The sequence below is a fragment of the Pseudomonas marginalis genome (assembly GCF_001645105.1).
In the GTDB taxonomy this organism is placed as follows: domain Bacteria; phylum Pseudomonadota; class Gammaproteobacteria; order Pseudomonadales; family Pseudomonadaceae; genus Aquipseudomonas; species Aquipseudomonas petroselini.
In genome coordinates this window covers 112,464-170,134 of sequence record NZ_LKEG01000025.1, presented here as the reverse complement: position 1 = coordinate 170,134, position 57,671 = coordinate 112,464, and the positions used below count along the sequence as shown (strand labels likewise).

The following is a 57,671-nucleotide window of genomic DNA, read 5'->3' as shown; positions in this document are numbered from 1 at the left end:
GCTACGACTTGGAGGTGATCGAGAGCATTCCCTTCACCGAATGACGGATAACCGGTAAGGCAAAATGCTTGCACAAAGTTTGGAATACCATAATATGATATTCCATAGACCGAACGCTTCTGCCAAGTGCGCCCGCCAGGGAGAGCACCAATAACAGCCCTTGGCACGGTCGCCTTTTGGGGTCTCGATTAGAGGCTCCCGATGGACCTACTGCTCCCGATAGGCGGGCATTACCAAGCCCGCTCAATAACAAAACAAATGAGGGCGTGAAAATGGTGTTGAACAAACGTGCAACCGCGGTACTGTTCGCGGGTTTATTGGCTACGGCCACTCACGCGGCCCTGGCAGCCGAAAGCGTCAATTTCGTGAGCTGGGGCGGTAGCACCCAGGATGCGCAGAAGCAGGCCTGGGCCGACCCGTTCAGCAAGGCCAGCGGCATTACCGTGGTCCAGGATGGCCCCACCGACTACGGCAAACTCAAGGCCATGGTCGAAAGCGGCAACGTGCAGTGGGACGTGGTGGATGTGGAGGCCGACTTCGCCTTGCGTGCCGCCGCCGAAGGCCTGCTCGAACCCCTCGACTTCTCGGTGATCCAGCGCGACAAGATCGACCCGCGCTTCGTCTCCGACCATGGTGTGGGCTCGTTCTTCTTCTCCTTCGTGCTCGGCTACAACGAAGGCAAGCTCGGCGCCGGTAAGCCTCAGGACTGGACCGCGCTGTTCGACACCAAGACCTACCCCGGCAAACGTGCCCTCTACAAATGGCCAAGCCCCGGCGTGCTCGAACTGGCGCTGCTGGCCGACGGCGTCCCCGCCGACAAACTCTACCCCCTGGACCTGGACCGCGCCTTCAAGAAGCTCGACACCATCAAGAAAGACATCGTGTGGTGGGGCGGCGGCGCGCAGTCGCAACAGTTGCTGGCGTCCGGCGAAGTCAGCATGGGCCAGTTCTGGAACGGTCGCATCCACGCCCTGCAGGAAGACGGCGCGCCCGTGGGCGTGAGCTGGAAGCAGAACCTGGTGATGGCCGACATCCTCGTCGTGCCTAAAGGTTCGAAAAACAAAGCGGCTGCGATGAAATTCCTGGCCAATGCCAGCAGCGCCAAGGGCCAGGCGGATTTTTCCAACCTGACCGCCTACGCACCGGTGAACATCGACAGCGTGCAGCGCCTGGATTCGGTGCTCGCGCCGAACCTGCCGACTGCCTACGTCAAGGACCAGATCACCCTCGATTTCGCCTACTGGGCCAAGAACGGCCCGGCCATTGCGACACGGTGGAATGAATGGCTAGTCAAATGAAAATGACGGCAACCACACCGACCGGGAGCGCCCTCGGCGCTGCCGGCGCGGTTTCGGCCAAGGCCGGGGCGCCGTCCCTGGCGCAGCGCTGGCGGGGGTCGAGCAACCTGATCCCGGCCCTGTTGTTCCTCGGCCTGTTCTTCCTGGCGCCGCTGATCGGCCTGTTGCTGCGCGGCGTGCTGGAGCCGGTGCCGGGCCTGGGCAACTATGAACAGCTGTTCGCCAACTCGGCCTATGCCCGAGTGCTGCTCAACACGTTCTCGGTGGCGGGCCTGGTGACCCTGTTCAGCCTGCTGCTGGGCTTTCCGCTGGCCTGGGCGATCACCCTGGTGCCACGCGGCTGGGGACGCTGGATCCTCAACATCGTGCTGCTGTCGATGTGGACCAGCCTGCTCGCCCGCACCTACTCCTGGCTGGTCTTGCTGCAAGCCTCCGGGGTGATCAACAAGGCGCTGATGGCCATGGGCATCATCGATGTGCCCCTGGAGATGGTGCACAACCTCACGGGCGTGGTAATCGGCATGAGCTACATCATGATCCCGTTCATCGTGCTGCCGTTGCAGGCGACCATGCAAGCCATCGACCCGATGATCCTGCAGGCCGGCTCGATCTGCGGCGCCAGCCCGTGGACCAACTTCTTCCGCGTCTTCCTGCCGCTGTGCCGGCCGGGCTTGTTTTCCGGCGGCCTGATGGTGTTCGTGATGTCCCTCGGTTACTACGTCACCCCGGCGCTGCTCGGCGGTGCGCAGAACATGATGCTGCCCGAGTTCATCATCCAGCAGGTGCAATCGTTCCTTAATTGGGGCCTGGCCAGTGCCGGCGCCGCGTTGCTGATCTTCATCACGCTGGTGCTGTTCTACTTCTACCTGAAGCTCCAGCCGGAATCCCCGGTTGGCGCCAGCAACGCGAGGTAAGCCGTCATGCTCCTGACCCCCAATGCCATGAGCCGCAGGATGCGCTTGGGCCTCTACACCACCACCGGATTGATTGGCCTTTTCCTGCTGCTGCCGATTGTGTTTATCGTGCTGCTGTCGTTCGGCTCGTCGCAATGGCTGGTGTTCCCGCCGCCCGGCTGGACGCTGAAATGGTACGGCCAGTTCTTCTCCAACGCCGATTGGATGAACGCGGCCATGGCCAGCCTCAAGGTGGCCGTGTTGACCACCGTGTTCGCCGTCGCCCTGGGCCTGCCTACCGCGTTTGCCCTGGTGCGCGGGCGCTTCCCCGGCCGCGAATTGCTCTACGGCCTATTCACCCTGCCGATGATCGTGCCCTTGGTGATCATCGCCGTGGCGGTGTACGCGCTGTTCCTCAAGCTCGGCTACACCGGCACGATGTTCGCGTTTGTGGTCAGCCATGTGATCGTTGCGCTGCCGTTCACCATCATCTCGATCATCAACTCGCTGAAGCTGTTCGACCAGTCGATTGAAGACGCGGCGGTGATCTGCGGCGCCTCGCGCTTGCAGGCCGTGTTCAAGGTGACCTTCCCGGCGATTCGCCCGGGGATGGTGGCCGGCGCACTGTTCGCCTTTCTGGTCTCGTGGGACGAAGTGGTGCTCAGCGTGATGATGGCCAGCCCTACCCTGCAAACCCTTCCCGTAAAAATGTGGACCACCCTGCGCCAGGACCTGACGCCTGTGATCGCCGTCGCGTCGACGCTGCTGATCGGCCTCTCGGTGCTGGTCATGGTGATTGCCGCCGCCGTTCGCCGGCGTACCGAAACCCGCGCCTGAGCGCCGAGGAGAAGAACATGAGTGCAGTGATCAACGATGTCGCACAGAGCCAAGGCCAACCCCTGGTCAGCCTGCGTAACCTGAACAAGCACTACGGTGAATTCGCTGCCGTGGACAACATCTCGCTGGACATCCAGGACGGCGAATTCCTCACCTTCCTCGGCTCCAGCGGCTCGGGCAAAAGCACCACGCTGTCGATGCTGGCCGGCTTCGAAACGCCGAGCAGCGGCGAGATTCTGGTCAGCGGCCAATCACTGGTCAATGTGCCGCCGCACAAGCGCGACATCGGCATGGTGTTCCAGCGTTACTCGCTGTTCCCGCATTTGTCGGTGCGCGACAACATCGCCTTCCCCCTGGCGATTCGCAAACTGGCCAGCGCCGAACGCGAAAAGCGCGTCGACGCCATGCTCAAGCTGGTGCAGCTTGAGCAATTTGCGCATCGCCGCCCTTCGCAACTGTCCGGCGGCCAGCAGCAACGGGTCGCCATCGCCCGCGCGCTGGTGTACGAGCCACGCATCCTGTTGATGGACGAACCCCTCGGCGCCCTCGACAAGAAGCTGCGTGAAGACCTGCAAGACGAACTGCGCCAGCTGCACCGGCGCCTGGGCATCACCATCGTCTACGTGACCCACGACCAGGAAGAAGCCATGCGCCTGTCCCAGCGCATCGCGATTTTCAGCCACGGCAAAATCGTCGGCCTGGGCAGCGGCTTCGACCTCTACCAGAACCCGCCGAACGCGTTTGTCGCCTCGTTCCTCGGCAACTCCAACTTCCTCAAGCTCAAGGCCCAGGGGAACGCAGTGGCGTCGTTCGAAGGCCAGGCGCTGTCGATCCGCCTGACCACCGGGCTGCACACCGAGCAGGACGTGCTGCTGATGGTACGCCCGGAAAAAGCCTTGGCGCTGAGCGTCGAACAGGCCGCCGAACAACCGCTGGCGGCGGGCTGGAATGAAGTGTCGGCGATTGTCGGTGAAGTGCTGTTCCTCGGCGAAAGCCAGACCTGCACCGTGAAAACCCTGGGCGGCACGTCGATGACGGTCAAGGCGCTGTCCGCTGCCGGCATGCCGCTCAAGGCCGGCGACCCGGTGCGTGTGCGCTGGGCGACGGCGGATGCGTGTGTGTATACGGAGTGGGCCGAAAGCGACCTGAACAAGGCCGCAGGCGCGCATTGAATCCCATGTGGGAGGGGGCTTGCCCCCGATAGCGTTGTGTCAGTTAAAGATGCATTCACTGACACTCCCTCATCGGGGGCAAGCCCCCTCCCACATTTGAAGTGCGTTTATCCGTCAACTCTTGCGCTCGAAAATCGCCCCCTCGATCCCCAGCACTTCGCGGGTATCGGCATAGATCCCCATGCCCTTCTCCCATACCTGCTTGATCGACTGATCCGCGCAGCGAATCTGGTAATTGAGTTCGAACGGCTCCTGCCGTGACAGCGCGTATTGCACCTCGCGCCATACATAGTCGGCATCCTGCGCCAGGATCAGGCTGTTGTAGGTGAACTCATGGTTGTCCACCAGGCGCTCGGCGGGGTAGCCAGTGAGTTGCAGGCAGCCCGCGCTGACGAATTCCATGGTCCAGTCGCGGTTGTTGCGGCCGCGATAGATCAGCCCCGGCATGCTGTCGAGCAAGCTCATGCTGCTGCGCTGGCTGGCCTGCAAGGCGATTTCGCGGCGTTTGTGGGCCGTAACGTCCCCGGCCACCAGGTAGAAGCCTTGGGGGCCGCGCTTGAGGCTGATGTCAAACCAGCGCAATTCGCCGCTGGGGTGCACAAAACGCAGGCGCTGGTTGAATGAGGTGTCGGGGCGGCGGCGCAGTTCATTCAAGGCCTGGCGCCATAGCGGGCGGTCTTCCTGGTGCACGTAGTCCATCAGGTTACGCTCCGCGCCGTGCGGGCCCATCAACGCGGCCCAGGCCAGGTTGGAGTGGGCGATCTGGCCGTTGTCGCGCAGTTGCACTAAGGCGGCGGGAAAGCAATCCATCACGTCCATGGGCGGCGGCGCAAATGCTTCGGGGCTGTCCCTCATCTAGTGGCGCTCCTCGTGTTTCATCAAGGCGCCGCTGTGCACCCAGGCCGCCAGCTCCAGGCGCGAATGCAGGCCGAGTTTCTGCAACAGGCTGCGCACGTAGATCTTCACCGTGCCGTCGCTGATTCCCAGTTCACGACCGATCTGTTTATTGCTCATGCCGGCGGCGATCAGCGCCAGGGTCTGGCCTTCGCGCTCGGTGAGGTTGCCGCTGTCGATGGGGTCGCACGACGGCGATGGCTCAGCCTGGTCAGCGAGCAAGGCAATCAGGGTCGAGTCCAGTACGATCGCGCCCTTGTGACAGTTGCGCATATACGCCAGCAACGCATCCGGCTCGGTTTCCTTGAGCACATAACCGCTGGCACCCAGGCGCAAGGCCGTGAGCAACTCGGCGCGGTCCATGGAGGCGGTGAGCACCACCACCTGGCAATCCAGGCGCAACTGGCGCAGTTCATCCAGTACCTGCAAACCGCTGAGGCCGGGCATGTGCAAATCCAGCAGCACCTGTTGCGGCGTCAGGCTCACGGCCAGGTTGATGCCCTCGCGGCCGCTGGCCGCCTGCCCCACCACTTCGAAGTCGCCGCTGGCATCGAACAACTGCGCCAGGCCCTTGCGAAACAACGGGTGATCATCGATCAGTAATAAGGTCGTGCAGTCCATCGAGACTCCCCTGTGGCAGATCGTGGTGGCGACGCAGGCCAAGGTGCACACGCACCCCGTGCGGGCGGATCGCCTCTATGCTCAGCCGTGCACCGATGCTGGCGGCGCGCTCGCGGATAATCGCCAGGCCGAAATGGTTGTGCTCGTCGCAGGCCGGGATCAAGCCGATGCCATCGTCTTCCACCGACACCGAGGCGTCGCCCTCCTGGGTCTGGCGCAGTTCGATCCGCACGTGGCGCGCGTGGGAATGCCGCACTGCGTTGGTCAGGGCCTCGCGGATGATCTGCAGGATCTGCAATTCGGTTTCCGGGCTCAGGGCGTCGTCGGCCAGGCGGTTGTCGAGTTCGAAGACAATGATGCAACGCCGCGAGAACTCCGCGACCGAGTCGGCCAGGGCCTGGCGCAGCGAGCGCCCGTCCATGGTCAGGCGCGCACTGGTGATCAGCTCGCGCACCTGGCGTTGCAGTTGGCTCAGGCCGGTGCACAGGTCCTGCAGGGCCGGCTCGCCCAGTTGCGACTGCAAGCCATGGGCCTGGAACGACAGGTAGCCCAACTGCTGCGCTACCGAATCGTGCAGCTCACGGGCCAGGGCGCCGTGGCGGGAAGTCGCCTGTTTGCGCTGCTGCTCACGGTTGTGGCAGCGCAGGCGTACGGTCACGCCCACCGCCTGCGCCGCCTCCTCCAGTATCCGGCGCCAACTGGCACCGGCCCGCCGAGGGGTGTCGAGCAGCAATGCGCCCTTTTCACCCTCGGGCAAGGCGCACACCAGACGGTGTACGCCCCTTTGCCGGCAAGGTCCGCAGGCTTGGGGAGCGTCCGTCACGCTGGCGTCGCGCCAGGGGCAGCGCGCGACGGCCTGGCAGCCGTCGACCGCCCCTCGCCGCGTCGGGCCCAGGTCTTCGCCGCCGAGGATCAGGTTAAGCCTGGCAGGCGGCAGCAGTGCGTCGAAACGGTCCAAGAAACCCGACAAGGCACCGTCAGCGTGCAGGGGCAACCCGGCCAACAACCTGCGCACGCTGCGCGCCTGTTCGGGGCGTACAGGCCCCAACCAGAGCGGCCAGCCTTTTGGTCGTGTCAGCACTCTTTGATAACTCCCCGTCCGGTTGCTCTGCGTGGTCAAGAAGCCCAGCAACTTCCATGCCCCGAATGGCCGGCGCACAAGGCTTATCTCCAAAGGCATAGCCCTTTTTCCAGATTGAGAACATTTTCCCCATAGGAAAGTATCTCTCCCAACAGGAAACAAAAACGCACCGTGGAGAGCCCGCATGACGCCTACCCGCAGCCGCCCCATCGTGGTGATGCAATCCGCCGCCGCCCGCGCAGCGTTCATCAGCGAACTGCACATGCCCGTGCTGTTGAACGGCGAACACCCTGACTTTGCGCGGCGCCTGCAACACACGTTGGCCAGCGCCACCGTGGGTTGCCGGCTTTACCTGCTGGGCGACGAAGCCTTTATCTGGCGTGTGCACGGGGAGGCCCGTGCCGCGGGCCTGGAAGACGACGAGATCGACATGACCTGCACCACGCAAGGCCTGCGCCAGGTGTATTGCGCGCACTGCGGCCTAACGCAGGCGGCCGGGCCGGCGCCGCTGTTGAACTGCATCGGCTGCCACGTCGGGCTGGAGGTCCGCACGCATTTTTCCCGGCGCCTGGGGGCGTACCTCGGCGTGTGCATCAACCCTGACCAGCCCTACGCGGGGTTCCAGCCATGAGCACGGCCCTCAACGTCCAGGTCAGCGCAGCACGCATGCTCACGCCCGTCGTTCGCGAATTCACCCTGACGCCCGCCACGGGCAGCCTGCCCGGCTTCTCGCCCGGCAGCCATGTGCAGGTGCACCTGCCGCTGGCCGAAGGCACGGTGCGCAACGCCTATTCACTCACCAGCGACCCGGCGCACCCCCAGCACTATCGCATTGCCGTGCGCCTGCAAGACGCCTCGCGCGGTGGCTCGCAGTACCTGCACAGGCAGGTGCAGGTCGGCGACACCTTGCAGATTTCGCCGCCGGCCAATCTGTTCGCACCCCATGGCACCGCGCGCCTGCATATCCTCATCGCCGCCGGGATCGGGATCACGCCGTTCATGGCCTATATCGCCGTAATGGAACAACAGCAGGCCGACTTCGAACTGCATTACCTGTTCCGCCGCGGCCTCAGCGACGCCTATCTCGACGAACTGCAACAGCGCCTCGGCCCGCGCCTGCACACCTACGACCGGCGCCCGGACCTGAGCCCAATCCTCGGCAACCGGCCGCTGGGCAGCCACGTCTACACCTGTGGTCCGCAGCCCTTGCTTGAGGCGGTTGAGCAACACGCCGCCCGCCTCGGCTGGCCGCTCAAGCGCGTGCATTCGGAAGCCTTCAAGGGCGCACAACCCGGCCAGCCGTTCGACCTGCACCTGCTGCGCAGCGGCCGACGACTGCGGGTCGAGGCCGAGCAAAGCCTGCTCGAGGCCCTGGAACAGGCCGGCCTGCAAGTGCCCAACCTGTGCCGTGGCGGGGTCTGCGGGCAATGCATCACGCGCCACCAAGGCGGCGCCATCGAACACCGTGACAGCTTCCTCAGCCCGGCCGAGCAGGCCGACTTTCTGATGCCCTGCGTCTCGCGCGGCAGCGGCCCCTGCGTTTCGCTGGACCTATAGGAGTGAGTGCCATGCCCCTGCAAACGAGCCCCGTGCTGAGCTATCGCGACGATTTCAGTTTTCGCAACAGCCCGGCAGCGATCCGCCGTTTTCCCTTTCCCTTTATCGAGGACAGCTACCTGTACTCGGTGAACATCGAACCGGCCATCTCCCGCGACCCCGGCTCGATCTATGAGCACGCCTTCGACATCGACGAGCACTACCGCTCGGAAATGGCCGAGCGCGCCCTGGTGTTGGACAAAGACCCGCGCCGCTACCTGGTGATGCCACACATGCAAGTGGCCGCCTGGGATGCACTGCAGATGATCATGGAGCACCTGGCTACCGACTACCCGCAGTGGTTCAGCCTGGTGCAAGACGGCGAGCGCTGGCAGTGGCGCAACCACCTGCTGGACATCGACCAGCCCTTCATCTTCGGCGATGCCACCAGCCTGCCCTGCGCGCCGCTGGAGTACATCGGCCGCCAGGTGCAGGGGGATTTCGCCCTGCTCGACCAGCGCGACGGCGACCTGTACATGGACGCCGGCCTGGTCACCAGCCCGGCCGACTGGTCGTTGGCGTTCGACGCCGGCATGAGTTTCAAGCAATGGCACGCACCGGTGCCCATGGCCCATCAGATGGGCGTGTTCGAGCGCGCACTGAAGTACCTGCTCAATTTGCAGGTCGGCCAGCCGGTACGGCGCTTGAACTGGACCCTGACCATCAACCCGCGCCTGGATTCGTCGCCGGAAACCTTCCATGAATGGGGCGCCGATCGCGGCCAGATCACCGCCGAGAACGTCGGGCAGCAGGTACACCTGCGAGTCGAGCTGCAAGTGATGGCGCGCCTGCCGCGCAGCCACGCGGTGATGTTCAGCATCCGTACCTACCTGATCAGCCTGGACGAGCTGGTCACGCAACCCGGCTGGGGCTGTCGCCTGCACCGCGTGCTGCGCGACCTGCCCGACCCCATCGCCGACTACAAGGGCATGACCCGCTACCGCCACACGCTGGTCGAGTGGTTGAGCCAGTTCGACCCACAGGCCTGACGCCCCCTCTTCTACGACAAGGAACCTCAAATGACCCACTCATGGCGTATTTCTGCATTGGCCGAACGGCACCGCGCCCTCGGCTCCCTCCTCGAAGACTGGAACGGCATGGGCACTGCCTGGACCTACAGCAGTGACCTCGCCGACCACCACCAGGCGATCCGTACCCGCGCCGGGTTGATGGACGTGTCGGGGCTGAAAAAAGTCCACTACGTGGGACCCCACGCCGAGAGCCTGTTGCAGTGGGCCACCACCCGCGACATCGCTAAGCTTTACCCCGGCAAATCGGTCTACGCCTCGATGCTCGATGAGGACGGCAAGTTCGTTGATGACTGCATCGTCTACCGCACCGGCCCCAACGCGTTCATGGTGGTACATGGCGCCGGCACCGGGCATGAAATGCTCGTGCGCTCGGCCCAGGGCCGGCAAGTGGCGGTGCTGTTCGATGACGACCTGCACGACCTGTCGCTGCAAGGTCCGTTGGCGGTGGATTTCCTCGCTGAACACGTGCCCGGCATCCGCCAACTGGCGTACTTCCATCACCTGCAAACCCGCCTGTTCGACCGTCCGGTGATGATCTCCCGCACCGGCTACACCGGCGAGCGCGGCTACGAGATTTTCTGCAAGGCCGCCGATGCGCCGTTCCTGTGGGACAGCATCCTTGAACAAGGGGCGAGCCTGGGGATCATCCCCTGCGCCTTCACCGCCCTGGACTGGCTGCGGGTGGAAAGCTCGCTGATGTTCTTCCCCTACGACAACTCGCAGATGTACCCCTTCGCCGACCAGAAGGCCGGCGACACCCTCTGGGAAATGGGCCTGGACTTCACCGTTTCCCCTGGCAAGCACGCCTTCCGTGGCGCCGAAGAACACCTGCGCCTGCGCGGCCAGGAGCGTTTCAAGATCACCGGCGTGCTGCTTGAGGGCGTCCGCGCCGCCGAGGCTGGCGACACCTTGTGGCAAGGCAACCAGCAAGTCGGCGTGATCACCTGCGGCATGTATTCGCGCCTGAGCAAACGCTCGATGGCCATCGCGCGCATGAGCGTCGCCTGTTCCGAACCCGGTATTGCCTTGCAGGTACGCGGCAGCCTTGAGGCCAGCGCCAGCACCCACGCCCTGCCCTTCGACGACCCGCAAAAAACCAAGCGCACGGCCAAGGGCTGAGCCTTCCTTCACGCAATTCAGGAGCCTTCGATGGACGCCTCACGCGAACATTACATCCTCAAGATCACCTGCCCGGCGGCGTCCGGGATTGTCGCCGCGATCAGCGCGTGCCTGGCCCAACAGCAGTGCTACATCAGCGAGCTGGCGCAGTTCGACGACGAGTTCACCGGGCAGTTTTTCATGCGCGCGGTGTTCCGTTTCAACACCGGCGTGAGCGGCGACATCGGTGCCCTGCGCAACGGCCTCGGCGACCTCGCCGGTGGCTTCGACATGCACTGGCAGTTGTTCAGCTCACGCCAACCGACCCGCGTGCTGCTGATGGTCAGCAAGTTCGACCACTGCCTCACCGACCTGCTCTACCGCCACCGCAAGGGCGAGATGGACATGCACATCACCGCCGTGGTCTCCAACCACCTGGACCTGCGGGCGATGGCCGAGCGCGAAGGCATTCGTTTCATCTACCTGCCGATCACCCAGGACACCAAGGCCCGCCAGGAAGCCGAGCTGATGCGCATCGTCGAAGACACCCAGACCGACCTGGTGGTGCTCGCGCGCTACATGCAGATCCTGTCCGACGGCCTGTGCCAGCAACTGTCGGGCCGGGCGATCAATATCCACCACTCGTTCCTGCCCGGTTTCAAGGGCGCCAAGCCCTACCACCAGGCCTATGACCGTGGCGTCAAGCTGATCGGCGCCACCGCTCACTACGTCACCAGCGACCTGGATGAGGGCCCGATCATCGAGCAGGAAATCCAGCGCGTCGACCATACCCACTTGCCCGACTCGCTGGTCGCCATCGGCCGTGACACCGAAACCGTGGCCCTTTCCAAAGCCCTGAAATACCACCTGGAACACCGGGTGTTCATCAACCAGGACAAGACAGTGATCTTTCGCTGAACCCTTCAGGAGGCGCGCTCATGACCCTACGTGTTGCAATCATCGGCGCCGGCCCGTGTGGCCTGGCGCAACTTCGCGCGTTCCAGTCGGCCCGCGACAAAGGTGCCGCCATCCCCGAACTGGTGTGCTTCGAGAAACAGCAGGACTGGGGCGGCATGTGGAACTACACCTGGCGCACCGGCCTCGACGAGAACGGCGAGCCGGTGCACGGCAGCATGTACCGCTACCTGTGGTCCAACGGCCCCAAGGAATGCCTGGAGTTCGCCGACTACACCTTCGAAGAGCACTTCGGCCGGCCCATCGGTTCGTACCCGCCGCGTGAAGTGCTGTGGGACTACATCAAGGGCCGCGTGGAAAAGGCCGGCGTGCGCGACTACATCCGCTTCAACAATGTGGTGCGCCAAGTCACCTTCGACGCACAGACCCAGCGCTTCACCCTCTATGCCCACGACTACACCAGCGACACCTTGACCTGCGAAGCATTCGACTACGTGATCAACGCCTGCGGCCACTTCTCCACGCCCAAGGTGCCGTACTTCGAAGGCTTCGAACAGTTTGCCGGTCGCATCCTGCATGCCCACGATTTTCGCGAGGCGCTGGAGTTCAAGGACAAGGACCTGCTGATTATCGGCAGCAGCTATTCGGCCGAGGACATCGGCTCGCAATGCTACAAATACGGCGCGCGCAGCATCACCAGTTGCTACCGCAGCGCGCCCATGGGCTATGCCTGGCCGGATAACTGGGAAGAAAAACCGCTGCTCCAGCGCCTGGAAAACAACCGCGCGTACTTTGTCGATGGCAGCAGCAAGCACATCGACGCGGTGATCCTGTGCACCGGCTACAAGCACCACTTCCCGTTCCTGCCGGACGAACTGAGCCTCAAGACCGACAACCGCCTGTGGCCGATGAACCTCTACAAGGGCGTGTTCTGGGAACCCAACCCCCGCCTGATCTACCTGGGCATGCAGGACCAGTGGTACTCCTTCAACATGTTCGACGCCCAGGCCTGGTATGCCCGCGATGTGATCCTCGGGCGCATACCACTGCCCGGCCACGCTGACATGGTCGCCGACAGCCAAGCGTGGCACGCACGGGAACAGGCCCTGGAAACCAACCAGCAGATGTTCGAGTACCAGGGCGCCTACATCCAGCAACTGGTGGACGCCACCGACTACCCGAGTTTCGACATCGCCGCCGTCAACGAAACCTTTCTGCACTGGAAGCACGACAAGGCGGAAAACATCATGGGCTATCGCGACAAGTCCTATCGCTCGCTGATGACCGGCACCCAGTCGCCGCCGCACCACACGCCGTGGTTGCAGGCTCTGGATGACTCGATGGCGGCCTACTTGGGAGAGCCCACGACCCCCATCAAGTCGGTCGGCTGATGATGAATGCACCCCGTGTTTCCCATCCCCGAGAACCCGGGCTGTTTGCCCGCGCGCCGAACCTGGAACGCTACCGCGTGGCCGCCGGCGGTGTGACCCTGGTCGACTTGCAACCCGGCGACGGCCTGCACGTGATCGACGTCGAAGGCCGGCAAACCTGCACACTGCTGGCCCTCGACGCTGGCGGTCGCAGCGCGCTGGCAAGCTGGGGGCTGAACGCGTCAACGGCTTGCTGTGTGCCTGGGCGTATCGGCCAGGCGCTCCAGCGGCGCGGCATCGACGCACAGGCATTGCCGCTGGCCGCCTCGCTATGGGACGCCGACAGCCCGCCCGGCCACAGCCGGCAGTTTGTCGCCGAGGACGCGCTGCTGGTGATTGTCGCCGCCCCCGCCGAGGCTACGGCCGTCGACCGGCAATACCGGCCCAGCGAGCTGCGCCTGATAGTGACGCGGGCCAACCCGTCGCCGCTGCTGGTGCCCGCCCTGCCCGAGCCGTTGGGCGATGTACTCGACGAATTCACCCTGCGCGCGGGCACGGCCCACAGCTACACCGTCGCCAAGGGGCAGTACATCCAGGTGCTGGACGTCGCGGGCCGCCAGTGTTCGGACTTCGTCGCCCTTGACCGGCGAGCCCTGGATCGCGGCGTGGAACTGGACCTGGACCAGACCGTCACGCGCACGCTGAACGGCAGCGCGTATCCGGCACCGGGGCTGTTTTCGAAGTTTTTCGACCGCCATATGCAACCGATGCTGGAGGTGGTGCAAGACACAGTCGGGCGCCACGATTCATTCGCCCTGGCCTGCGCGGCGCGCTACTACGAAACCCATGGCTATTTCGGGCACGACAACTGCAGCGACAACCTCAGCCGCGTCCTTGCGCCCCAGGGCGTGCAGGCGCGCAACGGCTGGCCGGCGATCAATTTCTTCTTCAACACCGGCATCGATGCGCACCAGCAGATGACCCTGGATGAACCCTGGTCGCGGCCCGGCGATTACGTGCTGCTGCGGGCCATGAACGACCTGCTGTGCGGCAGTACCTCGTGCCCGGATGACATTGACCCGGCCAACGGCTGGAACCCGACCGATATCCATGTCCGCATCTACAGCGAGAAGGAGCGTTTTTCCATCGCCATGAGCACTCGAACCACGGCGGATGCCGACCCGATCCTCACCCGTGAGTCCGCGTTCCACTCACGCACCCGCGCCCTCACCGGCAGCTTCACCGACTACCGCAATTGGTGGCTGCCACTGCGCTACGACGGTTACGGCGTGACTGAGGAATACCTCGGTTGCCGCGAACGGGTGGCGGTGATGGACCTGACCGCCCTGCGCAAATTCGAAATCATCGGCCCCGACGCCGAAGCCCTGTTGCAGTACTGCCTGACCCGCGACGTACGGCGCCTGGCGGTGGGCCAGGTGGTGTATTCGGCAATGTGTCACGCCCACGGCGGCATGCTCGACGACGGCACCCTGCTGCGCCTGGGCCCGGACAACTTCCGCTGGATCTGCGGCGAAGACTACGCCGGCGTGTGGTTGCGCGAGCAGGCACAGAAACTGGGCATGAAGGTGTGGGTCAAGTCGGCCAGTGAGCAGATTCACAACCTGGCGGTGCAAGGGCCGCTGAGTCGCGAGCTGCTCAAGCAGATGGTCTGGACCCCGCCCACGCAACCGAGTGTGGAAACCCTCGGCTGGTTTCGCTTCCTGGTCGGTCGGCTGGACGGTTTCGACGGCTGCCCGTTGATGATCTCCCGCACCGGCTACACCGGCGAACTGGGCTTTGAGGTGTGGTGCCAGCCCGAAGACGCCGTACAGGTCTGGGACCGCATCTGGCAACTCGGCCAACCCTTGGGCCTGGTGCCCCTGGGCCTGGAAGCCCTGGACCTGCTGCGCATCGAAGCCGGGCTGATTTTCGCCGGCTACGACTTCAGCGACCAGACCGATCCGTTCGAGGCCGGTATCGGTTTCAGCGTGCCGCTCAAGAGCAAGACGGATGACTTTATCGGTCGCGACGCCCTGCTACGGCGCAGCACCCACCCCAGCCACAAACTGGTCGGCCTGCACCTGAGCGGCAACGAGGTCGCCCACCACGGCGACCCGGTGTACCAGGGCCGCGCCCAGGTCGGGGTGATCACCAGTGCCTGCCGCTCACCGCTGCTGGCCAGCAATATCGCGCTGTGCCGGGTCGACGTGAGCTGCGCCGAGCCCGGCACTGAACTTGAGATCGGCAAAGTCGATGGCCTGCAGAAGCGCATCAGCGCCACGGTCAGCGCCGCGATTTTCTACGACCCGGACAAAAGCCGGGTGCGCAGCTGATCGTCCCGAAACGGGAGTGCCAGCGCATTTTGACTGCCCCAACCTAACCGCTATTCAGACATGGGAATACGAAGATGGAAGCGACGACGTTCGAGGCTGTACCGCAGGCTGCCGGCTCGGTGGGCAGCCTGCACCGCAAGATCGATTGGCGCGGGGCATTCTGGGTCGCCAGTGGCGTACCCGCGCTGGTGTTGTTCTCCATCGGTGCGATTGCCGCCACGGTGGGCAAACCGGCGTGGATCGTGTGGATCGTGTCGATCCTGTTCGGGTTTATCCAGGCCTTCACCTACGCCGAGATCGCGGGGCTGTTCCCGCACAAATCCGGCGGCGCCTCGGTGTACGGCGCGGTGGCCTGGGTGCGCTACAGCAAGCTGATCGCACCGGTGTCGGTGTGGTGCAACTGGCTGGCTTGGTCACCGGTGCTGTCCATCGGTTCGGGGCTGGCGGCGGGGTATATCCTCACGGCGCTGTTTCCCGCCGATGCGTTGATCAACACCTGGCAACTGACGCTGCTGGACCTGGGCTGGGTGAAAAGCGGCCTGTCGTTGCGCATCAACGCGACGTTCGCCATTGGTTTGTTGATTTTGCTCACGGTGTTTGCCGTGCAGCACGGCGGCATCCTGCGCTCGGCACGGCTGACCCTGGTGCTCGGCGTCACCTCGTTGATTCCGCTGCTGCTGGTGGGCGTGGTGCCGTTGTTCACCGGGGATGCGACCCAGGCCAACTTCCTGCCGCTGTACCCCTTGGCCCATGACGCAGCCGGGCAAGTCATCGATGGGCCATGGGATATGTCCGGCTGGTCATTGATGGCCGGCGGGCTGTTCATGGCGGCGTGGTCCACCTACGGCTTTGAAACGGCGGTGTGCTACACCCGCGAATTCAAGGACCCCAAGCGCGACACCTTCAAGGCGATCTTCTACGCCGGCCTGCTGTGCATCCTGGTGTTCACCCTGGTGCCGCTGGCGTTTCAAGGCAGCCTCGGGCTGGGGCAACTGGTGACGCCAGCGGTGCTCGACGCCAGCGGCGCAGTCGTCACGCCCGCGGTGTACAGCGGCCTGCTCTCGCCGGCGATCTACAGCGGCATGGGCGTTGGCCAGGTGATGGCCGACAGCATCGGCGGCGGCAAGGTGGTGGCCAATATCGTATTGATCATGCTGGTGCTGGCGACGTTGCTGGCGATCATGACCTCGATGTCCGGCTCGTCGCGAACGTTGTACCAGGCGTCGGTGGACGGTTGGCTGCCCAAGTACCTGGGGCGCACCAACGAACATGGCGCGCCGACGGCGGCGATGTGGACCGACCTGTCGTTCAACCTGCTGCTGTTGCTGATGTCGGACTACGTATTCGTGCTTGCGGCTTCAAACGTCAGCTACATCATTTTCAACTTCCTCAACCTCAATGCCGGCTGGATCCACCGTCTTGACCGCCCCGACTGGGTGCGCCCGTACAAAGCCCCCACCGTACTGCTGGCGGCCGGCGGCGTGCTGAGTTTCGTCAACCTGGCCTGCATGGGCCTGGGCGCGGACATCTGGGGCGCGGGCACGCTGGTCACCGGCTTGTTGCTGGCGCTGCTGATCCTGCCGGTGTTCTGCTACCGCCACTATGTGCAGGACAAGGGCCGCTTCCCCGCCGCCATGCTCACTGACCTGTATATCCAGGCCGATGACGGCCAACGCCGCGCCGGCTGGCTGCCCTATGCCACGCTGGTCGCCGGTGTGCTGGTGGTGTATGCCTGCCATCAACTGGTAGCCTGAGCCTTCTGGCCTGCCTATGGCTGAGGGATTCTTGTCCCTCAGCGCCTTGATTCCCCCAGACAACGGTGACGCTTTTGACCAGTTCTCTCCCCACGCTTGCCCGCGATATTGACGGCAAGGCCATCTCTGCGCGGGTGCTCGATGAGGTTCGCGAAGAGGTCCTGCTGCTTGCCTCACAGCAGATCTACCCGGCCCTGGCAGTATTGCTGGTGGGCGACGACCCGGCCAGCCACGTCTACGTGCGCAATAAACTGCTGCGGGCCAAGGACGTCGGGATTCGCTCCCTGGAATACCGGCTGCCGGAGGATGCCAGCCAGGCGCAGGTGCTCGACCTGCTTGCCCAGTTGAATGCCGACACATCGGTCAACGGCATCCTGGTGCAATTGCCGCTGCCGGCGCAGATCGACGAAGCGGCGGTGATCCACGCGATCGACCCGATCAAGGATGTGGATGGCTTCCACCGCGAAAACGTCGGCGGCCTGGTGCAAGGCATCGAAGTGCTCACGCCCTGCACACCCAGCGGCTGCATGCGCCTGCTGCACGAAACCTGCGGCGACTTGAGCGGCTTGCACGCGGTGGTGATCGGTCGTTCGAACATTGTCGGCAAACCCATGGCGACCTTGCTGCTGCAAGCCAACTGCTCGGTCAGCGTAGTGCACTCGCGCAGCGTCGATGCACCGGCGTTGTGCCGCTTGGCCGACATCGTCGTCGCCGCCGTGGGCCGACCCCAGTTGATCGATGCCCGTTGGCTCAAGCCCGGCGCAGTGGTGATCGATGTGGGCATCAACCGCATCACGACCGAGACCGGCACGCGGTTGGTGGGGGATGTGGACTACGCCAGCGCACGCACCGTGGCCAGCGCGATCACGCCAGTGCCCGGCGGTGTGGGGCCGATGACGATAGCCTACTTGCTGAAGAACACCCTGGTGGCGAGCCAGTTGCAACGCAGCAAGGCAAATGAGGGAGGGAGCTTGCCCCCGATGGCCGTGACTCAGCTACAACCAAGCTGACTGACAGACCGCTGTCGGCGCATAGGTATCCACAACGGTAACCACGATGCGAAGCGAGCCGCTCTTGATCTTGCTTTAGCTCTTGATCTCAGGCGCCCCGTCAACCACGCTGGCCGGAATTCGATATTGATTTGGGGGGTAAACCGGCAGGGATGCCGGTTTAGCCGCCCCGCGCCATGGATGGCGCGTGGCGGCGGCCCCCCAAATCAATGTCGGATTACGGGCACACCGAGCCTAGGCGAGGTGCCGAGTGGTGGGGCGAAGGCTTTTTGCTTACTTTTGGGCCTCTCCAAAAGTGAGTCGCTGTAAGAGCGAAACCATAAGCAGCCGTTACCGCAGCAACGGATATGTACTCATTCCACTCCAGCATCCTGGTCGGCTGTCAGGCCGCCAGCGGGAGCAAGCTCCCTCGCCACAGGTTCAGCGCCATAGCCAGAGTGCCGTAGATACCGATGCCTCGATGGCGCTGAATCAGTCACCTGATGAATCGACTGACACACCGCTATCGGGGGCAAGCCCCCTCCCACATTTGCATCGCGGTCTAACCGTTAGATGCCGCTCGGCTGTCAGGCCGCCAGCGGGAGCAAGCTCCCTCGCCACAGGTTCAGCGCCATAGCCAGAGTGCCGTAGATACCGATGCCTCGATGGCGCTGAATCAGTCACCTGATGAATCGACTGACACACAGCTATCGGGGGCAAGCCCCCTCCCACATTTGGATCGCGGTCTAACCGTTAGATGCCGCTCGGCTGTCAGGCCGCCGGCGGGAGCAAGCGCCCTCACCACAGGTACAGTGCTCGCCCTTAACTGACTGGCATAAGGGCAAGCCCCCTCCCACATGTTGAGCTGCGTTAACTCAGGGAAAATGATCAGTGGTTGTAGGCCCGCTCATTATGCTCGGCCAGGTCCAGCCCCATCTCCTCCACCGACTCATGGGCACGCAACCCGACCAGGGCATTGACCACCTTGAGGATGATCCAACTGATCACAAAGCAGTACACCGTGGTCAGCAGCACTCCCTTAAGCTGGGCAACCACCTGCCCCCCCATGGTCACACCTTCCACCAGGCCCCCCATGGACGGTACGCAGAACACACCGGTCAACACCGCGCCGATCATGCCGCCGATGCCGTGCAAGCCGAACACGTCGAGGCTGTCGTCGTAGCCAAAGCGCCGCTTCAACACCGTCACGCTCAAGTAACAGAACACCCCGCACAGCAAACCGATAGCCAACGCACCGCCGACGCCCACATAGGCGCACGCCGGTGTAATTCCCACCAACCCGGCCAATGCACCACTGGCCAGCCCCAAGGCACTCGGCTTGCCGACCTTGAACCACTCGGTGAACATCCAGCCCAGAATCCCGGCGCAGGCGCCCAATTGAGTGTTGAGCATGACGATGCCCGAGGTGCCGCTGAGGCCGCCACCGGAGCCGATATTGAAGCCGAACCAGCCAACCCAGAGCATCGCCGCGCCGGCCATGGTCAGGCTGAGGTTATGCGCAGGCATTGGCGTGTTCTGGTAGCCCTTGCGCTTGCCGAGGATCAGGCACGCGGCCAGCGCGGCCACACCGGCATTGATGTGCACGGCGGTACCGCCGGCAAAATCAAGCACGCCCCAGTTATGCATCAAGGCCCCCGAACCGCCCCAGACCATATGCGCCACCGGGGCATAGACCAGGGTGAACCAGATGGCCATGAACAGCAGCGCCGCCGAGAACTTCATGCGTTCGGCAAAGGCGCCGGCGATCAGGGCCGGGGTGATGATGGCGAACGTCATCTGGAAGGTCACGAACACCCCTTCCGGAATATCCCCCACCAGGCTCTCCGGGGTCATGCCCGCCAGAAAGGCGCGGCTGAGGCCGCCGACAAAACTGTTGAAGGTCACCTGCCCTTCGACCATGCCGGTGGTGTCGACCACCATGCTGTAGCCGTAGATCACCCACAGCACGCCCACCAACCCGGCGATGCCGAAGCACTGGGTGAACAGCGAAAGCATGTTTTTCGCACGGACGAGGCCGCCGTAGAACAGCGCAAGCCCCGGCAAGCACATGAACAGCACCAGCACGGCGGCGGTGACCATCCAGGCGGTGCTGCCGGTGTTCAAGGTGGGTGCATCAGCGGCGTACGCCAAGGGTGCAAAGGCACCGGCCACTAATACACCGAAGAGGGATTTGCCAAGAAGACGATTGACCATGTTCAAAGCTCCTGCAAAAGAAATGGGAAGTACCTGGTTGTAGTGAGCGGGCTTGCCCCGCGCTGGGTGGCGAAGCCGCCCTTAAACCAACCGCCGCATTTCTACCTCAATGAATGCGGCGGCTTTATTGGGGTGGCTTCGCCACCCGGCGCGGGGCAAGCCCGCTCACTACAGGGGCCCGCTAGTAACCGGAGCCCGGCACCCAACGGGTCCCCGCCAGCGGTACCCGGGCCATGGCGGCCGACTCCACGGTCAGCGCCACCAAGTCCTCGGGGTCGAGGTTGTGCAGGTGCGATTTGCCGCACGCACGCGCCATGGTCTGTGCCTCCAGCACCATCACCCGCAGGTAGTTGGCCAACCGCCGCCCGCCTTCCACCGGGTCAAGGCGCTTGGACAGCTCCGGGTCCTGAGTGGTGATGCCCGCCGGATCGCGGCCGTTCTGCCAGTCGTCGTAGAAGCCGGCGGCCGAGCCGATCTTTTTCAGTTCCGCGTCCAGTCGTGGGTGGTTGTCGCCCAGGGCAATCAGCGCCGCCGTGCCGATGGCCACCGCGTCCGCGCCCATCGCCATGGCCTTGGCCACATCGGCACCATTACGAATCCCGCCCGACACGATCAACTGGACCTTGCGGTGCATGCCCATCTCTTGCAAAGCCTGTACCGCTTGCGGGATGGCCGACAAAATCGGAATGCCCACATGCTCGATAAACACTTCCTGGGTCGCGGCGGTGCCGCCTTGCATGCCGTCGAGCACGATCACATCGGCACCGGCCTTGACCGCCAGCTTCACGTCGTAATACGGCCGGCTCGCGCCGATTTTCACGTAGATCGGTTTTTCCCAATCGGTGATTTCGCGCAGCTCGGCAATCTTGATCGCCAGGTCATCCGGGCCGGTCCAGTCCGGGTGGCGACAGGCGCTGCGCTGGTCCACGCCGATGGGCAAAGTGCGCATGCCGGCCACACGTTCGGTGACTTTCATGCCGAGCAGCATGCCGCCACCGCCGGGCTTGGCGCCCTGGCCGAGGACAATCTCGATGGCGTCGGCCTTGCGCAGATCATCCGGGTTCATGCCGTAGCGCGACGGCAGGTACTGATACACCAGGTGCTGGGACTGGCCGCGCTCTTCCGGGGTCATGCCGCCGTCACCGGTGGTGGTGCTGGTGCCGGCGATGGTCGCGCCACGGCCCAGGGCTTCCTTGGCGTTGGCCGACAACGCACCGAAACTCATGCCAGCGATGGTCACCGGGATCTTCAGGTGGATAGGCTTCTTGGCGAAGCGATTGCCGAGAATCACATCGGTGCCGCACTTCTCGCGATAGCCTTCCAGCGGGTAGCGCGACACGCTGGCGCCGAGCAGCAGCAAGTCATCGAAGTGCGGCAGCTTGCGCTTGGTGCCGCCGCCGCGAATATCGTAGATGCCCGTTTCGGCGGCACGCTGGATTTCCTGGATGGTCAGGCGGTCGAAGGTGGCCGACTCGCGCAGGACCGGAGGGGTTTGTTCAGTCATGGTGGAGCTCCTGATCAGTACGCGGAGGCGTTATCGACTTTGAAGTTGTAGAGTTGACGGGCCGAGCCGTAGCGCTTGAAATCTGCCGCCTGGTGGGCGAAACCGGCGCGGTCGAGCAGTTCCTGCAGCTCGTGCAGGTGTTCGCTGCGCATCTCTTTTTCGACGCAGTCCGAGCCCAGGGACTCCACCGTGCCTTTCACGTAGATGTGGGTTTCGTAGAGCGAATCGCCCAGCGCATCGCCGGCGTCGCCGCACACCACCAGACGTCCGGCCTGGCCCATGAAGCAGCTCATATGGCCGATGCTGCCGCCGACGACGATGTCGATGCCCTTCATGGAAATCCCGCAACGCGCGCCCGCGTCGCCCTCGATCACCAGCAGACCGCCATGGGCCGTGGCCCCGGCCGCCTGGGACGCGCTGCCTTTGACACGCACCGAGCCGGACATCATGTTCTCGGCGCAGCCCACGCCGACATTGCCGTGCACGGTGATCGAGGCCTGTTGGTTCATGCCTGCGCAGTAATAACCGGCGTGGCCCTCGATATCGATGGACACGGCCTGGTTCACGCCCACGGCGAGGTTGTGCTTGCCGTTGGAATGGGTCACGCGCCACTCGTTGTCGATGGCCTGGGCGTGCAACGCCTGGTTGAGGTCACGCACGGTGGCGGTGGAAAGATCGATGGTTTTCATGTGTGCGCTCCTTAAGCTGCTGACTCGCGTTCCCAGATGTACAACGTGGCCGGTGCCGGCTCCCAGATCCGCGCGTTCTCGATGCCCGGCAGGCTCGACAGCGCCTGGTACTCGGAGGCCATGGCGACGTAGTCGTCGGTCTCGGCGAGGATCGCCGGCTTGCACGCAATGGGGTCGCGGATCACCGCAAAGCCGTTGCGCGTGCCGATGGCGAAGGTGAAGAAGCCGTCGAGGTCTTCCAGGGAATGGTCCAGCGCCTCTTTGAGCGAATCACCCTGTTGCAGGCGCCAGGTCAGGTAGCCGGCGGCGACTTCGGTGTCGTTGTCGGTTTCGAAGTGGATGCCTTCGCGTTTGAGTTCCTGGCGCAGGCGGAAGTGGTTGGACAGCGAGCCGTTGTGCACCAGGCACAGGTCGGCGCCGGTGGAAAACGGGTGGCTGCCTTCCATGGTCACCGCGCTTTCCGTGGCCATGCGCGTATGGCCGATGATGTGGCTGCCCTGCATGTTTGCCAGGCCGAAGCGCTGGGAAATCTCCTGGGGCAGCCCCATGCCCTTGAGGATCTCGATACTCTGCCCGGCGCTCATGATGCGCACGCTCGGCGCCAGTTCGGCCAGGGCCAGGCGTACCGGGGCTTCGTCGGCGTGGATCTTAAGTACAGCGGCGCTGGCGTTCTGGAACCAATCCAGGGAACAGCCGAGGCGCCCTTCCAGCTCGCCCATCAAGCCTTTCCAGTCGAAGGCTTCGGTGGTGGCTTGCAGGGTCAGCTTGACCCAGCCATCGGCGACTTCATCGCCGTAGATGGCGAAACCGGCGCTGTCCGGGCCACGGTCGGTCATGGCTTGCAGCATGGGTTCAAACAGCTTGCCGAGCTGGGGTTCCAGCTGCGGATTCTTCAGGTACAGGCCTACGATTCCACACATAACAAGTCTCCGTCACACGGTGTCAGAAAAATTCGGTATAGCGCTGGATTTCCCAGTCGCTCACATGGCGGCTGTACTCCACCCACTCCATGCGCTTGAGCTTGATGAACTCGCCCACGATCTGCGGGCCAAGCACTTCGGCGAACAGCGCGTCGGCTTCCAGCGCGTCGCAGGCTTCCTTGAGGGATTGCGGCAGGGTCTTGATGCCGCGCTCGGCGATCTGCTCGAGGCTCAGGCTGTAGAGGTTTTCGTTGCAGACGTGGTCGATTTCCAGCTGGCGATCGATACCGTCCAGGCCCGCGGCGATGATCGCGGCGCTGACCAGATAGGGGTTGCAGCCTGCATCCGGCAGGCGAAATTCCAGGCGACCGTACGGCACGCGCACCATGGCCGAGCGATTGTTGGCGCCAAACGCGATGAAGGCCGGGGCCCAGGTGGCGCCGGACAACGAGTTGCCGACCACCAGGCGCTTGTACGAGTTGACCGTGGGCGCGGCGAACGCACACAGCGCCGGGCCATGGGCGAGCAAGCCGGCGGCGAAGTGATAGGCAAGTGTCGACAAGCCCATGCCGCTCGGGTCGCTGGCGTCATGGAACAGGTTTTTGTTCTCGGCGCTGCTGATCGAGAGGTGAAAGTGCATGCCATTGCCGGCGCGTTTCGGGTCGGGCTTGGGCATGAAGGAGCAGATCATGCCCAGGTCATTGGCGATCTCGCCGGCGGCCATGCGGAAGAAGGTGAAGCGGTCGGCGGACGTCAGGGCGTCGCTGTAGGTGTAGTTGATCTCGAACTGCCCGTTGGCGTCTTCGTGGTCGATTTGATAGACCTCGAAATCCACCGCCTGCAAGGCTTCGGTCAGGCGCTCGAGGAACACCCGCGAACGCGACAGGCCCTTGTAGTCGTAGCAAGGCTTGTCGAGGTTGTCGCTGGGGTCGACCAATTGCAACGTGCCCTGCTCGTCACGGCGCATCAGGTTGAACTCGGGTTCGAGGCCGGTGTTCAGCGTCCAGCCCTTATCCTGCAGGCGCTGCACTTGTTGCTGCAACACGTGGCGGCTGTCGTAGGGGTGGGGTTTGCCGTCGACATGGCCGACACACACCACACGCCCATAACCTGGCTGCCAGGGTACCGGGGTCAATGTCGACAGATCGCCGCGCGCCATGAAGTCCGGACCGTGGGGCTCCATGCCCATGCCGCTGATGGCAAACCCGGCAAACCCCGCGCCCTCTTCGGCCACTGTCTTGAGCCCGCAGATGGGCACCGACTTGGTCTTGGCCGCACCGTGTATATCCACAAACTGCGCAAGCACGTACTTGATCCCGTGCTTGTCGATAATGCGCTGGGTTTCTGCTGGCAACATTGCGTGTCACTCCTCGCGAAAGGCAAAACCGTGTGGGTGGGCCTAGGCTGTCTTTTTATTCCTAAAAAGAAAGTTAGTTTCCCTACAGGAATGCAATACCCTTGCCAGATTCGCGGACGGCTGTTTGATGTGCCGGTGAAAGCGCTTTTGTGCTGTATATATGGGAAAATTCTTTTCCCTGCAGGAATACGTACAGCGGGGTGGCCTTTAAGCGCCAGACTTTGCACTTTCCCAGTGCGAAAATAATATTACTGAACGGAAACCGTGCAGGAGCCGATGATCATGTCCACCGAAACCGCCCCGCGCCTCAAGCTCGAGCAATACCTGGGGCTGCAGATCAAACGCCAGCGCCAGGCCCAGGACCTGAAGCTATCTGACGTGGCAAAAATTGCCGATATCAGCCAGGGCATGTTGAGCAAGATCGAGAACGCCCAGGTCTCTACCAGCCTCGATACCTTGAGCCGCCTGTGCGACGTGCTCGGGCTGCCGCTCTCGAAATTATTCAGCGAATACGACCAGCAGGATGGCAGCGCCTTGCTGGTCAAGGCCGACCAAGGCATGGAAGTGGTGCGCCGGGGGACGGAGAAGGGGCATACCTATCACCTGCTCAACCATACGCGCGGGCCGAAGAAGAGCTTCGAGGCGTACATGGTCAGCATGGATGACGCCAGTGAGGAGTTTCCGACGTTTGCGCACCCAGGGACCGAGTTTCTGCACCTGCTTGAAGGGGAGCTGATTTATCGCCACGGCAACCAGCTGTATCGCATGGAGGCCGGGGACAGCCTGACGTTTGAGGGCGAGATTCCCCATGGGCCGGAGGAGTTGGTGCGGGTGCCGATTCGGTTGTTATCGATCATGAACTACGGCAACGACAAAGAATAAGCGGCTTTGCTGCACACCTTTTAAAGGCGCATAAGCACCTTGTAGTGAGCGGGCTTGCCCCGCGCTGGGCGGCGAAGCCGCCCCAAACCAGGCGACTTGGTCTTATCTGGAACTCGGCGATGTCTTTATGGGGGCGGCTTCGCCGCCCAGCGCGGGGCAAGCCCGCTCACTACAGTTTGCAGAGACCTGGGACCATCGCGGGCAAGCCAGCGCCCACCTTTGATCGCATTCGACCTTCCGGTCGCCCCCGTAAAAAATTCCCTCCAGTTAAAAATCTTTCCCAAAACCCCTAGACGCCCCGCCCTCATTCCCCTATAAAGCCACTTCAGGAATATTTTATTCCCCACAAGAAAACGCGCTCAAGGAATGAGCCTGCTGTCCTCAGACATTTTTTCGCTATGCGATGAGCTGCCGCCATCATCCCGAGGACGTGTCATGCAACACGAAAAAAACCATTTCATCATTAAGGTCACTTGTCCCGCGGTGTCCGGCATTGTCGCTGCCGTCACCACTTACCTGGCGGACAAGGCGTGCTACATCGGGGAGATGGCGCAGTTCGACGATGACTTCAGCGGCCGCTTCTTCATGCGTGCGGTGTTCCGCTTCAACGATGGCCATGCGGGCAACCTGCAAGAGATCAGAGACGGTTTCGCCGATGTCGCCCAGGCCTTCGACATGCAGTGGGAGCTGCACGACACCCGCGAGCCGATGCGCGTGATGCTGATGGTGAGCAAGTTCGACCACTGCCTCACCGACCTGCTCTACCGATACCACAAGGGTGAGATGGACATGACCCTCACCGCCATCGTCTCCAACCACCTCGATCTGCGGCCGATGGCCGAGCGCGAGGGCATTCGCTTTATCTACCTGCCGGTGTCCAAGGACAACAAGGCCGCGCAGGAAGCCGAGTTGATGAAGATCGTCGACGACACCCGCACCGAACTGGTGGTGTTGGCGCGCTACATGCAGATCCTCTCCGACGACCTGTGCCGGCAACTGTCGGGGCGGGCGATCAATATCCACCATTCGTTCCTGCCCGGTTTCAAGGGTGCCAAGCCCTATCACCAGGCTTATCAACGCGGCGTGAAGTTGATCGGTGCCACCGCGCACTACGTGACCAGCGACCTGGATGAGGGCCCGATCATCGAGCAGGAAGTACAGCGCGTCGACCACGTGTACAAGCCCGACGACTTGGTCGCCATTGGTCGCGACACCGAAACCGTGGCCCTGTCCAAGGCGGTCAAGTACCACCTGGAGCACCGGGTCTTCCTCAATCAGGACAGAACGGTGGTGTTCCGGTGAACGCGCATAAACTGATCGACGGCAAAGCCGCCGCCGCACGGGTGCTGCTGCAAGTGCGCGAAGACGTGGCGCGTCTGTATGGGCAGGCTATTCAACCGGCGCTGGCGGTGATCCTGGTGGGCAACGACCCGGCCAGCCAGGTGTATGTGCGCAACAAGATCCTGCGCGCCGAAGAGGTGGGCATCCGCTCCATGGAGCATCGCCTGCCCAGCGACACCAGCACCGAACAATTGTTGATCCTGATCGGCCAATTGAATGCCGACCCGGCGATCCACGGCATCCTCCTGCAATTGCCGTTGCCGGCGCAGATGGACGAACTGCGCGCCCTGGAGGCCATCGCGCCGGACAAGGACGTCGACGGTTTTCACAGCCAGAACGTCGGCGGCCTCAGCCAGGGGCGCGCGGTGCTCACGCCGTGCACGCCGAGCGGTTGCCTGTACCTGCTGGAACACACCTGCGGCGACCTGCGCGGGAAGCACGCGGTGGTGATCGGCCGTTCGAACATCGTTGGCAAGCCCATGGCCGCGCTGCTGCTCAAGGCGGATTGCTCGGTGACCGTGCTGCACTCACGCAGCCACGACGCCCAGGCCCTGTGCCGCCAGGCCGATATTGTGATCGCTGCCGTGGGCCGCGCCCGCTTGATTGACGCGAGCTGGTTGAAACCCGGCGCAGTGGTGATCGATGTCGGCATCAACCGCATCGACGACGACGGCCGCAGCCGCCTGGTGGGTGATGTCGACTTCGACAGCGCCCTGCCCCATGTCGCCGCCATCACCCCGGTGCCCGGCGGTGTCGGGCCGATGACCATTGCCTTCCTGATGAAAAACACCGTGGCCGCCGCCCAGGCGCAACACCACGCCCTACGCAGCCAATCGGAGGCCGTATGCCATTCAATCTATTGAAATACGGGCTGAGTTCCGAGTACCCGGTGGAGGTGGACCTGCCACCGCCCAAGGCACTCAAGTCGAGTTACGACGTGGTGATCATCGGCGCCGGTGGCCATGGCCTGGCGACGGCCTACTACCTGGCCAAGTACCACGGCATCACCAATATCGCGGTGCTGGAAAAGGCCTACCTGGGCGGCGGCAATACCGCGCGCAATACGGCGGTGATCCGCTCCAATTACCTGACCAGCGAAGGCGTTCGTTTCTACGCCGAGTCGGTGAAGATGTTCCAGTCGCTGTCCAACGAATTCGATTTCAACATCATGTACTCCGAGCGCGGCCAACTGACCCTGGCCCACACCGACGCCACCGTGCGTTCGTTCCGCCAGCGCGCCGAGGTCAACAAGCACTTCGGCGGGCGTACCGAGATGATTGATCGCCAGCAGATCCGCGAGCTGGTGCCCAGCCTTAACCTCGACCCCGGCCACCTGCCTGTGATCGCCGGGCTCTGGCATATCGACGGCGCCACCGCGCGTCACGATGCCGTGGCGTGGGGCTACGCCAAGCAGGCAGCCAAGCGCGGCGTGGAGATCCACCAGCTCACTGAAGTGCAGGACCTGGTTATCGAAAACGGCGCCATCACTGCGGTGAAAACCAATCGCGGCACCATCAAGTGTGGTTGCGCGGTGCAGGCGATCGCCGGGCACAGCTCGCTGCTGATGGCCAAGGCCGGCATCCGCTCGCCAATCCAGACGTTCCCGCTGCAGGCCATGGTCACGCAGCCGTTCAAGCCGTTCCTCGATCCGCTGGTAAGTTCCTCGGCGCTGCACTGCTACGTGCAACAAACCAGCCGTGGCGAAGTGGTGTTCGGTGGCGGTTCCGATCCCTACCCGCTGTTCAACACGCGTTCGACCCTGGACCTCAAGGAAAGCCTGCTGGCCCATGCCATCGAGATGTTCCCGTTCCTGGCCAACGCCAAGTTGATGCGCCAGTGGGCCGGGATCACCGACATGACCCCCGACTACAGCCCGATCATGGGCCTGTCGCCGGTGAAGAATTACTACCTCGACGCCGGCTGGGGCACCTGGGGCTTCAAGGCCACGCCGATCTGCGGCAAGACCATGGCCGAGCTGGTCGCCAGCGGCGGCAAGGTGCCGGACTTGATCAAACCCTTCGGCCTCGAGCGCTTTTCGACCTTCCAGCAAGTCAACGAAATGGGCGCCACAGCGGCCAGCCACTGACGGAGAGCAGACGATGAAAATCATGATTTGCCCGCTCAACGGACCGCGCAATATCAGCGAGTTCACCTACGGCGGTGAATTCAAACCGATGCCCGACCCGCTGACCTGCAGCGATGCCGAATGGGCCGACTACGTGTTCAACACCGACAACCTTGCCGGCGTGGTGCGCGAATGGTGGATGCACACGCCGTCCAGCTACTGGTTCCTCGCCGAGCGCCACACGGTCACCGACGAGATCGTGCGCACCTTCGATCCGCGCGAAGTGTTCACCACCCGCGTCGACTTCACCACCGCCAAGGAGATCGCCGGATGAACCGCCTCCCCGCCCCCATGGGCCTGCTGATCCAGCGTGACCAGCCACTCGACTTCAGCTTCGACGGCCTGCCCTACCAAGGTTTGCAGGGCGACAGCATCGCCAGCGCCCTGCTCGCCAACGGGCGCTTCCTGATGTCGCGCTCGTTCAAATACCACCGCCCACGCGGCCCGTTGACCATGGCCGGCCATGACGCCAACAGCCTGGTGCAACTGCCCCGCGAACCCAACGTATTAGCCGACGCCCACGCGCTGTCCGCCGGCTTGGCGGTGACGCCGCAGAACGTCAACGGCTCGCTGGACAACGACAAGGACGCCTACCTGGGCAAGTTCTCCAAGTTCATGCCGGTGGGCTTCTACTACCGTTCGTTCTACAAGCCCAAGGGCATGTGGAAAGTCTGGGAGCCGATCATTCGCAAAAAGGCCGGCCTGGGCGTGCTCGACCTGACGTTCCAACCCGAGTACTACGACAAGGCCTACCTGTTTACCGACCTCGCCGTGATCGGCGCCGGCCCCGCTGGCTTGCAGGCCGCGCTGACCGCCGCGAATGCCGGCGCCAAGGTGCTGCTGATCGAGCAGCAACCGATCCTCGGCGGGTCGCTGACCTACGCGCGCTTCGATATTGCCGGCACCCGTGCCGACACCTTGCGCCGCGAGTTGCTGGGCGCGGTGCAGCAACACGCGAATATCCAGGTACTCACCGACGCCACCTGCAATGCCTGGTTCACCGACAACTACCTGCCGGTGATCCAGGGCAAGCGCCTGTACAAAGTGCGCGCGCAGCAGTGCCTGGTATGCAGCGGTTCGTTCGACCAACCGGTGGTCTTCCGCAACAATGACCTGCCGGGGGTGATGCTCACCAGCGCGGCGCAGCGCCTGATGAAGCTGTATGCGGTCAAGCCCGGCAAGCGCGCGGTGGTGCTCACCGGCAACGATGACGGCTACCTGGCCGCCCTCGACCTGCATGACCAGGGCGTGGACGTGGCCGCTGTGATCGACCTGCGTCACGCCCCGGCGGACATAGCCCTGCCGGGTGCCCTGGCCCAGCGCAAGATCGCGTGCCTGAGCAACAGCACGGTGTTCGAGGCCCTGCATGAAAAAGGCCTGCGCCATGTGAAGGGCGTCGACGTGCGCCAGATCACCGGCCAGGGCCAGGTCAGCACCAGCGGGCAAGTGATCGACTGCGACCTGCTGTGCATGTCGGCCGGTTATATGCCGGTCTATCAGTTGCTGTGCCAGGCCGGTGGCAAGCTGGCCTATGAAGACTCGCGGGCGGAGTTCAGCCTCAGTGGCCTGCCGCGCAATCTGGGCGTGGCCGGTTCCGTACACGGTCGGCATCAACTGGACAATGTGCTGGCGGATGCGACCAACGCCGCCGCCGACAGCCTGCTCGCCCTCGGATTGAACAGCGCCAGCCCGCCTGCAGTGCTGCGCCCTGAAGCCCAGGTCAACTTCCACTGGCCGATCTTCCCGCACCCCAAGGGCAAGGATTTCGTCGACTTCGACGAGGACCTGCAGGTGGCGGACATCGTCAACGCCACCCGCATTGGCTACCGCGATGTGCAGTTGGTGAAGCGTTATTCCACGGTCGGCATGGGCCCGTCCCAGGGGCGCCACTCGGCGCTGCCGACCGCACGGCTGGTGGCCTGGGCGACCCAGCGCACTATCAGCGAAACCGGGGTCACCACCGCACGACCGCCGTTCGTGGCGGAGAAACTCGCGCATGTCGCCGGACGCGCCTTCGACCCCTACCGCCAAACACCGATGCACGCGCGCCATGTGCAAGCCGGGGCGAAGATGATGCCCGCCGGTATCTGGCAGCGCCCGGCCTATTACGGTAAGGCCCAGGACCGCGAAGCGTGCATGCAGGCCGAAGCGCTGCACGTGCGCAACAAGGTCGGGATAATCGATGTGTCCACACTCGGCGGCCTCGACGTGCGCGGCCCGGACGCCGCCGAACTGCTTAACCGCCTCTACACCTTCGCGTTCCTCAAGCAGCCGGTGGGCCGTTCGCGTTATGCGCTGATGACCAACGAACACGGCGTGGTGATCGACGACGGCGTGTGCGCGCGGCTGGCCGACAACCACTTCTACGTCACCGCCACCACCAGCGGCGTCGATCGTATTTACCAGCAGATGCTCAAGTGGAACGCGCAGTGGCGCCTGGACGTGGACGTGACCAACGTCACCGCCGCGATCTGTGCGGTGAACGTGGCCGGGCCGGACTCGCGCAAGGTGCTAGCGCAGGTGTGCAGCGACCTCGACCTCAGTGCCGAAGGCTTCCCCTACCTGGGCGTGCGCCAGGGCACGGTGGCCGGGATCAAGGCACGCCTGCTGCGGGTGGGTTTCGTCGGCGAGCTGGGCTATGAAATCCACGTACCGGCACGCCACGGCCTGGCGTTGTGGGACGCGTTGATGACGGCCGGCAAGGCCTTTGACATTCGCCCCTTCGGCGTCGAGACCCAGCGCCTGCTGCGCCTGGAAAAAGGCCACGTAATCATCAGCCAGGACACCGATGGCATGACCCACCCGGCGGAAATCGACATGGGCTGGGCGGTCAGCCGCACCAAGCCGTTCTTCGTCGGCCGCCGCTCGGTGGACATCCTCGAAGCCCAGCCGCTGAAACGCAAACTGGTGGGCTTCAGCCTGCCCAAGGGCAGTGTGCAACCGCTGGAAGGCCATCTGGTACTCAACGGCGCGGACATCAGCGGCAACGTCACCTCCTGCGAATACTCCACCACCCTGGGCCGCATCATCGGGCTGGCCTACGCCGGGATCGACCAAAGCACACCGGGGCAGCGCATTCCGATTCGCGTCGAAGGCGGCATCGTCGTCCAGGCCGAGGTGGTGCAACTGCCGTTCTTCGACCCCACTAACCAACGCCAGGAGGGTTAAGCCATGACCAGTCTGAAGGCCCACGAATTGTTCACGCCGCCCTGCCAACTGCAGGACCAGACCGACCTGCCCCGGGTCGGCTTTCGCGGCGCACAGAGCGCCGAGTACCTCACGGCGCGCGGCTTCACGTTGCCGGGCGGGCCCAACCAAGCCTGCGCGCAAGCGGACGGCAGTTGGGTGGCGCGCCTGTCGCAGAACGAATACCTGGTGCTGGGCAGCCCGCGGGATCAGGGGCAACGGATTGCCGATGAAGAAGCGCGTTGGGAACTGGACCACCGCGCCAACTACTTGCTGCCGCGCCAGGACAGCCATGCCTGTGTGCGGCTCAGCGGGGAGGTGATTGCGCAGGTGATGGCGAAGCTGTGCGGGGTGGATCTCAGTTTCCCGGCCTTCAAGCCGGGGATGGTGGCGCAGACCTCGGTGGCGCGGGTCAATGCGATTGTCATCCACACAGGCAGTGGGGAGCTGCCGGCGTTTCATATCCTCTGGGATCGCGCCTCGAAGGCATACTTCGAGGGCGCGTTGCGGGATGCGCTGGAGGAGTTCGGCGGGGTGGGTCAGTCGGTGTAGCCCAACCGCGCCGCCCTGACCTTTTGGGTGTGTTGACGTGTCGCCAGGCAGTAATACAACGGGCACGTCACCACCAACCCCACCAGCCACGACAAGTCCGCGCCTTCCACCAGGTTGGCCCACGGCCCCACATACAGCGACGTATTGGCAAACGGCAGTTGCACGATGATGCCGATGAAGTACGCCACGATCGCATGCAGGTTGAAACGCCCATACACCCCGCCATCGGCCTGGAAGATCGAGGCAATGTCATAGACCCCGCGCTTGATGATGTAGAAGTCGATCAGGTTGATTGACGCCCACGGCACCAACACCAGCAACAGCGTGAGGATCAGGCCGATAAATTGCGAGATGAAGTCCGCCGACGCGCCCAACGCCACCACGCAGCAACCGGCCAGGACCACGCCCGACAGCGCCACGCGCACCTTGATGCTCGGGGTCCAGTGGCTGGCGAAGGTCTGGACCGAGGTGATGATCGACAGCACCGCGCCGTACAGATTCAGGGCGTTGTGGCTGATGATATTGAGCAGGAACAGCACCATCAGGATCGGCCCCAGCCAGCCGGTGGCTTGCTTGACCGCGACCATGGCTTCGGTGCCCTCGGGCGTGGCCAGTGCAGCGACCAGGCCAAAGGCGAAGGACAGGATGGTGCCGAGGGTCGCGCCCAGGTAGGTGGCGAGGAACGGCCGGGTGATGCCAATGTCCGCCGGCAGGTAGCGCGAGTAGTCGCTGGTGTAGGGCGAAAAGCTGATCTGCCAGATCACCCCCAGCGACACGGTAGCCAACCAGCCAGCCGCGTTGAAGCCGCCACGGGTAAGGAAGTCTGCCGGCAGGTCATGGGCAAAAATGTAGATAAAACCGGCCAGCAAAGCGCTGCCCATCACCCAGGTGCCGATGCGGTTGAGGGTATGGATAAAGCGATAGCCGATTACGCCGATGGCGGTGGCGCTGAGGGCGCCGATCAGGATGCTCGCCGGCACCGGCACCGACGGCACGATGCCGACGATGGACTTGCCGGCCAGGACGATATTGGAGATGAAAAAACCGATGTAGATCAGCGCGGCGAAGAACACGATCAGCAGCGCGCCGTACCGGCCGAACTGGCCACGGCTCTGCACCATCTGCGGGATGCCCATGCGCGGGCCTTGAGCCGATGCGAGGGCAATCACGATGCCGCCGAGCAGGTGCCCGAGGGCAATCGCCAACAGCCCCCACGCCAGATTGAGATGGAACACCTGGGCCACCATGGCACCCGTGACGATCGGCAGCGGCGCGATGTTGGTGCTGAACCATAAGGTGAACAGGTCGCGGGCCTTTCCATGGCGCTCTGCGAGGGGGACGTAATCGACCGTGTGATGCTCGATCAGGGGGTCTTGCCGGGACATCTGGGGCATGGAAATGAACTCGCGTTTGTCTGATCTTATAGTTGTTTGACGCCAAACCGGGGGAGCTCTTTGGCCGCCCCTCAGATGAACACCATATTATGGTATTCCAACATTTTCACAAGACTGATCCGTAGTCTTAGCGCGCATCTGATCCGCAAGTGTGCCACAGCGCACCCTGTTATTTCCCGCCATAGCTCCCGTATTTATGGGCGATAGGCCCGAGGATTGACGTTCATCGGGCGATTGAAAAAGCGGTTGCATCGACTGTATTACGGTATACCATCAGACCTACAAACTCATAAAAACCGCTTTACCCGCAGAGGACCGTCCCATGATCGATGCCGCTATCTACAAACAAGTGATGGGTTCGTTTCCGTCCGGTGTCACCGTGATCACCACGCTCGATGACGAGGGGCAAATCGTCGGGTTGACCGCCAGTGCCTTCAGTTCACTGTCCATGGACCCGGCCCTGGTGCTGTTCTGCCCCAACTACAGCTCCGACTCGTACCCGGTGTTGATCAAGAACAAGCGCTTTGCCATTCATGTACTTTCCGGTGGGCAGCAAACCGAAGCCTATGCCTTTGCGCGCAAAGGCAAGGACAAGGCCCAGGGCATCGAATGGACGCTCAGTGAGTTGGGCAACCCGATCCTGGCCAATGCCACGGCGGTGATCGAGTGCGAGTTGTGGCGCGAATATGAAGGCGGCGACCACGCGATCATGGTCGGCGCGGTGAAGAACCTGATCGTGCCCCGGCAGAACGCCGGGCCACTTGTGTATTGCCACGGCAAGATGGGCGCCCTGCCACTGCCCGCCTGATCCCCGACACCGTTCTGAAAACACCGAAGATCAAATGTGGGGCTTGCCCTAATGTCAGTCAGTTAAGGCAAACACTGTACTTGTGGCGAGGGAGCTTGCTCCCGTTGGGCCGCGAAGCGGCCCCAGCTCTTTGTTTAAAACAACTGGGACTGCTACGCAGTCCAACGGGAGCAAGCTCCCTCGCCACAGGTTACTTTTCGCTCTTGCTGCTTCTTAACTGACTGGTAGTAGGGCTTGCCCGCTCCCTCATTCGAACGTCCCCCAAAGGGCTGCGGTGCCAGTTAAGTGCGGAAGCGGCTGACCAATTGATTCAACGTCTGCGACAACGCCGTCAATTGCTGCGCATCCTGGCGTGTAGAGTCGGCCAGGCTTGCCACTAATTGCGCATCCCCATGAATCTGGCTGATATGCCGATTGATGTCTTCGGCCACCTGGTGCTGCTCTTCGGCCGCGGTGGCGATTTGCGTGTTCATGTCGCGGATCACGTCGACCGACTCACGGATCAGGCCAAAGCTTTCACGCGCGTCGTTGATCGACACCACCGTTTCCTGGGACACCTCCAGGCTCGCATGCATCTGCTTGCCCATCTGGTGAGTGCGGCGCGCCAGGTTACCGAGCAGCCCGTCGATTTCACCGGTGGAGTCCGAGGTGCGCTTGGCCAGCGCGCGCACCTCGTCCGCCACCACCGCAAAACCACGGCCCTGCTCGCCGGCCCGTGCGGCTTCGATGGCGGCGTTCAGGGCCAGCAGGTTGGTCTGTTCGGCAATGGAGCGGATGGTGCCGAGGATTGACTGGATGTCATTGCTGTCTTTTTCCAATTGCTCCATGGCCTGGGCGGATTGGCCGATCTCTACACTCAAGCGCCCGACACTGCTCACCGCCGCGTCGATCTGTTGCTGCCCGGTGTGGGCCTGGCGCTGGCCGTTGTCGGCCGAGTCGGCCGCCTGGCTGCAGGAGCGCGCGACTTCGTTGGAGGTGGCAACCATTTCATGAAACGCCGTCGAAACCATATCCACCGCTTCGCGCTGTCGCTCGGCGACTTCGGCCATTTCTACCGAGACTTCGGTGGCACTCCCGGAGCTGCTGTGGATCTGCCCGGCCGCCTGCCCGATACGCTGGATCAGCGTGCGGATCGCTTCGAGGAACTGGTTGAACCAGCCGGCCAGTTGCGCCGTCTCGTCACGCCCCTTCACTTCCAGGCGCGCGGTCAAGTCACCTTCACCTTGGGCGATGCCTTCCAGGCCGCTGGCCACGCCGCGAATCGGCTTGACGATCAGCCCGGCAAACCAGGCCCCCGCCACCGCAAACAGCACACCACACACCAGCGCGATGGCTGCAATCAGCCAGGTCAGGCGCGCCGCGCCGGCCATCACTTCACTCTCGCGCACCAGCCCGACAAACCGCCAGCCCAAGGCCTTGGACGGCCACACCAGCGCCATATAGCGCTCACCCGCCAGCTCGACCTGCACCAGGCCCTGGTCGGCTTCGCTCAACTGACGATAGCCATCGCCCAGTTGGCCGAGAGGCTTGAAATTATGGGACGGGTCATTCGGGTCCACCAGCACCGTGTTGTTGGCTTCCATCAGCATCAGGTAGCCGCTTTCGCCCAGCTTGATCTGCTTGACCAGGTCGGTCAGTTGCTTGAGGGACACGTCGATGTTGACCACCCCGCTCGCGTTGCCCTGGCGGTCGTTGAAGCTTTGCACGGTGCTGACCAGCACCACATCGTCGGCGGCCCAGTAATAGGCCTCGGTGCGCAGAGTCTTGCCCGGCTGGGCCATGGCGGTCTTGTACCAGGGGCGTGTGCGCGGATCGTAGCTGGCCAGCTTGGGGTCGCCGGGCCAGAACACATAACCGCCGTCCTCGGTGCCCAAGGACAGGTAGGTGTAGGCCGAATGACTCTGGGCCAAGCCTTCGAACAGCTTGAACACCTGCTCGTCGCGCTCGCCGGGTGCGACTTGCGCGGCATCGCTGGCCAGGTAGCGTTTCACATCACCCTTGATACTCTGCAGTTGCGGGTGCGCGGCCAGGTAGCTGACGTTCTGGCTGATGCCTTCGAAAAACAACTGCATCGCGTTGTCGACCTGGCGGATCTCGCGCCCGCTGCTGTCGATAAAGCCATCCCGTGCCTCATGACGCACATTGAGGATGATCAGCACAGCCACCAGCAATACCGGCAGGCTGGCGATCACCGCAAAGGCCAGGATCAGTTTTTGTTTTATGTTCATCTAGCTCGCTTTCCTTGTGAGGTGACGGTGCGACCGTTGGAGAGAAAAGTTTTGCGGATATTCCGTATTATGGTATACCAACAATCAACCCGCCGAACAGCTGTCATCACTGGCACGCTTCAAACTGGCGAGAGTACTTAAGGGCCCGCAGCCGACAGGCCGATCACAATAGATCCGAGGTAAGCGTCATGAAGTTTTCCCTGTTCGTACACATGGAACGTTGGGACGAAAGTGTCAGCCACCGGCAGTTGTTCGAAGACTTGACCGAACTGACCCTGATGGCCGAGGCCGGCGGTTTCAGTACCGTATGGATTGGCGAACACCACGCCATGGAATACACCATCTCGCCGAGCCCGATGCCGCTGCTGGCTTACCTCGCGGCCAAGACCACCACCATTCACCTGGGCGCCGGCACCATCATCGCGCCGTTCTGGCACCCGTTGCGGGTGGCGGGTGAATGCGCCTTGCTCGACGTGATCAGCAACGGGCGCATGGAAGTCGGCCTGGCCCGTGGTGCTTACCAAGTCGAATTCGACCGCATGGCCGGCGGCATGCCCGCCTCCAGCGGCGGCCAGGCGCTGCGCGAGATGGTGCCGGTGGTGCGTGCGTTGTGGAAAGGCGACTACGCCCACGACGGCGACATCTGGAAATTCCCCACTTCCACCAGCGTGCCCAAGCCGATCCAGCAGCCCAACCCGCCGATGTGGATCGCCGCCCGCGACCCGGACTCGCATAACTTCGCGGTGGCCAACGGCTGCAACGTGATGGTCACGCCGCTGATGAAGGGTGACGAAGAAGTCCTCGACCTGAAAAACAAATTCCAGGCCGCCCTCGACAACAACCCCGGCGTACCACGCCCGCAACTGATGGTGCTGCGCCACACCCACGTGCATGCCGCCGATGATCCGGACGGCTGGAAAGTCGGGGCCAAGGCGATCTCGAAGTTCTATCGCACCTTCGATGCCTGGTTCGGCAATAAAGAGGTGCCGGTGAATGGCTTCCTGGCGCCGAGCCCGGAAGAAAAATTCGCCGCCCGCCCGGAGTTCGAACTGGACAGCCTGCACAAGACCGCGATGATCGGCACCGCCGAAGAAATCATCCCGCGCATCCGCTACTACCAGGAACTGGGGGTGGATGAGTTCAGCTTCTGGTGCGACAACAGCCTGCCCCATGCCGAGAAGAAGAAGTCGCTGGCGCTGTTTATCGAGCAGGTGGTGCCGGCGTTTCGTTGATCGCTGCATAACCCAGCCGCTTGCCTCTTCACGGAGCAAGCGGCTTTTTGTTGTCAGCTATCATCACCCTATCGGTAAAAGTCTATTGCGCCGCACAATGTACTAACTGGTTACTTATCTTGCTAAAATCGCGTCTTTGCCCTCTCACCTTCGAGTCCTGTCGATATGAAACGAGCATCGAGCGCCCTAGGCGCCTCTAGATTCCTCCTGCTGGGCCTAGGCGTGATCATCGCCCTGCTCGGCCTCGCGCTTGCCGTCGGCGGCGTTAAACTGGTCAGCCTGGGAGGTTCTTGGTACTTCTTGGTCGGCGGTGCGGTGATGGCCGTTTCCGGCCTGTTGATTGCCCTGCGCAAACCGGCCGGCGCGTGGTTATTCGCGGCGTTCCTGCTGGGCACCGCGATCTGGGCCGTGGCCGACGTGGGCCTGGTGTTCTGGCCGCTGTTCTCGCGGGTGTTCATGTTTGCGGCCATCGGTATGGTGGTGGCGCTGGTTTATCCGCTGCTCGTCAACAAGCCTGCCCGGGGCGCCTATGGCGTTGCCGCCGTGCTGGCAGTGGGCGTGGCGGTGGCAGCAGGCAATATGTTCGTTGCCCACCCAAGTGTCGCCCCGACCGGTGCCGGCCCTGGCATCACCCCCGTAGCCCCGGCCGATGCCCAGAAAGACTGGGCCCACTACGGCAACACCGAAGGCGGCAGCCGCTTCGCCGCGCTGGACCAGATCAACCGTGACACGGTCAATAAGCTCAAAGTGGCCTGGACCTACCACACCGGTGACGTGGCGATCAGCGACGGCAACGGTGCCGAAGACCAACTCACGCCCCTGCAGATCGGCAACAAGGTGTTTATCTGCACACCGCACAACAACCTGATCGCCCTCGACGCCGACACCGGCAAAGAGCTGTGGAAGAACGAGGTCAACGCCAAATCGGCGGTGTGGCAGCGTTGCCGGGGCATGGCTTACTTCGACGCCAGCGCGCCGATCGCCCAGCCGACCCAGCCCAACAGCTCGCCGATCATTGCCGCCAGCGTGCCTGCCGGTGCGCAGTGCCAGCGTCGCTTGCTGACCAACACCATCGATGCACGCCTGATCGCCGTGGATGCTGACACCGGCAAGTTCTGCGAAGACTTCGGCACCCACGGTCAAGTGGATTTGAAGGCCGGCCTGGGTAACGTGCCGGACAGCTACTACCAACTGTCCTCGGCGCCGCTGATGGCCGGCACCACCGTGGTGGTGGGTGGCCGCGTGGCCGACAACGTCCAGACCGATATGCCCGGTGGCGTGATCCGTGGCTTCGACGTGATCACCGGCCAGATGCGCTGGGCCTTCGACCCGGGCAACCCGGAAGACAAAAAAGCCCCGGCCGACGGCAGCACTTATGTGCGCAGCACGCCGAACAGCTGGGCGCCAATGTCCTATGACCCGCTGATGAACACCGTGTTCTTGCCGATGGGCAGCTCGTCCACCGACATCTACGGCGTGGAACGCACCCAGCTCAACCACAAATACGGCGCCTCGGTACTGGCGCTGGACGCCTCCACCGGCACGGAAAAGTGGGTGTACCAGACCGTCCACAATGACCTGTGGGACTTCGACCTGCCGATGCAGCCAAGCCTGATCGATTTCACGCCGCCAGGCAGCGACAAAGCCGTGCCGGCAGTGGTGATCGGTACCAAGGCCGGGCAGATCTACGTGCTCGACCGCGCGACCGGCAAGCCGCTGACCGACGTACAGGAAGTCCCGGTCAAGGCCGCCAATATCCCTAACGAGCCCTACTCGCCCACCCAGCCAAAGTCGGTCGGCATGCCACAGATCGGCGCGCAGACCCTCACCGAGTCGGACATGTGGGGCGCCACGCCGTTTGACCAGTTGCTGTGTCGCATCGACTTCAAGGGCATGCGCTACGACGGCCTGTACACCGCGCCCGGCACCGATAAATCCCTGAGCTTCCCGGGCTCGCTGGGCGGCATGAACTGGGGCAGCATCTCCACCGACCCGGTGCACGGCTTCATTTTTGTCAACGACATGCGCCTGGGTCTGTGGATCCAGATGATACCGTCGCAAAACAAGGCCCAGGCCTCGTCCGGTGGCGAAGCACTGAACACCGGCATGGGCGCCGTACCGCTCAAGGGCACGCCGTATGCGGTGAACAAAAACCGCTTCCTGTCGGTGGCCGGCATCCCGTGCCAGGCGCCGCCGTTCGGCACCCTCACCGCGATCGACATGAAGACGCAAAAGGTCGCCTGGCAAGTGCCGGTCGGCACCGTTGAAGACACCGGCCCGCTGGGGATCCGCATGCACCTGCCGATCAAGATCGGCCTGCCGACCCTCGGCGGTACCCTCTCCACCCAGGGCGGCCTGATCTTCATCGCCGGCACCCAGGACTTCTACCTGCGCGCCTTCAACAGCGGCAACGGCGATGAAATCTGGAAAGCCCGCCTGCCGGTCGGCAGCCAAGGCGGTCCGATGACCTACGTGTCGCCGAAAACCGGCAAGCAGTACATCGTGGTCACCGCCGGTGGCGCACGCCAGTCCACCGACCGTGGCGACTACGTGATCGCCTACGCCCTGCCATAACCCTCTCCAGGCGCGGTGCCCCCAGCACCGCGCCTTCTGCTTCGGAAGAACCCGCATGACCCCCTTTTCTCATCTTTCCCTTGGGCGCCTGTTGCTCGGCCTGGCCCTGGGTGCCGCCCTGCCTGTGCAAGCGGATGACACCACCCTGACCGGCGACTGGGGAGGCCTGCGCCGTGAGCTCGACGAGCAAGGCGTGCGCTTCACCGGTGACTACAGCGGCGAAACCGCCTACAACGCCCACGGCGGCCAGCATCGTTCGGCGCGCTACTCGCAGAACGTCAAGCTCGGCGTGCAGTTCGACCTGGGCAAGCTCTATGGCTTCAACAATGATGACCGCATCCAGCTCACCCTCAACGACCGTCGCGGCAACAGCGCCTCCGAAGACCTGGTGGGCAACCGCCTGCCGATCCAGGAAAACTATGGCGGCCTCTACACGCGCCTCACCGAGCTGAGCTACGAGCGCACGCTGTTCACCCCGGCGCTGAACCTCAAGGTCGGCTACATGGCCATGGGCAACGACCTCGGCGGCCTGGACAGCGGCATCCTGTGCAACTTCATGAATGCCGGCTTCTGCGGCCACCCGCTGAACATGTCCGGCGGGAGCGGCTGGACCAACTACCCCAACGCACGCCTGGGCGCACGGGTGAAATACGACTTCTCGCCTGCCTGGCAACTGCGCGTCGCCGCGTTCAATGTCGACCCGGACAGTAACGGCGACTCCAGCCGCGCCTGGCACCTGAGCCCCAAGCACACGACTGGCACCGTAGTGCCCATCGAGCTGGTGTACAAACACGCGGGCAGCCTGCCGGGTGAATACAAACTGGGCTATTACTACGACAGCTCCGACGTGAAACGCATTGGCAGCAACAAGGCCGTCAGCGGTCGCGGTGGTCACTACCTGCTGGTCGACCAGGCGGTATGGGCGTCCGACTCATCTGCCGGCCGCGTGCTGCATGCCTTCGGCCAATACTCGGCAGCCAGCGAAGCGGCCTCGCCGTTCAGCAAGTGGTACGGCGCCGGCGTGGTGCTTTACAAGCCGTTTGAGGGACGGCCACGCGATACCCTGGCCTTGGGGTATGGGCGTGCCGTACCCAACCCCCGCAGTCGCGACGTGCAGGAACTGGCCGCCTTCAACGCCGGGAACGATTACCCCAACCTGAACAATGCCGAACAATTGATCGAACTCAGCTATGGCTACCAGGCCACGCCGTGGCTGAACCTGCGCCCGGATGTGCAATACATCATCGAGCCAGGAGCGTTCTCCGGTGCGGATATCGACAACGCGCTGGTGGTGGGCCTGCAGGTCAAGGCAGTGTTCTAAGCGCCCAGCGCGGTTAAACCCTGTGGGAGCGGGCTTGCCCGCGATTGCGGTGTTTCAGTACATGATGTTCTGACTGACACGCCTTGATCGCGGGCAAGCCCACATTTTGTCTCTCGCATTCAGTCTGAATACGCGGCCCTAGGCCGCACCCTGCTGGTACTCCCGTGGCGTACAACCGAACTCACGGCGAAACACCGTATGCAAGTACTGCGCGGAGGTGAAGCCGCAGCTCGACGCAATGTCGGCGATGGCCAGGTCGGGGTCGGCCAGGCCCTTGGCGGCGGCGGCGAGTTTGAAGCGCAGGATCTCGTCATGCACGCTGCAGCCGCGCACCTTGCGAAAGTGCGCTTCCAGGGAGGAACGCGACACCCCCACATACGCCGCCACCTGCGCGGTCTTGATGCCCTGGCAGGCGTACTGCCGGATAAACAGCAACGCTTGCATCACATAGGGATTGCCCAAGGGTTGATGCAAGCTGGAGGCCTGCACATTGATCGCATCCGGCGGCACCAGGATCTGCGTCCCGGCGCAGGGTTTTCCGTGCAGCATCTGGTGCAGCAACGCCGCGGCGGTGCGGCCCATGGTTTCCGTGCCCTGGATCACCGAACTCAGCGGCACCCGCGTAAGGGTGCGGGTCAGCGGGTCGTTGTCGATGCCGATCAACGCCACCTCCTCCGGCACGGCGATGCCGGCGGTGAGGCAGGCTTGCAGCAACTGCCGGGCGCGGGCGTCGGTGACGGCGATGATACCGATGGGCTTGGGCAGGCTGTGCAGCCAGGCGATCTGTTGTTCCACCGCGCTGTCCCACAACGGCGCGCTGGTGCCCAGGCCGCGATACACCTCGACGTGCAGGCCATCGCGTTGCAGCAGACGGCGAAAGGCTTTTTCGCGCTCCTGGGCCCAGCGATTGGCCTGGGCCTCGGGCAGGCTGAAACAGGCAAACCGCGTCAGGCCCGCTTCGATCAAATGTTCGTAGGCCAACTTCATCAAGGCGTGGTTATCGGTGGCCACATAAGGAATGCCCTTGGGGTAGGCGCGCGCATCCTCATAAGAGCCCCCCACCGCCACCACCGGCAGCGTGCTCCCGGACAATGCCTCGCCGATCAGCGGGTCGTCGAAGTCGGCGATGATGCCGTCGCCCTGCCAGCGCTCGATGCCTTTGAGGCGACAGAGAAAGTCCTCTTCCAAGAACAAGTCCCAGGACGCGCGGGTGCTGCTCAGGTAGTTGCCGATGCCGGCGATGATGCCGCGGTCGTAGATTTTGCTGCCGTTGAAGAGCAAGGCTATGCGGTGCACGGGCGGTAGGGTTTTCATTGTTGTTGTCCTGGGGCCAGTCGCCACAGACTAGACCCTGCCACTCAAAATCGCACTGTCCTTTGGTGATTTTCATAATCGGCAAGGCCGATGCCGTTGCTAGTATCGAGACACCGCCAAGAACAATAAGGAAAACGCCATGCCGTACTTCCCCGGTGTCGAGAAGGTTCGCTTCGAAGGCCCCAGCAGCGACGCCCCCCTCGCCTTTCGCCATTACGACGCCAACAAGATCATCCTCGGCAAACCCATGCGCGAACACCTGCGCATGGCGGCCTGCTATTGGCACACCTTCGTATGGCCGGGGGCGGATATGTTCGGTGTAGGCACCTTCAAGCGGCCCTGGCAGCGCAGCGGCGACCCGATGGAACTGGCCATCGGCAAGGCCGACGCGGCGTTCGAATTTTTCTCCAAACTGGGCATCGACTACTACAGCTTTCACGACACAGACGTCGCCCCTGAAGGCAGCTCGCTCAAGGAGTACCGCCACCACTTCGCGCAGATGGTCGATCACCTCGAGCGCCATCAGGAACAGACCGGGATCAAGCTGCTCTGGGGCACCGCCAACTGCTTCAGCAACCCGCGCTTTGCCGCCGGCGCCGCGAGTAACCCGGACCCGGAGGTGTTCGCCTACGCCGCCGCCCAGGTGTTCAGCGCCATGAATGCCACCCTGCGGCTCAAGGGCGCCAACTATGTGCTGTGGGGTGGCCGCGAAGGCTATGAAACCCTGCTCAATACCGACCTCAAGCGCGAACGCGAGCAACTCGGGCGCTTCATGCGCATGGTGGTGGAGCACAAGCATAAGATCGGCTTCAAGGGCGACCTGCTGATCGAGCCCAAGCCACAGGAACCGACCAAGCACCAATACGATTACGACAGCGCCACGGTGTTCGGCTTCCTGCATGAGTACGGGCTGGAGCATGAGATCAAGGTGAACATCGAGGCCAACCACGCCACCCTGGCCGGGCACAGTTTCCATCACGAGATCGCCACGGCCGTGTCCCTGGGCATCTTTGGCAGCATCGACGCCAACCGCGGCGACCCGCAGAACGGCTGGGACACCGACCAGTTCCCCAACAGCGTCGAGGAAATGACCCTGGCCACCTATGAAATCCTCAAGGCCGGCGGGTTCAAGAACGGTGGCTACAATTTCGACTCCAAGGTACGCCGCCAGAGCCTGGACGATGTGGACCTGTTCCACGGGCATGTCGCGGCCATGGATGTGCTGGCCCTGGCGCTGGAACGTGCTGCGGCGATGGTGCAGAACGACCGCTTGCAGCAGTTCAAGGACCAGCGTTATGCCGGGTGGCAGCAACCGTTGGGCCAGGCAGTGCTGGCCGGAGAGTTCAGCCTGGCATCGCTGGCCGAGCATGCGTTTGCCCATGAACTGAACCCGCAGGCGGTGAGTGGTCGTCAGGAGATGCTTGAAGGCGTCGTGAATCGCTTTATCTACACCTGATAGGGGTGAACACTGGCACGTGTGGTGAGCGGGCTTGCCCCGCGCTGGGGCGCTTAGCGCCCCCACTACAGGCGAGGTGTTTTTACCTGACACGCTGAGGTGCCTGGTTTTGGGGCTGCTTCGCAGCCCAGCGCGGGGCAAGCCCGCTCACCACAGTAAGCCTACTCACCATAGGTACAGTGTTCGTCTAGAGTCTTCCAACAACAATAAAAGGACGCACCACCATGAAGTCATTCAAACGTACCCTGCTCGCCACTGCCCTGGCCTTGCTCGCCCTGCCGGTCATGGCTGACCCCGCCCACCCGAAGATCGGTTTCTCCATCGACGACCTGCGCCTGGAGCGTTGGTCCCGTGACCGCGATTACTTCGTCGCCGCAGCGGAAAAACTCGACGCCAAGGTCTTCGTCCAATCCGCCGATGCCAACGAGCAAAAGCAGATTTCCCAGATCGAAAACCTGATTTCCCGTGGGGTCGACGTCATTGTGATCGTGCCGTTCAACGCCACCGTGCTCACCAATGCCGTCGCCGAAGCCAAAAAGGCCGGGATCAAGGTGGTGTCCTATGACCGCCTGATCCTCAACGCCGATATTGACGCCTACATCTCCTTCGATAACGAAAAAGTCGGCGAGATGCAGGCCAACGGCGTGCTGCAAGCGGCGCCCAAGGGCAACTACTTCCTGCTCGGCGGCGCGCCCACCGATAACAACGCCAAGGTGTTGCGCGAAGGCCAGATGAAGGTGCTGCAACCGGCCATCGACAAGGGTGATATCAAGATTGTCGGCCAGCAGTGGGTCAAGGAGTGGAACGCCACCGAAGCCTTGAGCATCGTCGAAAACGCCCTGACCCGGAACAACAACAAGATCGACGCCATCGTCGCCTCCAATGACGCCACCGCCGGCGGCGCGATCCAGGCCCTGGCCGCACAGAAGCTGGCGGGCAAGGTGCCGATCTCCGGCCAGGACGCCGACCTCGCCGCGATCAAACGCGTGATCGATGGCACCCAGACCATGACCGTGTACAAGCCGCTCAAGCTGATCGCCTCGGAGGCGGCCAAGCTCTCGGTGCAACTGGCGCGTAACGAGAAGCCGACATACAGCTCGCAATACGACAACGGCAGCAAGAAGGTCGATACCATCCTGCTCACGCCGACGCCGTTGACCAAGGCCAATATCGACCTGTTGGAGAAGGACGGGTTCTACACCAAAGAGCAGCTTGCCGGGCAATGACCGCCATGGCCGACTACTTGCTGCAAATGAACGGCATCGTCAAAAGCTTTGGCGGTGTCAACGCGCTCAACGGCATCGACATCAAGGTACGACCGGGCGAATGCGTCGGCCTGTGCGGCGAGAACGGTGCCGGCAAATCCACCTTGATGAAGGTGCTGTCGGCGGTCTACCCGTATGGCACCTGGGAGGGCGAAATCCTTTGGGACGGCCAACCGCTGAAGGCCCAGTCCATCAGCGAAACCGAGGCGGCCGGCATCGTCATCATCCACCAGGAACTGACCCTGGTGCCGGACCTGTCGGTGGCCGAAAACATCTTCATGGGCCACGAACTGACCTTGCCGGGGGGGCGCATGAACTACCCGGCGATGCTCCACCGCGCCGAAGCCTTGATGCGCGAGCTCAAGGTGCCGGACATGAACGTGGCGTTGCCGGTGTCGCAGTACGGCGGCGGTTACCAGCAATTGGTAGAAATCGCCAAGGCCCTGAATAAACAGGCGCGCCTGTTGATCCTCGACGAGCCCTCCTCGGCGCTGACCCGCTCGGAAATCGACGTGCTGCTGGACATCATCCGCGGCCTCAAGGCCAAGGGCGTGGCCTGCGTGTACATCTCCCACAAGCTCGATGAAGTGGCGGCCGTGTGCGACACCATTGCGGTAATCCGCGACGGCAAGCACATTGCGACCACGGCCATGGCCGACATGGACATTGCGCAGATCATCACCCAAATGGTCGGCCGCGAAATGAGCAACCTCTACCCCACCACGCCCCATGCGGTGGGCGAGGTGATTTTCGAGGCGCGCCACGTCACCTGCTATGACGTCGACAACCCCAAGCGCAAACGCGTGGACGATGTGTCCTTTGTGCTCAAGCGCGGGGAAATCCTCGGCATCGCCGGGCTGGTGGGCGCCGGGCGTACGGAGCTGGTGTCGGCGCTGTTCGGCGCCTACCCCGGCCGCTACAGCGCCGAAGTCTGGCTGGACGGCCAGGTGATCGACACCCGCACACCGCTCAAATCGATCCGCGCCGGGCTGTGCATGGTGCCCGAAGACCGCAAGCGCCAGGGCATCATTCCCGACTTGGGCGTGGGCCAGAACATCACCCTGGCGGTGCTCGACACTTACGCACATATGACCCGCATCGACGCCGAAGCCGAACTGGGCAGCATCGACCAGCAGATCACGCGCATGCACCTCAAGACCGCCAGTCCATTCCTGCCGATCACCAGCCTGTCCGGCGGCAACCAGCAAAAGGCCGTGCTGGCGAAAATGCTGATGGCCAAGCCCAAGGTGCTGATCCTCGATGAACCCACGCGTGGGGTGGACGTGGGTGCCAAGTATGAGATCTACAAACTGATGGGCGCCCTGGCGGCCGAAGGCGTGTCGATCATCATGGTCTCCTCGGAGCTGGCCGAAGTGCTCGGCGTTTCCAACCGCGTGCTGGTGATCGGCGAAGGCCAGCTGCGTGGCGACTTCATCAACGAAGGGCTCACCCAGGAACAGGTACTCGCCGCGGCGCTCAGCCAACACAATAATAATGACCGGAAGACCGCGTAGATGAATCAGCTCAAACAGCTGTTTACCCGCTACAAAATGCTCGCCCTGGTGATCGCCGTGGCGGTGATCTGGCTGTTTTTCAGTTGGCAGACCGAGGGCGGATTTCTCACGCCGCGCAACCTGTCCAACCTGCTACGGCAGATGTCGATCACCGGCATCCTGGCGTGCGGCATGGTGCTGGTGATCATCAGCGGCGAAATCGATTTGTCGGTGGGGTCATTGCTCGGATTATTGGGCGGCCTGGCGGCGATCCTGGATGTGGTGTATCACATCCCGCTGCTGGCCAACCTGAGCCTGGTGGCGCTGTGCGGCTTGATGATCGGCCTGGCGAACGGCTACATGACCGCTTACCTGCGGATCCCGTCGTTTATTGTCGGCCTGGGCGGCATGTTGGCGTTTCGCGGGATTCTGCTGGGGATTACCGGCGGCACCACCATCGCGCCGGTGTCGCCGTCACTGGTGTATGTGGGCCAGGGTTATCTGCCGTATTCGGTCGGTATCGGCCTCGGGGTCTTGCTGTTTGCCCTGACCCTGTTCCTGACCTGGAAACAACGGCGCAACCGCGCACTGCATGGCTTGGCCGCTCACTCGCGGGTGCGCGATGGCGTGCGTGTGGCAGTGATCGGCGCGGTGCTGGCCGGGTTCGTCACCACCCTCAACAGCTATGACGGCATCCCGGTACCGGTGCTGCTGTTGCTGGTGCTGCTCGGCGTGTTCAGCTACGTCACCAGCCAGACCGTGTTCGGCCGCCGCGTGTACGCGGTGGGCAGCAACATGGAAGCCACACGCCTGTCGGGCATCAACGTGCAGGCGGTGAAACTGTGGATCTTCGGCATCATGGGCGTGATGTGCGCCCTCGCCGGCTTGGTCAACACCGCGCGGCTGGCGGCTGGATCACCGTCGGCGGGGAACATGGGCGAGCTGGATGCCATTGCGGCGTGCTTTATCGGTGGCACCTCGATGCGCGGCGGCTCGGGCACAGTGTATGGCGCGTTGCTCGGGGCGTTGGTGATCACCAGCCTGGATAACGGCATGTCGATGCTGGATGTGGACAGTTACTGGCAGATGATCGTGAAGGGCAGCATCCTGGTGCTGGCGGTGTGGGTGGATGTGAGTACGCGCACGGGCCGGCGCTGAACCCACCCCCACAAACACCACAAATCCCCTGTGGGAGGGGGCTTGCCCCCGATAGCGGCAGATCAGTCAATATCCATTTACCTGACCCCCCGCTATCGGGGAGCAAGTCGAATCGCCCCCCCTTCCACAGTTGACTGCATTCCAACGTTGGATCGAGGGGGTCAGTCCTATTCAAACGCCTGTCGATTCTCAGGCGTGATCAACTTGAACGGCACCCAGACCACGGTCGACTCCAGCACCTCGCCGCGTACCAAGCGTAGCGCGGTGTCCACTGCGCCACCGGCCTGGCCGGCGGCATCCTGAAACACGCTGACCGCCATCTTGCCCTCAGCCATCAATTTCAAACCGTCCGGGGTGCCGTCGATGCCGCCGACCCAATAGTCCTTGGCCTGCTTGCCGGCCTTTTCCAGCCCCATGATCGCGCCGATCGCCATTTCATCGTTATTGGCCGCAATGATCGAAAAATCGACGCCCTGCTTGACCCAGTCAATGACAATCGTGGCAGCCTGGCTACGTTCCCAGTTGCCGACTTTTTTCTGTACGACTTTCATATCGGGGTATTTGGCGACGACTTTCTCCACGTCCTCGGTGCGCATCAAGGAGGATGCGTTGGCCGGGTCGCCTACCAGGATCACCACGTTGCCCTTGTAACCGGCACGGCGCGCCAGCTCTTCCATCTGCAACGTCCCCGACTCCAGCTCGTTGGAGCCGACAAACGCGGTCTGCGCCGGCCACTTTTCCGGGTTCGGATTGCGGTTGACGAATACCAGCGGGATCTTGGCGTCCGAGGCCAACTGCATCATCTGCGCCGCACTTTTGCCGTCAACCATCGCGACGATGATCGCATCCACCTTGGCATTGACCAGGTTGCGGAACTGGCGCATCTGCAAATCGACGCTGTCCTGCCCGTTTTCCATAAAGATGTCGACGTTCATGACGCCGGCCTGCTGCTGCACCCCGTTGCGCAGCAGGGTCTGGAAGTTATCGTCGTACTTTGCCATGCCCACACCCAGCAAGGGCGTGGCGGCCTGGGCGGGGCCCGGAATGAGCAGCGTCGCCCCCAAGGCGAGCATTAACCATGTTTTCATGTTCTGACTCCCGCGGCTCAAACGCTGAAATGATGGAGCAGCTCGCGCTGCACTTTGGCCATGTCCGACAGCTCGTGGCTGCTGATGGCCGACTGCTCGGCGCCCTGTGCCGTCTGCTGGGCCGAATCGTTGATCTGGATGACCATCCGACTGGTTTCCTGCACCGTGGCGCTCTGCTCCTCGGTGGCGGCGGCGATCTGAATATTCATGTCGCGGATACTGTCGACCGAGTCGCTCATCGACAGCAGCAAGTCACCAGCGCCCGAGGCCAGGGACACGCATTGGGTGGACTGCGCCTGGCTCTCGTTCATCACGTGCACCACCGAGTGAATCTTTTCCTGCATGAGCCCGATCATGTCCTGGATTTCGCTGGTCGAGGTCTGGGTACGGCTGGCCAGGGAGCGCACTTCATCGGCCACGACCGCAAAACCGCGTCCCTGCTCGCCGGCACGGGCCGCTTCGATCGCCGCATTCAGGGCGAGCAAGTTGGTCTGTTCGGCAATGGTGCGAATGGCAACAACAATGCCCTCGATATTCTGCCCGTACTTCTGCAACTCATCGGTCACCTGCGTGGCCTTGTTCACCTGGTCGGCCTGCTGGCGGATATTGACGATGGTCTCGGCCACGCGCGCCTGTACCTTGTGCGTCAGCTCACTGGTGTCGTCCACGGCCTGGCGGGTGTCCTGCGCGCGCCGGGCCACCTCTTCCACCGTGCTTTCCATCTGCGTCATGGCCGAGGCGGCCGATTGCAAGCGGTCCTTCTGCTCATCCACCACACGGGTGGTCTGCTCGCTGTTCAAGGCGTTGCTCCCGGCGGTCACGGCCAGTGCATCGGCAGAGCCGATCAATTCACGGAAGGTTTTGCGCAGGGCTGCGGTCAGTTCGTTCAGGTAACCGCCCAACTCACCGAACTCGTCTTTACGGCTGACATCGAAACTGACCCGCATGTCACCCGCTGTGAGCGTCTTGAGCACTTCGCGAAACGCCGCCAGCGGACGCCGCAAGCTGAAGGCGACCCACGTGCCAATCAACACCGCCGCCAGCACCGCCAGCACACACGCGATCAATAGCAAGCTGCGGCTGGTGCCGATGGTGGCATTGGCCGACTGACTGGCCTGGTTAGCGACCTCCAGGGACTGGCTGCCAAACTCGCCAATCCGGTCCAGGGTGGCTTTCAGCGCTGCCTCAACCGCATTGCGTTGCTGCTGCACCTGCGCGGCCAGATTGGCCTCCACCTGATAAGCCTGGAACAGGCCGTCAGCGGCGGTCAGGTCAGTCAGCAGGCGATTGACCATGACGCCGGCAATACGCCCTACCCTGGGGTCAATCGCCGTCAGGGCCTGCGCGCGGGTGCTGATCACTTCGTCTTGCAGGTTGAGCACACGCTGTAATTTATCAATGGCGGGCGTCACGGTGTGGGCCGCGAAGCCATCGTAGGATTTGTTGACTTCCAACAGTAGTTTTTCAGCTGCGGCCACTTGTTGCGGTTCGCCGACACTGCGCGCATGCGCGATGTAATCCCGCAGGTAGCTGGTCAGCTGCATCGCCTGCGCACTGCTGTAGCCTTGCAGTTTGCGCGTCAGCGCCAACTGCTGCACATGTTGCATGTGGGACGTCATCAACGCCTGCGCCTGTTCGGCGTAGGCCGCTACCTGTTGGCGCTGCTGCGCCAGGTTCGCCCGCAGTGCCTCATGCTCGCCGGTGTAGGCAACGGTGCTGTCGAGCAACTGATTGAACTGGGCGATGCTCTCGGTAAACGGTCGCTTACCGTCCTCGATCTGCTTGGGGTCGGTGCTGATCTGAATGACCAGCAAGGCCTGGTTGGCGCGCAGGATATGCACGTAGAGTTCACTGGCGGCCCGGCTCAGAGGTGCCGACTGGCCGGTGATAATGGTCAAGCGACTGCTGATGGACTGCGTGTTCTGATAGCTGATCCCCGCCATGATCAGCAATAACAGCACCAACACCGCAAATCCGCCGATCACACGCTGCAATATGGTCATGGCCACCCCTTTTGATTTTTATTCGTTGACCTGAGCGACGACCAGGCGTGCACCTACGAGTTCGGGATCACTCATGATGCTAGTGCCTGTATCGGCTTGTGGGGCTGGGACTTGAGCATCGAACACAGGCTGCTGGTCAAAAAAAAGTGGGAGGGGGCAAGCCCCCTCCCACCTACCTGATGAAATCAGGCTGGGTTTTGCACTGCGATTACTGGCTCAACACCACATCGCGCATCGCCGGGATGTAGCCGTAGTCATAAGCCTCCTGCACAAACGAACGATCGCCCTTCAACACAATCCTGACCGTCGGCGCTTCGGTGCCGCCGATACGGTAGTCATCGCCGGTGGTGGGCACGCTGTCGATAAACGACGTCACCAGGCCATTGGGCATCACGCAGTGGGAGTACGTCTGGAAGGGCTGTGACGGCGGATTGCCGAGCACCAGACCGGAGGCATTCATCAGTGTGTAAGGGCCGAACAGCTGATCACTGACGAACCCATAAACGCCATCCGGGCCCGTCACGCCATCCGCATAGGTGAACTTGTGACTGATGGTGAACAGGTAGTACTTGTTGTCCTGGAACACATAGTGCGGCCGTTCGGTCTGGTCGTTCACGCCAACGGCCGTCACCAGCGGCGGCAAAATCTCCCACTCGTCACCATTGAGGTCTTTGGCCACCGCGATGCCGATACAGCCGACCTGATAACGCGCACCGCCGACATCTTCATGCCCAGGCGGCACCAGGCCAATTTCATTCGGGCCCACTTCGTGCGTCCCGCGCTCGCCGGCAACGTTGCCTTCGAACACCATGTACAACTTGCCATCTTTTGGATCGATAAAGGGGCTGGGATCGCGAAAGTTCCAGGTCGAATTTTGCGCTTCGGTTTGGTAATAGACGCCGTCGGCATCAAACAGCGATTTGACCTGATCAAAGCCCTGCAGGGTAACGCCGGTATCCGACGTAACCACTTGGCCCCTGACTTTGGCAATGGTGGCGCCCGGTGTGACACAGGTGTAGTACAGGTCGATATCACCGTTGTTATTCAGCAGGATCGGTGTGCCTGCCCATTCACGCGTAGTCGGCGATACGCCTTCGGCCATGACACGGCCGCCGAAGATCCAGTCCTTGCCGGTGCGCGAGTACCAGTAGCAGATACGCGCATGGCCATGGCGGTCTTCCCAATCGCGCTTGATGTCGTAACGGCCATCGGCGTTGATGAATTGTGGATCATGGGGACGACGGTCGGCAGTCAGGGTGAAGATCACTGACCAGCCATTGACCGATACCACCGTGCCATCCAGTTCACGCAAGGGCATGGTGTCCCAGATAAAGACCGTGTCACTCATGACAGGAAAGTCAGGACTCACTAACGGCTGTGTCGTCGTCGGGTCATTCTCATTAACTTTCAGCGCATCGGCCCGTGTCCAGCGAGTGGGTGTGTGATTCGCGTGTTTCATGATGATGTCCTTTTGCTAACGCTTAAGTGACAAGCGAAGATTAAATAGCACATGACAGCCAACAACTTAAGAGTGGCTGAAAGAGCAAGAGATAGTTGGCTCTGCAAGTGCGAAACAAGGTTTAACATGGAAGCCTGCCTGTCGCAACATGAAGAATTATTTAGATTACAAAGGCCATCACTGTATTTATATCCTTGATATAAATACAGTGGCACCCGTATTAAATGATCGTTAAGTAGACAGCTAGCTAATCAACTACCAAAGATCAGGGCTACCGACTGGGCGCCGGCATTCTTCTGGGTAAAGTCCTTGGCTTGTGCGGCGGTCTTCAAGGTATAGCCATAGTTGGAAAGGGCCGTCCATTGCGCTTTAGGCGACTTCTGGTTGGTGATCGGCGGGACACTGTTGGTATCGGTGAACGTGCCAGTGCCTTTGTCGTCCAACATGCCTTTATTTTGGCTGCCTTCGCCAAAGTAGTTACTTTCAGAAAGGATATTGGCGTTTTGTGCCAGGGTAAAACCGAGGTGGAAGTTATTGATGTAGTTGTTGTACACATGAAAATAACCGTAACGCATCAAGCCAGGCGCACGCACTTCCATGTTGTCGAAGCGGTTATGGCACAGCGTCAGGCGCGGGTAACCATTGAACTCTGCTTTATTGTCATCCGCCGGGTGGCCGAAGATCAGGCCATACTTGTGACTGCCAAAGAAGCAGTTGCTGATGGTGGCATAATCGGCCTTTTCACCGATATACAGCAGTTTATCTTCACTGCCATCAGTGGTGGACCAGCTGTGCCCGACGAAAGAGCAATGGTCAATCCAATACTTGCTGCCGTAGTTCAAGTACACCTGGATATCGTCATTGGCCTTGATACTTGCCGAATGCTTGAAGATAAGATTCTGCAGAATAATGTTCTGCGACTGCGCCGTTGCACGCAGGTGAATATTCTCCAGGGTGCGGTTCTGGAACGAACCAATCAGGGTCTTGTTGGCGCCCATGTTGACTTTGGTCAGGCTCGACGCCGAGATATTACTGTTGATCACCAGTACCCGTGGGGTGGTGTCGCCGATATTGGCCTTGAGTTGATCGAGTGTGGTGATACTGACCACAGGGCCGGACCAGCCACCTGTCACTTTTGCCGCTTGGGCGAAACCGATCAAACCGGTGAGTTTGCTTTCTGGATAAGACATGAGTTCCCTCTCTATCAATAAAATGGCTCGGTAAGACGAGCCTGTGTATCAAGTTAATCCGTTAACTTGCACACAGTGTTTGGCAGGACTGAGGTTGCCGGGTGTTGGTCGATCAGCGCTTAAACACTGTGTTTATGTACAGTATTCTTGATTGGCTGGATCGTCAACCCTTACGCAGCCAAAAAGAAATGTGGGAGGGGGCAAGCCCCCTCCCACATTTGCCCTGCTGTGTTCTTTTGGCCGTTACTTGGACACAGGCATCGCAAACTCCGCGCCCTGCTCGATGCTTTCCGACCAACGCTGCATGATCGACTTCTGCTTGGTGTAGAAGCGCACGCCCTCAGTGCCGTAGGCATGCATGTCGCCAAACAGGCTCTTCTTCCAGCCACCAAACCCGTGCCACGCCATCGGCACCGGAATCGGTACGTTGATGCCGACCATGCCCACTTCGATCCGGCGTGCAAACTCGCGGGCGATGTTGCCGTCGCGGGTGAAGCAGCTGACGCCGTTGCCGAATTCGTGGTCGTTGACCAGCTTGATCGCTTCGCCGAAGTCATTCACGCGCACGCAGGCCAGCACCGGGCCGAAGATTTCTTCGCGGTAGATGCTCATCTCTTTGGTCACATGGTCAAACAACGTCGCGCCGAGCCAGAAACCGTTTTCAAGGCCCGCTTCGGTGGGCACGTAGTCACGCCCGTCGAGCAGCAATTGCGCGCCGGCCTGCACGCCTTGTTCGATGTAGCCGCTGATGCGCTCCAGCGCCGCACGGGAAACAATCGGGCCCATCTCGGCTTTCAAATCGCGACCGTCGGTGATGCGCAGTTGCTTGGCGCGTTCAGTCAGGGCGGCGATGACTTTGTCACCAACATCGCCCACCAATACCGCCACCGAGATGGCCATGCAGCGTTCGCCCGCACTGCCGTAGGCGGCGCCCATCAGGGCGTCGACGGTTTTTTCGATATCGGCGTCGGGCATCACCACCATGTGGTTTTTCGCGCCGCCCAGGCCTTGCACGCGCTTACCGTTGCGCGCGCCGGTCTCGTAGATGTACTGGGCAATCGGCGTGGAGCCGACAAAGCTCACGGCCTTGACGTCCGGGTGTTCGATCAGTGCGTCCACCGATTCCTTGTCGCCCTGCACCACGTTGAACACGCCTTTGGGCAAGCCGGCTTCACGCAGCAGTTCGGCCATGAACAACGACGCGCTCGGGTCGGTCGGGCTTGGCTTGAGGATGAAGGTGTTGCCCGCCGCGATGGCGATCGGGTACATCCACATCGGTACCATCACCGGGAAGTTGAACGGCGTAACACCGGCCACCACGCCCAGCGGCTGGCGCATCGTCCAGTTGTCCATGCCACGGGAGACCTGGTCGGAATGCTCGCCCTTGAGCAGGTTAGGAATGCCGCAGGCAAATTCGAGGATGTCGATGCCACGGTCGACTTCGCCCTGGGCATCGGTGAAGACCTTGCCGTGTTCGGCGACGATGATGCGCGCCAGGTCGTCCTTGCGCTCGCGCAACAGATGCAGGTATTCGAACAACACACGGGCGCGGCGGATCGGCGGCGTATCGGCCCAACCGGCGAAAGCGGCCTGGGCAGCGGCGACGGCTTCGGCAACGGTCTGGCGGCTGGCCAAGGCGACACGGCCGGTTTTTTCGCCGGTGGCCGGGTTGTAGACGTCCTGATAGCGATCATCGCGGCTCACGCGCTGGTCGTTGATGTAGTGCTCGATTGTCGTTGTCATGGCAGTAGATCCCAGGTGGGTAGCGTTGGGACACACGATAGACTTTCGGTTTGTTCCAAACCAGAGCAGAATCCAGAACTTATTGTCCATATAAGCGAACAATAGACCCATGGAAAAATCCGAGATCGAAGGCCTGTGGACCCATATCCACTGGCTCTCCGTGCTGGAGGAACAAGGCACCTACACCGCCGCTGCCGCGCGTCTTGGCGTGAGCAAGTCGGCCGTCAGCCAGCGTATTTCCGACCTGGAAAAAGCCACCGGCACACGGCTGGTGACGCGAACAACGCGCAGTGTGCGGCTGACCGATGCGGGGCTGTCGTTGACGCGAGAGGTGCGCAGCGCCTATGAACAGATCGCCCGCAGCTTCTCGTCGGTGCGCGACTCGGCCGGGGAGATTCGCGGGCTGGTGCGCCTCACCGCGCCCGTGGCGTTCGCCCGTCAGCAACTGGTGCCGCACCTGTCGGAGTTCTTGCAACAGTACCCGCAGGTGCGTATTCAACTCGACGTGTCGGACGCCCTGAGTTCATTGGCCGCCGAGGGCTACGACCTCGCCGTGCGCCACGGCTTCCAGGTCCCGGAAACCCATGTGGCCTGGAAACTGTGCGACACCGGCTCGGTGCTGGTCGCCACCCGGGACTACCTGCAACGCCACGGCGAGCCACGCGAGCCCGGCGACTTATCGGCCCACAACTGCCTGTTCTACCCACGCGGCACCGACCAGCCCGCCTGGACCTTCGAACGCGGCAGCAAAAACGTCGAGCGCCTCACCGTGCCCATCGCCGGCAGCTTCGCCACCAATAACAGCGAGGCCTTGCGCGACTCGGCGCTCAATCACCTGGGCATCGCCCTGCTCCCGGACTTCAGCGCCCATGCCGCCCTGGCCAGCGGCACGCTGGTGCAGGTGCTCACCGACTGGACGCTCAAGGGCGCGTTTGCCGATGAGATCTACCTGATCCGCCCTTACTCGCCCCATGTGCCGAAGTCAGTGAGTGCATTGGTCAGCTATTTGAAGGAGAAATTGTCAGGCGGGTTTCGATACACCGGCGGTTAATCACTGCTAGGTGTTGGGGCTGCTTCGCAGCCCAGCGCGGGGCAAGCCCGCTCACTACAACAGCTCTAGCTGGGCATGGGGCGGACGACAGCCTATAAGCACCTGAAGCAACTCAAGGGCTGACCTGCCATTGTGGTTTTGGAAGCTCTTGTGGTGAGCGGGCTTGCCCCGCGCTGGGGTGCGAAGCGGCCCTGATTCAGTCAGCGCATTTTTTCAGGTAACCATCACTGCTAGTGTTGGGA

Annotated in this window: 45 protein-coding genes and 3 pseudogenes (1 of these 48 only partly in view); 30 read left to right on the top strand and 18 right to left on the bottom strand. The window is 62.6% G+C overall.

Annotated elements, in window-relative coordinates; translation table 11 throughout:
• From ribBA to AO064_RS04850, 5 genes are all read left to right on the top strand, one after another.
• Nucleotides 1-44: the 3' end of a bifunctional 3,4-dihydroxy-2-butanone-4-phosphate synthase/GTP cyclohydrolase II gene (gene ribBA / locus AO064_RS04870; protein WP_064052599.1), read on the top strand. The gene continues 1,066 nt to the left of window position 1, outside the view; only the last 44 of its 1,110 coding nucleotides appear in the window; the start codon falls outside the window, past its left edge; the stop codon is at nucleotides 42-44.
• A 228-nt stretch (nucleotides 45-272) separates the two neighbouring features.
• Nucleotides 273-1,298, top strand: a complete 1,026-nt coding sequence (locus AO064_RS04865) for an ABC transporter substrate-binding protein (protein WP_012723568.1) — start codon at nucleotides 273-275, stop codon at nucleotides 1,296-1,298.
• Entirely contained in the window at nucleotides 1,295-2,212 is a 918-nt protein-coding gene (locus tag AO064_RS04860; RefSeq protein WP_064052598.1) for an ABC transporter permease, read from the top strand. The genes AO064_RS04865 and AO064_RS04860 overlap by 4 nt, the downstream gene beginning before the upstream one ends.
• A gap of 6 nt (nucleotides 2,213-2,218) precedes the next feature.
• Entirely contained in the window at nucleotides 2,219-3,028 is an 810-nt protein-coding gene (locus tag AO064_RS04855) for an ABC transporter permease (RefSeq protein ID WP_010567348.1), read from the top strand.
• Between the two features lie 17 nt (nucleotides 3,029-3,045).
• Nucleotides 3,046-4,200: an ABC transporter ATP-binding protein gene (locus AO064_RS04850; protein WP_064052597.1), complete on the top strand. Its 1,155-nt coding sequence runs from the start codon at nucleotides 3,046-3,048 to the stop codon at nucleotides 4,198-4,200.
• Between the two features lie 114 nt (nucleotides 4,201-4,314).
• Here the strand turns inward: AO064_RS04850 and AO064_RS04845 are convergent, their stop codons facing one another.
• Genes AO064_RS04845 through AO064_RS04835 form a run of 3 tightly spaced genes read right to left on the bottom strand, consistent with a single transcriptional unit; the run spans nucleotide 4,315 to nucleotide 6,730 of the window.
• The gene (locus AO064_RS04845) at nucleotides 4,315-5,055 is read right to left on the bottom strand and encodes a PAS domain-containing protein (RefSeq protein WP_064052596.1); all 741 of its coding nucleotides are present in this window, start codon (nucleotides 5,053-5,055) and stop codon (nucleotides 4,315-4,317) included.
• On the bottom strand, nucleotides 5,056-5,715 hold the full coding sequence (locus tag AO064_RS04840) for a response regulator (RefSeq protein WP_046035758.1): 660 nt from the start codon (nucleotides 5,713-5,715) through the stop codon (nucleotides 5,056-5,058).
• The gene (locus AO064_RS04835; protein WP_046035770.1) at nucleotides 5,684-6,730 is read right to left on the bottom strand and encodes an ATP-binding protein; all 1,047 of its coding nucleotides are present in this window, start codon (nucleotides 6,728-6,730) and stop codon (nucleotides 5,684-5,686) included. Before AO064_RS04835 ends, AO064_RS04840 begins: the two co-directional genes overlap by 32 nt.
• A gap of 250 nt (nucleotides 6,731-6,980) precedes the next feature.
• On the opposite strand from AO064_RS04835, the gene AO064_RS04830 reads away from it, so the two are divergent.
• From AO064_RS04830 to AO064_RS04790, 9 genes are all read left to right on the top strand, one after another.
• On the top strand, nucleotides 6,981-7,427 hold the full coding sequence (locus tag AO064_RS04830) for a dimethylamine monooxygenase subunit DmmA family protein (RefSeq protein ID WP_064052595.1): 447 nt from the start codon (nucleotides 6,981-6,983) through the stop codon (nucleotides 7,425-7,427).
• Nucleotides 7,424-8,353: a PDR/VanB family oxidoreductase gene (locus AO064_RS04825; protein WP_064052594.1), complete on the top strand. Its 930-nt coding sequence runs from the start codon at nucleotides 7,424-7,426 to the stop codon at nucleotides 8,351-8,353. Before AO064_RS04830 ends, AO064_RS04825 begins: the two co-directional genes overlap by 4 nt.
• An 11-nt stretch (nucleotides 8,354-8,364) precedes the next feature.
• A complete protein-coding gene (locus AO064_RS04820; RefSeq protein ID WP_064052593.1) occupies nucleotides 8,365-9,381 on the top strand; it encodes a heme-dependent oxidative N-demethylase family protein in 1,017 nt (338 codons plus the stop codon).
• Nucleotides 9,382-9,411: 30 nt separating this feature from the next.
• Nucleotides 9,412-10,542 carry an aminomethyl transferase family protein gene (locus tag AO064_RS04815; protein WP_064052592.1) on the top strand — a complete coding sequence of 377 codons (1,131 nt, stop codon included), beginning with the start codon at nucleotides 9,412-9,414 and terminating at the stop codon, nucleotides 10,540-10,542.
• 30 nt (nucleotides 10,543-10,572) lie between these two features.
• Nucleotides 10,573-11,439, top strand: a complete 867-nt coding sequence (gene purU / locus AO064_RS04810; RefSeq protein ID WP_012723558.1) for a formyltetrahydrofolate deformylase — start codon at nucleotides 10,573-10,575, stop codon at nucleotides 11,437-11,439.
• A 20-nt stretch (nucleotides 11,440-11,459) separates the two neighbouring features.
• Nucleotides 11,460-12,827: an NAD(P)-binding domain-containing protein gene (locus AO064_RS04805; RefSeq protein ID WP_064052591.1), complete on the top strand. Its 1,368-nt coding sequence runs from the start codon at nucleotides 11,460-11,462 to the stop codon at nucleotides 12,825-12,827.
• A gap of 2 nt (nucleotides 12,828-12,829) precedes the next feature.
• A complete protein-coding gene (locus AO064_RS04800) occupies nucleotides 12,830-15,139 on the top strand; it encodes a trimethylamine N-oxide demethylase (protein WP_064052590.1) in 2,310 nt (769 codons plus the stop codon).
• Between the two features lie 74 nt (nucleotides 15,140-15,213).
• The gene (locus AO064_RS04795) at nucleotides 15,214-16,893 is read left to right on the top strand and encodes an APC family permease (RefSeq protein ID WP_012723555.1); all 1,680 of its coding nucleotides are present in this window, start codon (nucleotides 15,214-15,216) and stop codon (nucleotides 16,891-16,893) included.
• Between the two features lie 74 nt (nucleotides 16,894-16,967).
• A complete protein-coding gene (locus AO064_RS04790; RefSeq protein ID WP_064052589.1) occupies nucleotides 16,968-17,903 on the top strand; it encodes a bifunctional 5,10-methylenetetrahydrofolate dehydrogenase/5,10-methenyltetrahydrofolate cyclohydrolase in 936 nt (311 codons plus the stop codon).
• Between the two features lie 867 nt (nucleotides 17,904-18,770).
• Here AO064_RS04790 and AO064_RS04785 read toward each other — a convergent pair.
• From AO064_RS04785 to glnT, 5 genes are all read right to left on the bottom strand, one after another.
• Nucleotides 18,771-20,096 (bottom strand): ammonium transporter, encoded by a 1,326-nt coding sequence (locus tag AO064_RS04785; protein WP_064052588.1) that lies wholly within the window; start codon nucleotides 20,094-20,096, stop codon nucleotides 18,771-18,773.
• Between the two features lie 181 nt (nucleotides 20,097-20,277).
• The gene (locus tag AO064_RS04780) at nucleotides 20,278-21,600 is read right to left on the bottom strand and encodes an FMN-binding glutamate synthase family protein (protein ID WP_012723552.1); all 1,323 of its coding nucleotides are present in this window, start codon (nucleotides 21,598-21,600) and stop codon (nucleotides 20,278-20,280) included.
• A gap of 14 nt (nucleotides 21,601-21,614) precedes the next feature.
• Nucleotides 21,615-22,289, bottom strand: coding sequence for a GltB/FmdC/FwdC-like GXGXG domain-containing protein (locus AO064_RS04775; RefSeq protein WP_012723551.1), 675 nt, complete (start codon nucleotides 22,287-22,289; stop codon nucleotides 21,615-21,617).
• Between the two features lie 11 nt (nucleotides 22,290-22,300).
• Complete coding sequence (locus AO064_RS04770) at nucleotides 22,301-23,209, bottom strand: class II glutamine amidotransferase (protein ID WP_012723550.1); 909 nt, start codon at nucleotides 23,207-23,209, stop codon at nucleotides 22,301-22,303.
• A gap of 22 nt (nucleotides 23,210-23,231) precedes the next feature.
• Nucleotides 23,232-24,566 carry a type III glutamate--ammonia ligase gene (glnT, locus tag AO064_RS04765; protein WP_064052587.1) on the bottom strand — a complete coding sequence of 445 codons (1,335 nt, stop codon included), beginning with the start codon at nucleotides 24,564-24,566 and terminating at the stop codon, nucleotides 23,232-23,234.
• A gap of 282 nt (nucleotides 24,567-24,848) precedes the next feature.
• Here glnT and AO064_RS04760 point away from each other — a divergent pair, with 282 nt between their 5' ends.
• From AO064_RS04760 to AO064_RS04730, 7 genes are all read left to right on the top strand, one after another.
• Complete coding sequence (locus AO064_RS04760; RefSeq protein ID WP_027603577.1) at nucleotides 24,849-25,448, top strand: helix-turn-helix domain-containing protein; 600 nt, start codon at nucleotides 24,849-24,851, stop codon at nucleotides 25,446-25,448.
• A gap of 435 nt (nucleotides 25,449-25,883) precedes the next feature.
• Nucleotides 25,884-26,750 (top strand): formyltetrahydrofolate deformylase, encoded by an 867-nt coding sequence (purU, locus tag AO064_RS04755; protein ID WP_064052586.1) that lies wholly within the window; start codon nucleotides 25,884-25,886, stop codon nucleotides 26,748-26,750.
• Nucleotides 26,747-27,652, top strand: coding sequence for a bifunctional methylenetetrahydrofolate dehydrogenase/methenyltetrahydrofolate cyclohydrolase FolD (gene folD / locus AO064_RS04750; protein ID WP_064052585.1), 906 nt, complete (start codon nucleotides 26,747-26,749; stop codon nucleotides 27,650-27,652). Before purU (AO064_RS04755) ends, folD begins: the two co-directional genes overlap by 4 nt.
• Nucleotides 27,634-28,875 (top strand): FAD-dependent oxidoreductase, encoded by a 1,242-nt coding sequence (locus tag AO064_RS04745; RefSeq protein ID WP_064052584.1) that lies wholly within the window; start codon nucleotides 27,634-27,636, stop codon nucleotides 28,873-28,875. The genes folD and AO064_RS04745 overlap by 19 nt, the downstream gene beginning before the upstream one ends.
• Before the next feature lie 13 nt (nucleotides 28,876-28,888).
• A complete protein-coding gene (locus tag AO064_RS04740; RefSeq protein ID WP_012723544.1) occupies nucleotides 28,889-29,188 on the top strand; it encodes a sarcosine oxidase subunit delta in 300 nt (99 codons plus the stop codon).
• Nucleotides 29,185-32,082: a 2Fe-2S iron-sulfur cluster-binding protein gene (locus tag AO064_RS04735; protein ID WP_064052583.1), complete on the top strand. Its 2,898-nt coding sequence runs from the start codon at nucleotides 29,185-29,187 to the stop codon at nucleotides 32,080-32,082. Before AO064_RS04740 ends, AO064_RS04735 begins: the two co-directional genes overlap by 4 nt.
• Before the next feature lie 3 nt (nucleotides 32,083-32,085).
• Nucleotides 32,086-32,652, top strand: a complete 567-nt coding sequence (locus AO064_RS04730) for a sarcosine oxidase subunit gamma (RefSeq protein WP_046035377.1) — start codon at nucleotides 32,086-32,088, stop codon at nucleotides 32,650-32,652.
• On the opposite strand, the gene AO064_RS04725 is transcribed toward AO064_RS04730, so the two are convergent.
• Nucleotides 32,640-34,046 carry a purine-cytosine permease family protein gene (locus tag AO064_RS04725; protein ID WP_064052582.1) on the bottom strand — a complete coding sequence of 469 codons (1,407 nt, stop codon included), beginning with the start codon at nucleotides 34,044-34,046 and terminating at the stop codon, nucleotides 32,640-32,642. The two genes, AO064_RS04730 and AO064_RS04725, sit on opposite strands and share 13 nt — an antisense overlap.
• Nucleotides 34,047-34,368: 322 nt before the next feature.
• Between AO064_RS04725 and AO064_RS04720 the strand changes: the two genes are divergently transcribed.
• Nucleotides 34,369-34,854: a flavin reductase family protein gene (locus AO064_RS04720; protein ID WP_012723540.1), complete on the top strand. Its 486-nt coding sequence runs from the start codon at nucleotides 34,369-34,371 to the stop codon at nucleotides 34,852-34,854.
• Between the two features lie 281 nt (nucleotides 34,855-35,135).
• Here the strand turns inward: AO064_RS04720 and AO064_RS31690 are convergent.
• Together AO064_RS31690 and AO064_RS31685 are read right to left on the bottom strand one after the other, a co-directional pair.
• Nucleotides 35,136-35,732 (bottom strand): annotated as a pseudogene (locus AO064_RS31690) (methyl-accepting chemotaxis protein); the annotation flags it as partial.
• A 309-nt stretch (nucleotides 35,733-36,041) separates the two neighbouring features.
• Nucleotides 36,042-36,926 (bottom strand): annotated as a pseudogene (locus AO064_RS31685) (cache domain-containing protein); the annotation flags it as partial.
• Nucleotides 36,927-37,270: 344 nt separating this feature from the next.
• Here AO064_RS31685 and AO064_RS04710 point away from each other — a divergent pair.
• The 3 genes from AO064_RS04710 (at nucleotide 37,271) to AO064_RS04700 (ending at nucleotide 42,209) form a co-directional block, all read left to right on the top strand.
• Nucleotides 37,271-38,314 carry an LLM class flavin-dependent oxidoreductase gene (locus AO064_RS04710; RefSeq protein WP_064052580.1) on the top strand — a complete coding sequence of 348 codons (1,044 nt, stop codon included), beginning with the start codon at nucleotides 37,271-37,273 and terminating at the stop codon, nucleotides 38,312-38,314.
• A gap of 165 nt (nucleotides 38,315-38,479) precedes the next feature.
• Nucleotides 38,480-40,888 (top strand): glucose/quinate/shikimate family membrane-bound PQQ-dependent dehydrogenase, encoded by a 2,409-nt coding sequence (locus tag AO064_RS04705; protein WP_064052579.1) that lies wholly within the window; start codon nucleotides 38,480-38,482, stop codon nucleotides 40,886-40,888.
• Between the two features lie 55 nt (nucleotides 40,889-40,943).
• Nucleotides 40,944-42,209 carry a carbohydrate porin gene (locus AO064_RS04700; protein ID WP_064052578.1) on the top strand — a complete coding sequence of 422 codons (1,266 nt, stop codon included), beginning with the start codon at nucleotides 40,944-40,946 and terminating at the stop codon, nucleotides 42,207-42,209.
• Nucleotides 42,210-42,347: 138 nt separating this feature from the next.
• On the opposite strand, the gene AO064_RS04695 is transcribed toward AO064_RS04700, so the two are convergent.
• Nucleotides 42,348-43,523: a XylR family transcriptional regulator gene (locus tag AO064_RS04695; protein WP_012723531.1), complete on the bottom strand. Its 1,176-nt coding sequence runs from the start codon at nucleotides 43,521-43,523 to the stop codon at nucleotides 42,348-42,350.
• Nucleotides 43,524-43,662: 139 nt separating this feature from the next.
• On the opposite strand from AO064_RS04695, the gene xylA reads away from it, so the two are divergent.
• From xylA to AO064_RS04675, 4 genes are all read left to right on the top strand, one after another.
• On the top strand, nucleotides 43,663-44,979 hold the full coding sequence (gene xylA, locus AO064_RS04690) for a xylose isomerase (RefSeq protein ID WP_012723530.1): 1,317 nt from the start codon (nucleotides 43,663-43,665) through the stop codon (nucleotides 44,977-44,979).
• 224 nt (nucleotides 44,980-45,203) lie between these two features.
• Nucleotides 45,204-46,205, top strand: coding sequence for a D-xylose ABC transporter substrate-binding protein (gene xylF / locus AO064_RS04685; protein ID WP_012723529.1), 1,002 nt, complete (start codon nucleotides 45,204-45,206; stop codon nucleotides 46,203-46,205).
• On the top strand, nucleotides 46,202-47,758 hold the full coding sequence (xylG, locus tag AO064_RS04680; protein ID WP_064052577.1) for a D-xylose ABC transporter ATP-binding protein: 1,557 nt from the start codon (nucleotides 46,202-46,204) through the stop codon (nucleotides 47,756-47,758). The genes xylF and xylG overlap by 4 nt, the downstream gene beginning before the upstream one ends.
• Nucleotides 47,759-48,895 carry a sugar ABC transporter permease gene (locus AO064_RS04675; RefSeq protein WP_046035386.1) on the top strand — a complete coding sequence of 379 codons (1,137 nt, stop codon included), beginning with the start codon at nucleotides 47,759-47,761 and terminating at the stop codon, nucleotides 48,893-48,895.
• Between the two features lie 167 nt (nucleotides 48,896-49,062).
• On the opposite strand, the gene AO064_RS04670 is transcribed toward AO064_RS04675, so the two are convergent.
• The 6 genes and pseudogenes from AO064_RS04670 to AO064_RS04650 form a co-directional block, all read right to left on the bottom strand.
• Entirely contained in the window at nucleotides 49,063-49,983 is a 921-nt protein-coding gene (locus AO064_RS04670; protein ID WP_012723525.1) for a substrate-binding domain-containing protein, read from the bottom strand.
• Between the two features lie 17 nt (nucleotides 49,984-50,000).
• Nucleotides 50,001-50,756, bottom strand: a complete 756-nt coding sequence (locus AO064_RS31680; protein ID WP_370636462.1) for a methyl-accepting chemotaxis protein — start codon at nucleotides 50,754-50,756, stop codon at nucleotides 50,001-50,003.
• A gap of 102 nt (nucleotides 50,757-50,858) precedes the next feature.
• Nucleotides 50,859-51,278, bottom strand: a pseudogene (locus AO064_RS31675) (HAMP domain-containing protein); the annotation flags it as partial.
• 916 nt (nucleotides 51,279-52,194) lie between these two features.
• Nucleotides 52,195-53,445 (bottom strand): glycoside hydrolase family 68 protein, encoded by a 1,251-nt coding sequence (locus tag AO064_RS04660; protein ID WP_064052575.1) that lies wholly within the window; start codon nucleotides 53,443-53,445, stop codon nucleotides 52,195-52,197.
• Between the two features lie 251 nt (nucleotides 53,446-53,696).
• Complete coding sequence (locus AO064_RS04655) at nucleotides 53,697-54,635, bottom strand: pectate lyase family protein (protein WP_012723522.1); 939 nt, start codon at nucleotides 54,633-54,635, stop codon at nucleotides 53,697-53,699.
• Nucleotides 54,636-54,878: 243 nt separating this feature from the next.
• Entirely contained in the window at nucleotides 54,879-56,378 is a 1,500-nt protein-coding gene (locus AO064_RS04650; RefSeq protein ID WP_064052574.1) for a CoA-acylating methylmalonate-semialdehyde dehydrogenase, read from the bottom strand.
• Between the two features lie 109 nt (nucleotides 56,379-56,487).
• Here AO064_RS04650 and AO064_RS04645 point away from each other — a divergent pair, with 109 nt between their 5' ends.
• Entirely contained in the window at nucleotides 56,488-57,429 is a 942-nt protein-coding gene (locus AO064_RS04645; RefSeq protein ID WP_064052573.1) for a LysR family transcriptional regulator, read from the top strand.
• The last annotated feature ends 242 nt before the right edge of the window (nucleotides 57,430-57,671 follow it).

What these genes read in the sequence shown, in the direction of transcription:
- AO064_RS04830 (WP_064052595.1), top strand. Translation starts at nt 6,981, where the DNA reads ATGACGCCTACCCGCAGCCGCCCCATCGTGGTGATGCAATCCGCCGCC.
- AO064_RS04780 (WP_012723552.1), bottom strand. Translation starts at nt 21,600, where the DNA reads ATGACTGAACAAACCCCTCCGGTCCTGCGCGAGTCGGCCACCTTCGAC.
- AO064_RS04800 (WP_064052590.1), top strand. Translation starts at nt 12,830, where the DNA reads ATGAATGCACCCCGTGTTTCCCATCCCCGAGAACCCGGGCTGTTTGCC.
- AO064_RS04725 (WP_064052582.1), bottom strand. Translation starts at nt 34,046, where the DNA reads ATGCCCCAGATGTCCCGGCAAGACCCCCTGATCGAGCATCACACGGTC.
- AO064_RS04710 (WP_064052580.1), top strand. Translation starts at nt 37,271, where the DNA reads ATGAAGTTTTCCCTGTTCGTACACATGGAACGTTGGGACGAAAGTGTC.
- AO064_RS04850 (WP_064052597.1), top strand. Translation starts at nt 3,046, where the DNA reads ATGAGTGCAGTGATCAACGATGTCGCACAGAGCCAAGGCCAACCCCTG.
- xylG (WP_064052577.1), top strand. Translation starts at nt 46,202, where the DNA reads ATGACCGCCATGGCCGACTACTTGCTGCAAATGAACGGCATCGTCAAA.
- AO064_RS04770 (WP_012723550.1), bottom strand. Translation starts at nt 23,209, where the DNA reads ATGTGTGGAATCGTAGGCCTGTACCTGAAGAATCCGCAGCTGGAACCC.
- purU (WP_064052586.1), top strand. Translation starts at nt 25,884, where the DNA reads ATGCAACACGAAAAAAACCATTTCATCATTAAGGTCACTTGTCCCGCG.
- xylA (WP_012723530.1), top strand. Translation starts at nt 43,663, where the DNA reads ATGCCGTACTTCCCCGGTGTCGAGAAGGTTCGCTTCGAAGGCCCCAGC.
- AO064_RS04740 (WP_012723544.1), top strand. Translation starts at nt 28,889, where the DNA reads ATGAAAATCATGATTTGCCCGCTCAACGGACCGCGCAATATCAGCGAG.
- AO064_RS04795 (WP_012723555.1), top strand. Translation starts at nt 15,214, where the DNA reads ATGGAAGCGACGACGTTCGAGGCTGTACCGCAGGCTGCCGGCTCGGTG.
- AO064_RS04860 (WP_064052598.1), top strand. Translation starts at nt 1,295, where the DNA reads ATGAAAATGACGGCAACCACACCGACCGGGAGCGCCCTCGGCGCTGCC.
- AO064_RS04675 (WP_046035386.1), top strand. Translation starts at nt 47,759, where the DNA reads ATGAATCAGCTCAAACAGCTGTTTACCCGCTACAAAATGCTCGCCCTG.
- AO064_RS04785 (WP_064052588.1), bottom strand. Translation starts at nt 20,096, where the DNA reads ATGGTCAATCGTCTTCTTGGCAAATCCCTCTTCGGTGTATTAGTGGCC.
- glnT (WP_064052587.1), bottom strand. Translation starts at nt 24,566, where the DNA reads ATGTTGCCAGCAGAAACCCAGCGCATTATCGACAAGCACGGGATCAAG.
- AO064_RS04815 (WP_064052592.1), top strand. Translation starts at nt 9,412, where the DNA reads ATGACCCACTCATGGCGTATTTCTGCATTGGCCGAACGGCACCGCGCC.
- AO064_RS04760 (WP_027603577.1), top strand. Translation starts at nt 24,849, where the DNA reads ATGTCCACCGAAACCGCCCCGCGCCTCAAGCTCGAGCAATACCTGGGG.
- AO064_RS04700 (WP_064052578.1), top strand. Translation starts at nt 40,944, where the DNA reads ATGACCCCCTTTTCTCATCTTTCCCTTGGGCGCCTGTTGCTCGGCCTG.
- AO064_RS04730 (WP_046035377.1), top strand. Translation starts at nt 32,086, where the DNA reads ATGACCAGTCTGAAGGCCCACGAATTGTTCACGCCGCCCTGCCAACTG.
- AO064_RS04825 (WP_064052594.1), top strand. Translation starts at nt 7,424, where the DNA reads ATGAGCACGGCCCTCAACGTCCAGGTCAGCGCAGCACGCATGCTCACG.
- AO064_RS04695 (WP_012723531.1), bottom strand. Translation starts at nt 43,523, where the DNA reads ATGAAAACCCTACCGCCCGTGCACCGCATAGCCTTGCTCTTCAACGGC.
- AO064_RS04745 (WP_064052584.1), top strand. Translation starts at nt 27,634, where the DNA reads ATGCCATTCAATCTATTGAAATACGGGCTGAGTTCCGAGTACCCGGTG.
- AO064_RS04645 (WP_064052573.1), top strand. Translation starts at nt 56,488, where the DNA reads ATGGAAAAATCCGAGATCGAAGGCCTGTGGACCCATATCCACTGGCTC.
- AO064_RS04720 (WP_012723540.1), top strand. Translation starts at nt 34,369, where the DNA reads ATGATCGATGCCGCTATCTACAAACAAGTGATGGGTTCGTTTCCGTCC.
- AO064_RS04845 (WP_064052596.1), bottom strand. Translation starts at nt 5,055, where the DNA reads ATGAGGGACAGCCCCGAAGCATTTGCGCCGCCGCCCATGGACGTGATG.
- xylF (WP_012723529.1), top strand. Translation starts at nt 45,204, where the DNA reads ATGAAGTCATTCAAACGTACCCTGCTCGCCACTGCCCTGGCCTTGCTC.
- AO064_RS04855 (WP_010567348.1), top strand. Translation starts at nt 2,219, where the DNA reads ATGCTCCTGACCCCCAATGCCATGAGCCGCAGGATGCGCTTGGGCCTC.
- AO064_RS04865 (WP_012723568.1), top strand. Translation starts at nt 273, where the DNA reads ATGGTGTTGAACAAACGTGCAACCGCGGTACTGTTCGCGGGTTTATTG.
- AO064_RS04670 (WP_012723525.1), bottom strand. Translation starts at nt 49,983, where the DNA reads ATGAAAACATGGTTAATGCTCGCCTTGGGGGCGACGCTGCTCATTCCG.
- AO064_RS04655 (WP_012723522.1), bottom strand. Translation starts at nt 54,635, where the DNA reads ATGTCTTATCCAGAAAGCAAACTCACCGGTTTGATCGGTTTCGCCCAA.
- AO064_RS04735 (WP_064052583.1), top strand. Translation starts at nt 29,185, where the DNA reads ATGAACCGCCTCCCCGCCCCCATGGGCCTGCTGATCCAGCGTGACCAG.
- AO064_RS04705 (WP_064052579.1), top strand. Translation starts at nt 38,480, where the DNA reads ATGAAACGAGCATCGAGCGCCCTAGGCGCCTCTAGATTCCTCCTGCTG.
- AO064_RS04775 (WP_012723551.1), bottom strand. Translation starts at nt 22,289, where the DNA reads ATGAAAACCATCGATCTTTCCACCGCCACCGTGCGTGACCTCAACCAG.
- AO064_RS04840 (WP_046035758.1), bottom strand. Translation starts at nt 5,715, where the DNA reads ATGGACTGCACGACCTTATTACTGATCGATGATCACCCGTTGTTTCGC.
- AO064_RS04820 (WP_064052593.1), top strand. Translation starts at nt 8,365, where the DNA reads ATGCCCCTGCAAACGAGCCCCGTGCTGAGCTATCGCGACGATTTCAGT.
- AO064_RS04805 (WP_064052591.1), top strand. Translation starts at nt 11,460, where the DNA reads ATGACCCTACGTGTTGCAATCATCGGCGCCGGCCCGTGTGGCCTGGCG.
- purU (WP_012723558.1), top strand. Translation starts at nt 10,573, where the DNA reads ATGGACGCCTCACGCGAACATTACATCCTCAAGATCACCTGCCCGGCG.
- AO064_RS04650 (WP_064052574.1), bottom strand. Translation starts at nt 56,378, where the DNA reads ATGACAACGACAATCGAGCACTACATCAACGACCAGCGCGTGAGCCGC.
- AO064_RS04660 (WP_064052575.1), bottom strand. Translation starts at nt 53,445, where the DNA reads ATGAAACACGCGAATCACACACCCACTCGCTGGACACGGGCCGATGCG.